The sequence below is a fragment of the Pelagimonas sp. genome (genome assembly GCF_058892305.1).
Map to the genome: position 1 here is coordinate 1 of NZ_JBZXVN010000040.1, position 44,389 is coordinate 44,389.

Consider the following 44,389-nt stretch of genomic DNA (forward strand, 5'->3'; position numbering starts at 1 on the left):
CTAACCTAGCTTGGTCCTGACACTGTCACGGTACAGCGCTTTGACCAGGGCAATCATCATGAACACCATGACAATCGTGAACGGCAAAGCCCCAATAATCATCGCGTTTTGCAACGCTCCGAAGGGGTTAGCCTCCGCACCGCTATTGCCTGCGATGATCAGAGCCCCAATCACCGCCGACAGGATCAACCCCCAGATGATACGGTGTTTGATGCCAGTTTCCTGTTCACCACCAGACATGATGGTATTCATCACCAAGATACCTGAGTCCGCCGACGTCACAAGGAACGTCATAATCAGGACAACACACATAATGGTGATGGCCGACAGGAACCCGCCAGAGATCATTTGCTCAAGCGTGGCAAACAATTTAGCTGTGTTGGTTGCACCGATCAAGGAACCAGCGGCGTCGCCGTTCAATTCTAGGTCGATCGCTGTTCCGCCCAGAATAGTCATCCACAAGAAACACACGATGGCAGGTGCGATTACGCAGCCAAAGATGAACTCACGCACGGTGCGCCCCTTCGAGATACGCGCTAGGAACAAGCCAACAAAAGGCGAGAACGCAATCCACCACGCCCAGTAAAACGTGGTCCAACCTGCTTGCCATCCGAACTGACGACCTTGTTCACCAGCGATATAGATCGCCTCGGCGTTCAAATCCGCTGCGGAAGCCGGGAGTCCTTCGGTGAAGCCTGACAGCGACCCCCAAGGGGACGTTGCCGAACCATAGATTGCCGCAATATCTTCCGCGGGCAACGCTTGCGCCGCCTCAGGAAGCGCGGACGCAAAGGCCTCTGGGGATTGAGGGCCATAGGCTCCAAAGGACATCTGAACAAAGTGCAGAATATAGTCGACCAGACCTGCACCGAACTGCGTTATCGCAAAGAAGAACGAACCGAAGACTACGAAGGTCAAGAGCAAGATCACCGACAGAACCAAGTTGAGGTTCGAAAGGTATTTGATCCCTCGGCCTACACCAGACACCGCTGACAGGATGGACAGACCCATGATCACCAGCAAGGCCGCAATCAACCCCACAGTACTTGGTTTAGGTGCTTCTGCATCGCCATTCATCAGCCACTCCATACCGGATACGGCATAGACCCCGTCAACGAACTGACTAACGCCAAAACCGATGGTGACGGACACGCCCAGGATCGTGGCCACCACGCCAAGGACGTCAACCAAGTGGCCCAGAAAGCCGTTTGCGGCCTTTCCCAAAAGCGGCGTCAAAGCGGACCGGATCGTCAATGGCATCTCGCGGGTATAGGCGTAATAAGCCAATGACAGACCTGTCAGCACATAGATCGCCCAAGCGTGGAACCCATAGTGAAGGAACGTGTAGCGATAGGCGGATTGCACCGCCTCCTGTGAGTTTGCGGCCACGACACCAGAGAGCACGACGGGGTTTGATCCCCAAAGGCCGAGCGGTTCGGCGGTCGCAAAGACCATCAGCCCGACACCCAGACCTGCGCCGAACATCATTGAGAACCAAGAGAAGTTCGAAAACTCTGGCACCGTTTCAGCGGTGCCGAGCTTCTTGCTGCCCGTTGCTGGCAACAGAGCCAGGACGAACAAGAAGAAGGCGAAAATACCAACAGAGATAATGTAAAAGCTGTTGAAGCCATTCAACAAACTGCCGTTCACTGCAGATAGAACACGACTGGCATTGCCGGGCCAGACAAGCGCCCAGACGACCAGAGCGACCATAATCGCCTTACTGATCAATGCTATAGGAAGGCTGTAGCCTTCGTAAAACCCGGATGGAGCCTTTTCGATCTCCAACTCGGTAAAGGGTGGTTTTATAGACATTTCAGGTCCCCTGTTTCTTAGGTTGCGCCGTTTTTTGATGTCCCGCAGCAAAAGGCGCTTTGACTGTGGGCTTTCTTGTTTCATTTCAATCGTTGTCGGTGGTGCCCGCACCCGCACCGAATATTCGTGAGGCTTCTGTCGCAGGCGCATAGGTACGCTGTGCAAATGTGTTGAGGTTGGCCCACGCCCTATCACTGACGGCCCCGCGCATGGCCGGAGCAACCATCGCGACATGCCCCTCTGCGATAGAGACGTTCAAGGCGCTGGAACGTGCTGCGCTCAGATCATCCTGGGGCCCTTCAATCAGCAAGTCGTAGCCATTCGTCGTTGCACGCACCCTGCCCCAGGTCACTGTTAGCGACGCGCTGATATGTATTGCAGCCCAAGCAACGAAAGGGACAAACAAGAGCGGATGGACAGGATTTTGCATCCCTTGACCTTGCCCGGCACTCAGACGATCGGCACAATCGTTCAGCGTGATGCCAGCCGTCAGCGGACATAGAGCCCCGGTCGCGCTAGACCAGTCGCCGTCCAAGGTTTGGGGTGGCCCGTCAAGGGTTTGCATGCTCAAATGTTCTGACAAAAGCTCTGCGCCGGGCAGACCATGGGAGGCAAGCCAGCGCACCGCTTTGCCAGCCTCTTCGGCGACGCCCCAATCATATCCGCCGCCACGTGCGGCCTTCTTGGCGAGCGCTTCGATCTCGTTCAGTGAAAAGGTCATGGGCGTGCCACCGGCGACGGGTAAGGCCAGAATTCATCTGATGTGGCCAGTTCTTCGGGATAAGGCGCGTTGCCAAACATGCAAATCCTCACCCAGCGATCAGACCGCGGGTCGAAGTGAGTGGCCCCGAAAAAGGACAGTTTGCAACGCAGCATGTCGATGGGCATCAGGTCCGACCCGATGGTGTTGTCGCGAATTTCGGCATAGGGCGCGCGGTCCACAATCTGTGCCCGGCGAACGCTATGACGATGCTCCGGGTGGGTCAGAAGGAAGGCCGCGAGAGTCTCCTCCCCTTGCTCATCTCTCAGTGCAGTATAAAGCGCTGACGCGTCGCGACCCGGTGCCAGCGGCTGCTCGTAAGGGGCAATGGGTTCTTCGAAACGTTCGCCCAGGCGCGGCTCTAGCTTTTCGGCAGAGACATACCAGGCGCGCGCGCAATGCTGCTGCTCAGACCAGTTCATGTCCAATGCCCAGCCATATGCGCGTTCGAGGATTGCGCGTAGTTCGTCGACACGCATGGTGCCATCAATTCGAAACGCTTGCGTGTCGCGGTCCGACATTTGATCTGACAAAGCGTCAACGAGCGCGCCGTAAGGTTCCAGCAACAAAGAGGCCAGACATTCCTGTGCATCCTCACCCAAGTTGGCTTCGGCCCATTGATAAAGCCGGTCCCACGGATGGGTCCTGTGCAAATCAGCCAGTGCAACGTGGTCTTCCATTTTTCTCAAATCGCTGCGCAGGTGCTTTAACTTCTTGATCTGAATCTCATGCGCAGAATGCCAGATGTCGGCAGAGATCAGCGATCGCTTCAGTAACCCGCGAAAGGTCTGAACTTCTGCATCCGTTGCACAAGGCAGATTTCGGACAATGGCAATCGCCTGTTCGCGTGCGGCAATCCAATTGTTAAACAGCATCGGGTGATTGATCAGAAAGGGTGCCATGCCAAGTCCGGTGGAATTGCCAATGCCGAGGCTGCGCGCAATGGTCGGGTCCAATGTAACGGCATCCTCCCCGCCCTTGAGGTCCGCAATGTGCTGTACCAAATCGCGCACATAAGTCCGGGTCAGAAAAACAGACAACATTTCGATCTGGAACGGGGCGGCGCATTCACAGCGATCGGCGATCATCTCATGGTCCGCCGCGCCAAGTTTGCCCGATCCATAGACGGCGGTTGTACGCATCAGATACCCAACCTTGGCAATCTCGTCAGGGTTCGGTTGCTGGCCATTTGCAAGGGCCGAAACGGCATGGTTCCATAACCGTACAGAGCGGTTAGCGCGCGACACCGACAGCTCCGTTTCGCTTACGCGGCCGGCCTCTTGCAGAGGAATATTCTTGCGTAAACGCGCAATGTCGGCAGCATCCGGCACGCCATCAAAAAGGGTGAACGTACTGTCCCAAGCTTCTGCAATCACCCGGTCCGAGCGTTGCTTGGGCGGCAGATCATGACCAAAGGCGATCAAGGAATAGGTGCGGTGGGGGGTGTGCGCACAATAGATCGCGTGACCAACGCCCTTGTCGTCAAACTCAAAAACAGGTCGGGAAAAGGTCCAGTTTTCGCGGATCATTCGGCGGATCAAAACGCTCATAAACGACAGGCGGGACTGGTGAAACGAGCCAAGGCGTGACAACCGCATGACCAGTGCCGGGTCACGTTTTTCAATTGCGCCTGATGTCTCAGTCTGGATCCTCATAGCTGTCCCCTCCCTAGGTCAGTGGTGTGAAATTTTCCGCGTAAAACCTATGCCAGTTGTCCCCCATGATGCCTTCGACCTCCCCGTCGCTAAGCCCCGTGGCGCGCAAACCTGCTTCGATGTTTCCAAAGTCGCGATTGTCGTTGAACCAGCTTGGCATCGGCGGAAAGCCCGGTTCTGTGGCGGAGCCTTCGCCATAGTCGATCTCTTTGCTCCAGCGACCGACACGCATCCATTCGACCACGCTATCAGGGTGATCCTGACACAGGTCTGTGCCGATCCCGAGGTGTTGAGCACCGTACTTTTCAGCCGCACGCGCAATCATCTCGCAAAAACTGCTGAGCGTGCAGTCGGACTTACCTTTGAGATGATGCGGATAAACCGAAAACCCCATCATCCCACCATTTTCCGTCACGGCGCGGATCACATCATCCTTCTTGTTTCGCAGTGCGGGGGACCAATCATAGGGGTTGGCATGGGTGATCGCGATAGGCCGCTCGGAAATTTCCGCAGCTTCAATGGTAGAGCGATCCGCAGAGTGGCTCATGTCGACCACAAGCCCGACGCGGTTCATTTCCTTAATCACCTGACGCCCCATGCGGGTGATGCCTGTGTCTTCGGCCTCATAGCAACCCGTCGCGAGCAAGGACTGATTATTGTATGTCAGTTGCATAAAACGCGCGCCAAGGGTGTGCACGATTTCCACCAGCCCAAGGTCATCTTCGATGGGGCTGGGGTTTTGAAATCCCAAAAAGATTGCGGTTTTGCCCTCGGCCTTCGCACGATCCACATCACGGGCCCATTGGCCCTTCATGATAAGATCGGGATATTGCTCGAACCAACGGTTCCATTGCTCAAAGTTTAGAACGGTCTCGCGAAAGGTCTCGTGATAGGCGATGGTCACATGCACCGCATCGACGCCGCCTTCGCGCATCTGGCGAAAGATCTTTTCCGACCAATTTGCATATTGGAGGTTATCAATGCGCATCATTGCGGCATGCCCGAGGCGATATAGGCGGTTTTCACGATGGTGTAGAAGTCACGCGCAGTCTGCCCCTGTTCGCGCGGTCCATAGGAGCTGTCGCCGCGCCCCCCAAAGGGCACATGATAATCGGTACCAGCGGTGGGCAAGTTGACCATTACACACCCCGATTGCGCGTTGCGCCGGAAATGCGTTGCACGAGCCAGATTGGTGGTCACAATACCGGCGGTCAGGCCAAAGTTGGTGTCGTTGACCACATGCAGCGCCTCGTCGTAACTGGCGACAGGGATCACGCAAGCCAATGGCGCAAACATCTCTTCGCGATTGACGCGCATTTCGTTGTTTGTACCCGCAAAGATTCCCGGCGACATGTAATAGCCTTCCGTTGCCATCTCCAACCGCTGACCGCCGCACAGCAGCTCTGCGCCTTCCGAAGCCGCAAGATCGACATAGGCGAGGTTCTCTTTCAACTGCTGTTCGGAGACGACGGGCCCCATCTGTGTGCCTGCCTCCAACGCGTGGCCCACTTTCATCGCCTTGGCACCAGAAACCAGCTTTTCCACGAATTGATCATGCACCGAACGATGGACAACCAGGCGTGACGAAGCCGTGCATTTTTGACCCGTCCCTCCAAACGCACCACCCAAGGCCAATGAGACGGCCAAATCGATATCTGCATCGTCCATCACGGCCAGGGCGTTCTTAGACCCCATCTCCATCTGCACGCGCGTCAGGTTCTGAATAGCACTCGCAGCGATCCCCTTGCCCACGGGAACCGAGCCAGTGAAGCTGATCGCGCCAACTTTTGGGCTTTCAACGAGCCGCTGGCCAATCGACCTGCCCGCGCCCATCACCAACGACACCAGCCCTTTCGGGATATCTTGGCGCGCGATGATCTCGACCAAAGCCACGGCTGATGCAGGCGTTACATTTGCAGGTTTCCACACCACGGCATTGCCATAGCACAATGCAGGCGCGATCTTCCAAGACGCTGTTGCCGTCGGAAAATTCCACGGTGAGATCACCGCCACGACGCCGATCGCCTCCCGGCGCACATCAATCTCAATCCCGTCCCGCACTGAATCCGCTGTGTCGCCCATCTGGCGCAGAGTTTCAGCGGCATAGTAGGTAAAGAACTGGCCGGCGCGGTACACCTCGCCCTTGCCCTCGGCTAGCGGCTTGCCCTCTTCGCGAGCCAGCAATGTACCCAGCTCTTCAGCACGAGCCATCACCTCGGTACCGATGGCCATCAAAACGTTGTATTTCCGTTCGATCCCGTAGGCGGCCCACTCGACTTGTGCGCGCTGTGCTTGGTCTAACGTTGCCTCCAGTTGATCAGGCGTGGCCTGTGCGAACATCCCGATCAGGTCGCTGAGATCAGATGGGTTCCGGTTTTCAATTTCAGAGGCGCCCGCCACCCATTCTCCGGCAATGTAGTTCAAATTGGTATGGGGCATGACGTATCCTTTCGAGTAAGTGCCGCAGGCGCGGGGCACTTAAAGGATACCTCGATTAAGTTATTTAGGCATTTTGAAAAAAATGTATTCTTTTTCAGACTTTCTGAATTTTTACATCCTTGATCAAACTACCATCTCGTTTCATCTCGGTGATCAGCTTCAGAAATTCCCGCGCAGCTGGCATCAATAGACTGTTGGGCCGGGACATCAGATGCACAGTCCTGCGAGCCTCCACATCGGCAAGCGGCAAAAACGCAAATTCATCAAGCACATTGGCAACCGCAAGCTGTGGCAACACCGTTATTCCAATGCCCTGCCGTACCAAACCCAATAGGGACGCCGTATTGGGAACCATCAGTCGAGAACGGGCAAGAATGGTCGCAAAATCCGGATCTGAAATGTGTTTACACAAGCCATTTGCGATGATCGGTTGATCCCCCATCGTGCGCCATGACAGCTTGTCCCAGTCTTTGGCCAAGGGATCATCTTTACGACAAACCAGCCCAAAAGCATCGCTGAACAACTCTGTGCGGCGCATCCCTTCAACTTCAGATAGTGAGCCAATCCCGATATCGGCACGTTCGCGATCCAGTTCACGCGCAACGGTGACCGAGTCCATGTCGCGCAAGTCGATCTGTATCTTCGGGTACTTCTGCGCGAACCTGAAAATCACAGGGGGAAGTACGGTCGTTGCCACCGACGGCGTCACAGCCAACCTCAGATAGCCAAGCTCAGCACGCGACAGTCCCTCAATCACCGACACCGTGTTCTCGAAATGGGCCACCTCGCGGCGCGCCTCAATTAAAATGAGGTCTCCAAGCGGCGTTAAACGGGATTTTCGGGCAGTCTCGAAAAGGGCAGACCCAACATGCTCTTCGAACTGTTTCAACATCATTGAAACTGCGGATGGGGTACGCCCAAGCGCGTTTGCGGCCTCTGATAGGCTTCCGTGAATAGCAACTGTTGTGAAGCATCTGAGCATGTCGATCTTGATTGCCAATTTTAGATTCCCTGAATGAGACTAAACTAAATTGAGATTGCCTTAAGTTATCTCAAATGAACATATGGCAATCAACCTCTCCTTTCCGGGATGGGAAAATACCAAAATCTAAGGAAACTATCGTGATTGAGCGCATCGACACTGGAACCCGTTCATCCAAAATTGTGAAACACAATGGCGTGGTCTATTTGACTGGCCAGGTCGCCGAGGGTGACACGATCCAAGAACAGGCACGCGCCTGTCTGGAAAATGTTGATGCCCTCCTGAAACAGGCGGGATCGTCCCGCGAGCACATGCTACGTGTCACCATCTGGCTTGCTGATATGCAAGATTTTGATGGGTTAAATGAGATCTGGAACGCCTGGGTGCCTTCCGGCCACGCTCCGGCCCGTGCGTGTGGTGAGGCCAAGTTGGCCAGGCCAGAGCTGAAGGTCGAATTCATCGTTGATGCTGCGCTTGCGGGCAGAATTGACACTTAGAACCAAAGGGTTTCGACGTTTAAGCAGTGCCGAAGACATACCAAACGGAAGCACCCATCATCTGATTTGCAAAGGTTTCGTATTGCACTCCAATTGCTTAAGACCACTTGCAGGCAAGGTCCCAAAAGTCACTTGATGGGATTTTGCCAGTCGCCAGGACCAAGCAGGACAACTTGCTTTTCAAGCAAATCCATTCGTGGAGTCAGGCGCTGACGCATGTTGACGAATATCAAAGTTAGGTCTCACCTCTGACATTTGACGCGTTCAGTCGGGAGAACCCGTCCCAAATCGAGCCGACGGACGGATCAGCGGACCAGTATGACACTGGCTGCGGTGGTCGAGAATGACACCTTGCAGATCATCGAACCGCCGCAATGACAAAGAAACGAACCATTGAGCACGGAAGTGCAGCGCGTGATTGGTGCGCAAAATGCTGTGGCACCGGTCTGGTCGGCATCATCGGGTGACGGGAGTGCGCCCAAAACGGACATGGCCTTTACAGTCGCCCCATCAGAGCCTTTCCAAAGGGGCCGGAAAACAAACTTAGGCGGCGGTCGCGGGCCCCTTAAAACAACAGATGTGAGCTAACGCTACCGTTGAATTGGCGCTCAATCTAAACGGCATCGTTGCCCCTTGGGGCCGAAAAATATCGTGCGTTCTAAGGTTTTCGGACTTTTGTCCATGCCTCTCATAGGGGCAAAACCTTGTTCAGAACGGAACACCCAGATTTACTGCGGCGCGCTATTTAATGATTTGAAGGGTAGCCGTCAAACGTGCGTCCGGATCGTTTGGAGGGTCGGCTTGTGGGCCAGATCATGTGCCGCTGCCGACCCGTTAACGTCACAAAATAAGATCGCTGGCATCGATGGCTGGTGCTCCGGTCACATCGACCGAGAAGTCGGACGCGCTGTCGCCATCGACGTCGATATAGAGCCGCCCGATGTTCTCGTTATAGCGCACCTCGCCTGCTGTACCTGTGTAGCTCGTCACGAAGGTCAGTGTGCCAGAAAAGCCCGAAAGGTCGATCATGTCTCCCTCCTCGAAATCTGTGATCACGTCGCGGTCCGACCCATGCGCGCTCTGCAATTCACTTGAGAAAACAAACACATCCGCACCAGATCCGCCCTCCAGCGTGTCGCGGCCAAGCCCGCCAATTAGCCGGTCGGCATCCGCACCGCCCTGCAGCAAGTCATTGCCGTCGTTCCCCGACAACGTGTCTGCGCCGCGCGAGCCGCTCAGCTCATCGTCATCATCTCCGCCGCGCATCAGGTCATCACCCAAGCCGCCCCAGAGCGTGTCATTGCCGGCCTCGCCGCCCAGATCGTCACCGCCGGTGCCGCCAAAAACCGCGTCATCGCCATTGCCGCCGCGCAAATAATCATCGCCGGCATTGCCTGCGAGTGTGTCATTGTCATTGCCGCCGAACATGCGGTCATTATCGTCGCCGCCGCGCAGCGTATCCTCGCCGTCGTTGCCCGAGAGCGTGTCGGCCCCCGAACCGCCCCGCGCCCAGTCAGCGCCGTCATCGCCGCGTGCGAAATCATTGCCAGACCCCGCCACGATCCCATCCGCACCTTCACCGCCCTCAACGCTGTCATCGCCAGAGCCGCCAAGAAGATCATCATCGCCCGTGCCGCCAAGCAGCGTGTCATCACCGCCCAACCCTTGCAAAACGTCATCGCCGGCACCGCCATCGGCGCTGTCATTGCCCGATCCGGTGTCGAGCTGATCATCCCCTGCCCCACCGTGCATCGTATCGTCACCACCAAGGCCGGAGACGACATCAGCACCAGCGCCGCCGGATAGATCATCCGCGCCATTGCCCCCCGTCACCACGTCATCGCCGCCACCGACCTCATAGACGTTGACGGCGTTATCACTCCGCCCAGTGATCAGCAGGTAGGTGGTGCCGTCAATGGTCACCGAATGGTGGCGCGCTGCACTGCTGAGCGCCCCTTCGCCATTATTGTCGACAAGGCTTTGCAGCACTGTCAGCTCGCCGGTGTGTCCGCTCAAGGGGTTTTGCTCGATTGCAAAAAAATGCGCCTGGCTGCTGTAAAACGCCGTAACCGAAAGAAAGAGCTGATCGCCGATCTCGACGATCGAGGCCTCACGGGCCCCATCCAACGCGGAATCGGACTGGATTCGTTGCTCCAGTTCAATCGAGCTACCATCGAAGGAAAGGACTGAAATGGCATCGCCGCTTTGCTCGGGCACATAAAGATAGGCAGTGCCATCAATGACCACCGCATCAAGGAAGTCCGCGCCGTCGAGAACACCATCCGCGGCCCCGTCAATGCTAGCGGTATGCGAAAGGGCACCGGTGGTCTCATTCACTGAAAAGATCGAGACGCCATCATCATAAAATCCGGTTGCGGCGATAAACTGGGTTTCGTTTAAGTCGAAAGAGGCTAGGCCATGGGCTCCATTCAGTTCCAAAGTCGCATCATCATCGACATTCTCTACGCTTGTTAGCCCACCTGACGCATCCACTTCGAAGACGCTTAAACCGTCGCTATTGTTGCCCATGACATAAAGAAATGTTCCCCCGGATAGGGTTAGAATCTCAATATCGTAGGTAGAATCTAAATTGTAATCTGGGTCTTCAGTTTGAAAAACAGCATCTGCAAAGGTCAGGTAAGGGGCGGTGTCCCCAATCGTATAGATGGTGACCCCATCATCGCTGAATCCTCCTGCGGCTAGGAACTGAGTGCCGGCCACTTCGAAAACCTTGACCTGATAGGCCTGATCAATAGAGGTGCCAGCAACATCATTGACGACAGCAACCGGCGTCAGGGTTCCATCCGCCGACAGGGTCGAGACCTGGATCGCGTCTTCAAAGGCCGAAGCGGTATAGATGTAGGTGGTGCCGTTCACCACCGCGCTAGCGGTTCCATTTGCACCGTTCAACCCGAGGCTTGCGGTATCGACTAATGTGTCGGTGAGTGTCAGGCTGCTGCCGGTGAGTGTGACCATAGCGTAAATCCATTTTAGAAATAGTGTTTGCGTGGGCAATAAGTGCGCTTATCGCGCCGACCTTACACGTATTAATCTTTTCGTCAAAACGTGTTACTAGTGTTTGTTTCATGCCGAAAACCGCCAATTTCGCAGCAATGCGATCTATTGAGTGTTCCGGCGTATCCCTAGGCCTTTTGATCATCCCTGATGGCGACCAACAGGTTTCGTAGATCCCTAGCTGTTTCTGGTTCGGTTATACGCCAAATCACCGGCAAGAGATCCCTGGGAAGCATGTCGGATAAGGAACGCCGCGCATCCGCCGAGCAACCCATGCCTTGCAAGACCTCTCACGCGCAATGAAAGCATCTGTTCCCTTCAAAGCAAAGGTGTTCCGCGCCTGTCGCCGCTGCGCGAAACCTCATGACATTCATTTAAGCTGACCTGAGCGTTCCAACGAGATTGTCGCGCCACTTGTCCAGCATACGTTGCTTCCATGCATCTGCTTCCATTTGGCAAATGGGGACCAGTTCGAATTGCTTTTCACAAAATGATTTCAGTCCCTTCGCCCAATTGCCTGCCCCATTACCGGGCACCAACAAAATACCCTTTCTGTTTGGATCTGTGAGCGCATCTACACTCGCGGCTAAGACAGGGCGCCCCGCCGCAAATGCCTCTGCTGCCACCAAACCAAACGCTTCCCACCTTGACGGCATTAGAACAGCGTCGAGTTGAGCGTAAATGTCACGAGAGTTTGCGGAATATCCGAGAAACTTTATGCGCCGGTCGCCCATCGCCAGCTGCCTGAGCTGTTGCTCCTGCGACCCGCTGCCAAAGATTTTTAGCTCCAATTCTTGATCGTCGAGGTGTCTAAACGCCTTGATAGCGATGTCGAACCCCTTTTGCCGATCCAATCGTCCGACCAATCCCAATCGCTTAGGTTTTGGTCCTGCCGGAGGCACATTGGAGAAATCGGTAAAGTCGACGATGCTATTGCAGGTTTCCAGCGCCTCCAGTGCCACAAGTTCACGGCAGCGCATCCACTTGGCTTGGGCCTCGCTCACGCAGATAACGCTGTTGAATACGGAATAACTTGTTCGCAATAGGTTAAAGAAACGCCTGCGGTTCACCACGTTTTGCGCGGTGAAGGATTGCGTGTAGCTATGTTCAACATGAACCAATCGTGCGCTCGGAAACCGAGCGCGCAAGGCCAAAAACGCCGGTAAGTTGCGCCAGCTCACCGCAAGATGTGACACGATAATATCAGGGCTTGGGTAGATGCGACGCCAGTCTTGGAAATCCAATAGGCTATGGTGGCAGGTCGGGTCTGGGGCGCTGGTTAGAAATGCCACCATGCGCATCACGCCACCCGGTGTGCGATCATCAATCAAGTGAATGGCTGTTTTCATCACGGCCTCCTGAAGTTGCAATTAGAAACGTTTGATGGCGGTCAAGGCCGTCATCGCCTGCCGAAGACGCAAGGCACCGGCGCGCTTGAGGACTTCGGCAGCCGCAAGGGTTGAGAGTGTTTTGATCGGCTCTTCGATCAGCGGCTTGCGAGACATCTGAAGCGATTGCCACGCAAAGTCATAACCTCGCCGCGCGAGGTTTAGGCTGATCGCCCGACGGGCGAGATAGCGATATTGATAGGCTCTGGCGGCATCGGCGTGGGTGTCAAAAAATTCTGGGTTCAGGTCCGTCAGTTTCGTGACCATGCGTTCCCACGCATCCAACTGTTGATCAATAGAAGCCGACAGGCCGTGGCTGCTGATGCGGTATTCGGTCAATAGTTGCGCCACTCCCTCTATCTGCCAATCAGTGGTCAGCATGAGGCGCAACCAGCATTCGATGTCTTCCGACTGGCGAAAGGTTTCGTCAAACACCCAATCCCGCTCGGACTCAAAATGTGGTCGATAGGCTATGTCGGTTAGGGCAACACGCCGCGCAACAACGGCGGAGCCATTGCCAATAGGGTTGCGTTTAAACACATGCGCCGGTGTCACCCCCCGCCGTCGTGGTTTTTGGACAATACCAAGCGGGGCCCCGTCCTCATCAATAAGCTTAGAGCCTGAATAGCTTAGCGCCACATCCGGGTTGGCGTCTAGGTGCCGGATGTGAACATCAAGCTTGTGCGGAACCCAAAGGTCATCGGCATCGCAAAACCCCACATAGTCGGCCCGTGCGGCCGCGATACCAGAGTTGCGCGCGCCGGCTAGCCCTCGGTTGGTTTGACGGACTATTCTGAGCCGTGGATCGGTTGCAAACTGCCCGGCGACTTGGGCCGTCTCATCGCTCGAACCATCATCGACAACAATGATTTCGAAATCTCGGTACGTCTGACACAGCAATGAGCGCAAGGTCTCAGGCAAGGTTCGGCTGGCGTTATAGGCGGGGACAACGATGCTTGCGGTGGGCATTTGGCAGATCCTTTCGGAATGGGATTAGGAGAACAAGGCGGTGCGAAGTGTTTGCGGAAGAACTGGTGCAACGACAGAGGCCAAAGCCGTTGCGGCACCGCGATGCAGAGGGGCGAAAAATCCAGATGGGCTATGGTTGATGCCCCGCAGGGTCAGCCCTAATGCCTGAAACCGGTGCGATTTTAGCCGCAAGGAGCGCCGCGCAAGATAGCGCAAATAAACCGCCTCTGCCTTGGCATCACATTGCACACCAAAGGTACGGGCGCGCTCTTGGACCGCACGTCGACTGCGTTCCATTTCTTCAAGGTCCGACGACAATCCATCAGGAGAGCAGCGATACCAAACCTGCAGATCATCCCTGCCCCGGATCACCGCCCCAGCACCCAATAGGCGCACCAAAAGATCAAGGTCCTCGTTGTGAACAAAGCCCGGATCAAACCCGCCGATTGCGTCAAAACAAGATTTGCGCAGGCTGAGGTTCGACAATGTGCAAACCGGGTTTTCCGACAACATATCCGTGATTGTCAACGCGGATGGTTTCACCGTTGATTGCCTGTGCCCGTCACCGGGGGCGGTTCGAAAGAAACCGACTTTGGCATAGATGCCGTCAACGTCACGTAAGCGAAACTGGTGATCCAATTGCCCAAGCTTATCTGGTGTCCAAATGTCATCCGCGTCGCAAAAACAGAGGATGGCCCCGCGTGCCAAGGTCAAGGCTCCATAATTACGTGCCGCGCTCGGGCCCTTGCCCGGATTGCGCAATAGTCGGATGCGCGGGTCACGGTTTTGATAGTCCTCGACCAGCTCACGGGTTCCGTCACACGACCCGTCATCAACGCAAAGCGCTTCCCAATCTGTGAAGACTTGTGCCGTTATGCTGTCCAGCGTTTCGACCAATGTTGAGGCCGCGTTGAAACAGGGAATGACAATTGAAAACCTTGGCATTGTTAGACCTCGTTTGGTTTTTGGGAAAAAGCGTTAAGCAGGATGGGGGCCGCGAACCCTGTCATGATGAGCGTGCTCACCGCGAGGTAGCTCCATGCCATGGTAGTGAGGCCATGGGGCGCGGTCACAACCGTGCTGATCCCGAGCACTAGTGCCAGTATTGCACCCACCCTCAATTCGTCTTGCGGGCGATCGTTGGCGCGTAACAGGCCCGCGCAACCGGTCCAGATAAGACCGGGAATGGCAGCGAGGCAGAGGATCGACACCGGTTCAATCACCGCCTCCCACCCGTCGCCGAGCAAGAGTGGAACATAGATCGGGGCCAGCAGGGATTGCGCCAACACAAAGGGAGAGACCACACAGATCGAGACAATCAAGCTGTGGCGCAGAGCGACAGACCGGTTTGGTGCCGTGCAAAGATGTGGAAACAAGGCGACGGAAAATGCCTGTGTCACGGATGTTGCAAGGCTAAGGCCGGCATTGAACGCCATGAAGTATAGGCCAAGAGCTTCGGCACCGAGCAACAGGCCAACAATCAGTTTGTCCGCTTGAACACGTAGAACCTTGACCAATTCGATGCCTATAACGGCACTGCCAAACCGCAAAAATGGCGATATCGGGGCGGCTCCGACGGTTGGTTTTGACGTCCAGGGGCGCAGGCGACGCATACAGATCAACCAAATCGGAGCGGCGACAAGGCGGGGCAAAACCAAAGCCAAAGGTGAGGGCCAAAGAACGGCAAGCACGGTGGTCGCCAGATTGGCCCCAACGATCTGTCCACCAGCGATGACCGCCGTTTGCGGCAACTTGCCTTCGCGCATAGCCAGGGCGGCCTGAACCAACCCAGCCGGCATAAAGAGGTATTCCACCGCCAATATCGCCAGCAAAATACCCAGCTCTTGCGCCCCAAAGGCAAACAGCACCGCGGCGATGGCCCATTGAAAACCCGTTAGACCAAAACACCAAAACCGAAAGAGTGACTGGGCCCGGTTGCACGTCGCCTCAAGCTCGGCTTGCGGGGCGGCGATGATGCGTTGGCCGACACCGTTTTCACTTAGTGCTTTAAGAATGTCGCCCGCAGCGAGGGCCGCAGCAGCCACGCCAATTTGTGCAGCATCCATACTGCGGGCGACAGCGATCACAACCAAAATACGCGAGACCTTGGCCGTGATCTCGGAGGCACCAAAAGCGAGGAAATCGGGAATAAATCCGCGATCCTGTCCGTGAGTGTGTTGCTTCATGGGGGGCTCCGATCTGAAGGTCCCCCTTTGTAACCCGCTGAAAAATAGCCGTCTTCGCCCCCTCTGGATCAGGCCAGAACAATAATGGGTGTCCCCCTATCCATTGGGATTGCATTGCCATCCCGATCCCCATCTCGCGTGGTTGGAGGGACTGGCCTTAACTTGAAGCAAGCCCAAAAGGATGTATCCATGCCTCGTTTTTTACCGATAACACTTGCCTCAACTCTTGCACTGTCGCTGTTTCCCGGCTGCGCCAGTCTAAAAACGCCCCAAAACATTGAACCGGTCGCCGAAGGAAAGGCCTATCAAGCGCAGTACCGCAAACCGGCCAAGATCAAATCCCGGTATTTAGAGGCGCAGGAGATGAACGAAACACCCTGCTTGCCGCCGATTGGGGGCAGCATTGATGACACGATTGGCAAATGGTCCGCGCCCGCCCTCAGCCCGCTTTTGGGTGAAAAGCTCACCCGAAACGATCTTGTGCAACTGGTGGTCGAAGGCGATGACACCTTTAGCGGTGATTATGTCGTGTCCCGAGAGGGCGATCTGACCATACCGCATATGCCCCCCGTTTCAGCGCAAGGCAAAAGCACGCGAGAGGTCGAACGCGCCGTGCAACGGGCCTTGGTCAAGACCGGCCACTATGGAACCGCGCCCCAGCTTTCTCTACGCATTTTAGATTTTGCCGATGTTAGCGTCGGCGTAACTGGGGCGGTTTTTGAACCCCATGCGGTTCGGATCGGGGCGGTTTCCGGCGATCAAGCCGATCGGATGCGGCAGAGCGCGATTGGGGCCTCAACAGAAGAACGCAACCTCTCGGTGGCCTTGCGTGCTGCGGGCGGGGTGCGCCCAGATGCAGACCTGTCTTCTGTTGAACTGCACAGGGCCGGTGAAATCTATCGGATGGATTTGCGGGGCATTTTTGATGGCAGTGACCCGACCGACATCATGTTGTTGAACGGGGATAGGATAGTCGTGAAAAGCCGCCAGTGCTTCCAAGACGACCTGATGCGCCCAAGCCCAATTAGCCCGCCGGGTGTTACGCTATACATGTCGAACCTAACGCAACCCGCCACCGGCAACGCGGAATCCGCCATCGGACGATCTGTGCGCGAAGTGCCCTACGGCGCGCGTTTCCTAAAAGCGGTCGTTGATACCAATTGCGTGGGCGGCGTGAAGCTCACCAATGCCAACCGCCACGCCGTGCTGTTTTCTCGCAATCCCGTAACGCAGGTGTCCGTTGTGATTGAGCGCAATATCGAACGGTTGCTGCGCCGGGCAGATCGCGATGATTACGATCCCTATGTCTTGCCCGGCGATGCCATTGCCTGTTATGACAGCACGGTGACCAACATTGCGGATATCGGACGGGTCACAACCGTTGTCGGCGCGGCCGCTTTGGTTCTCAAATAACCTTTGAGTGCCAAGTTTCCAGCGCCGCGCGACTGTCACGCCAACACTCTCCAAGCGCAGAAAGCGCGCGCACGAAAGCGTCTCGCTCGCCTGCCAAACAGAGTTTTTCGATGTCGTTGAGATGCAAATGGAACTGCTGCGCTCCGAACATCGCGGCACTTCCGGCAACGTTATGGGCCAAAACAGCGGTTGCGGGTAAATCGGCATCAGGCCCCAAATCCGCGATCAATTGATCTGCATCGGACATCATCCGTGTAAACAGATTGTTCAATGCGGCTTTGTCCAAAGTCCTGTGCATTTGATCGAGCTGGCGTTGGTCAAGGAGGTCGTCAGAATGAGCCAAGGCCGCGCTTGGTCCATTCACAGCCAACAACGCGTTTTGCAAGGCATCAAATGTCAAAGGTTTGCCAAGAACGCCTGACAAACCGGCCTCAAGATAAGAGCGCGTTTCATCGGGCAACACATTGGCGGAAACGGCCAAGATCGGAACATCGGAAGACGCCCCGCCGCCTTGACGAATATGGGCCGTGGCGGTGACACCATCCATGCCGGGCATTGAGATATCCATCAAAATCGCATCAAACCGTTTGGCCATCGCTTGCTGAACCGCGTCCAGCCCGCTGGTGGTGCAGGTCACTCCATGACCTTCATGTATTAGCATCGCCGCCATAACGTCCAAGTTGATCTGATTATCATCGACGACAAGAATGGTCATCTTTGGCGGTAAAATCGCTTGGAAGTTCGGGTCGTCCTCAACCTTGACCGGGGTAACGGTACGTTTCACCGGCAAACTCACGTCAAACTGACTGCCTTTGCCAAGGGTGCTAGACACAGCGATGCTCCCGCCCAAAGTCTCGGCAAATCGGCGCGCAATTCCGAGACCGAGACCCGAGCCAGGCGTGGCGCGATCCAACGAGGCATCAAAGGTTTGAAAGTCATCAAACACATTTGGCAAGTGGTCTTGGGCGATGCCGATCCCTGTGTCGAAAACTGACAGGTTCAGTATTTCGGAACCATCGGCCGTCGCTTCTATCGCGGCTCCTATCGCAATACGTCCTTCGCGGGTGAATTTGATCGCATTGCCCACAAGGTTGAGCAAAATCTGTTCGAGCTTATGTGCGTCGGTAAGGACCCAATCCTTTTCACTACCGTTCCACGACCATTCTATCACATTGCCCCGTTCCGCTGCGGCCCCACCTAGAGCATCGACGATTTTTTGGATCAACATTCCGGGGTTTAACACATCCTCTCGCACCGAAACGGTCCCGGCCTCGGCGCTGACAATGTCCAACACGGCGTTTACATGGCGCAGCAACAACTGGCCTGAGATGTCCATATTGCGCAGCATCTTTTGCTGCGGCTGGGTGAGCGGCTCACGCGCCATCAACTGCAAGGTGCCTAGTATCCCGTTGAGCGGTGTGCGAATTTCGTGGCTCATGACAGCAAGGAAATCGGTTTTGGCTTTTTCCCCTGCCAAGGCTTGATCTCGGGCTTTGATCAGCTCTTTTTCATCGGCGTGCGCCTGAGACATGTCGCGCAAAAAAGCAACGAATACCTCGTCTTGATCTTCATTGACCGCCGAGAGCGCCATTTCAACCGGGAAAATTGACCCATCCTGACGGCAGGCCTCTAGTTGCACGCGCCCCTGCCCGATGACACGCCTGTCGCCGCCCCTCAACATGCGGGCCATTCCGGCGCGATGGGCCTGACGCAAATGATCCGGCACGATCAGATCACCGACAGGAGCCCCAAGGACATCTTCCGCCAAATGCCCAAACATTTTTTCCGCAGCCGGGTTTAAGGTTAGGATTTCGCCGGTGTTTTTGGTGACGATCACACCATCCAGAGACGTTTCCAATATGCCTTGAAGGCGGGAATTGGCCTGGGCGACTTTGATGCTTTGACGATAGGTTTGTCGATTGAAATAGAACAACCCAAAACTCAACATCGCCATCACGAAAAGCATGGCCCCAGTCAAATAAACCAGATGTGTCAGGGTGACGGCGCTTTGATTGCGATCTTGATCGGACTGACGGGCGAAAAAGGCCACGCCGTTTAGGGCCAATTCCCGAACATCAGACCTCATGGCCAGAGCGGTTGATCGTAGTTCTGGCAAGGCAAGGATCAGCCCCGCATCCGGGCCATCCACAGTGTCGACCAAACCATCAAGCCCTGCCCCAATCGTATCAAGCAGCGGGCCAAGTTTTGGGTCTTGTTGAAACGCCGCAAAAAGCGCGCCTTGCTCAAACAGATCAATACGAGAATAGAACAGATCAAAGCGCAGACGGATTTCTGCAAGCTGTTGCGTCGTCGCCGTCTCTGGGGTGATCGACAGCGCTTCTAGAAATCGCAGGTAATCCACTTCGCTCTGGCTCATCGACCATTCTACATTGTCCGTTTTGGCGAATTTCAGGGTCTCAAGCTCTTGCAGGGCTTCGGTATAGATAAACCACGAAAGGACAGCGAACCCAGCAACCGCAAACAACGTTCCAAGGATCGGAATCCGGAACCGTTGGACGGCCTTTGACCTAGTGGCACTCATGTAACGACAACTCCCAATACGTGATTTCAGTCTACCACATCCAGACTTTTCAATTGCCAAATGCTCTGAGAATATATCGTTTCCGTCCGAAACGCGGCATCCATGTCATAGGGAAAGACAATCCACAGCGGGCCTTTTCCACGTCGCGGGATCGTTTTACCATCCATGCGAAAGGCCACGATCGGGGCGGTTGGGCTTAAGGATGCTATGGGAATGTCGACGGCATAATCATTGGCGGCCCGGGCTCTGATAACCCCTTGCTCAATCCCAAAAGAACTCAATAGCCGTGACAAGGCCACGCCGGAAAACTCAGCCACGCCTGAGGTCCAGATAGTTGATGTTTTAAACGTTGTCTGAGGCAAGGATTGTAGTTCAGCCAAGGTGACCGCAACAGGTTCAGAAGATGCATCTTGCTGGATAAACAAGACGGGCTCGCTCGCGCTTTGGTCCGCAACGGCCACAAACGGCGCAAAAGCCATGATTACAGCGACAAGAACAGTCAGCAATTTGGTCACGATGTGTCTCCTATCGGTCTGACCCAAGCATGCGCAAAAAGACCGCCACCCGGTATGGCTATTCCGGGTGGTGTCCTATCCGTTCGGATTAGAGGGCGGTTTAATACGCGCCTTGCCGCAACAGAACCGCGCGAAAGGTCAAGGCCAGCAGCATCAAATCGAGCCAGATTGAACGCGCTTTGATATAGGCCAGATCAAGGTCGATCATCTTGTCAAAACCAATATCGGCCCGGCCCGACACCTGCCACAACCCCGTGATTCCCGGCTTGGCCAGCAACCGCCCGAGCGCGTGTTCTGGATAGGCCTCGACCTCACCGGGAAGTGCCGGACGCGGACCAACAAAAGACATATCGCCCTTTAATACATTGAAAATTTGGGGGATTTCGTCCAAAGACCATTTGCGCAAAAACGACCCAACACGGGTGATCCGGGGGTCTTGGCGTGACTTAAAACATAGGCCTTCCCGATCTGACATGGCCAGGATATCAGCCCGCCGGGTTTCGGCATCCAAATGCATCGTCCTGAACTTAAAGAGTTTGAACTCGGCACCGAATTCACCAACTCTTGTTTGCGAAAACACGGCCGCGCCGCGACTATCCATCCGTATGGCCAGCGCAATGAGACAAAGGATGGGCGACAGCAAGAGAATGCAAAAGCTCGCCAATACCACGTCGAGCATCCGTTTCTCGATTGTCCCCGCTGCAAGGCCATTGATAGCATGCACGGATGCCCGTCCCAAAAAAGTGGCGTTGCCAATCAAATAGCGGCGGGCCATTCGTTTGGGTTCGCAACACAACCGGTACACCCATTCGGCACGGGCTTTGCGGATCGGTTCTGGCGCGCGCGGCACCATACCAGACACAAAATCAAAGAGCGCCCCAACCCCCATAACCAGTTGAGCCTCTAGTTGATCGCGATGCTGATCAATCCACAACTCCTGAAGGGGTACACCCTTGGCAACAAGCACAATATCGGCACCGGAGGCGTTGATGTGCTCAACTGTCTGGCGATTGTCGGCGGATTGAGCATAGCCATCCCGGACACCCGCAATCACCACCCCCGGACAGCTGGCCTCAAGCTTGTCAGCCGCCGCTTGAGCGACATCAGGACGCGCGCCAAGAAGAAAGACCGAAAGGCCCCGCCGCCCTGCCTCTTGCAGAAGGTCGGGCACCAAATCGGTGCCATTCAAGTTGGTCGTAACCTGATCCCCACACATCTTGGCGGCCATTTCCACGCCTATGCCGTCCGGAAAAACATAATCCGCCCGCGCAAGCGCCTGGGCATAAGTCCGGTGCCGTGCCCGGATGTTTGCGCAATGCGCGTTAAGGAAAAACACCGTGTTCCTTTGCCCGTTTAAACATTGCGCAATGGCACCCTGCGCTGTCCCATCCCATAGGGGTTGGTCTAACACGGCCAGTGCCTTGGTTGGCTGTGTTGTCTTGACCGTTTTGCTGAATCGCTCGATAGGCGTCGCGCCCAAACCAAAGTCTGCGTTTGATGAATGTTGCATGGTGATCCTCCCACAAGATGTGCTTGGGATCAGCATGACAAACACCGGCTTTTTTCCCAAAGGCGCAGGAGGATGCCACCGCGGGACATGAGGTGTGAGAGAGTGATAAACAGGGTTAAAATTTCGCAAAGGACCGCCAGACCTATCCGAACGGATGGGCGCGTAGTTCCGAATAGAACACCGCAACCATTGTCGCGGACACACATGCAGTGTCTAATCAAAGCACCCCGTGTTGATGGAGTAGACCAGTGAGACTTTTACTAGCTGATGATCATGACTTGGTGCGCGACACCTTGGTTGCCTATGTTCAATCCACGGGCGACATCGACGTCGACGCCGTGGCGAATTTCGATCAGGCCTTTGAGCGGATCAAAACCGGCGACGCTTACGATCTGGTTCTTTTGGATTACAAAATGCCCAAGATGAACGGTCTTGAGGGGCTACATCGCATTCTCGATTTGGAGAATGCACCGCGTGTGGCGCTGATTTCAGGGGATGCCACCCGCGAGGTCGCCGAAGCCGCACTCGAAGCCGGAGCCGCAGGGTTTGTTCCCAAAACACTGGCGGCACAATCGCTGATCAATGCCATTCGGTTCATGGCCATGGGTGAACAATACGCCCCGATTGATTTCATGACCGCACCAGACACGCCCCCGGCCCATCCCCTGTTGGATAAGCTCACACAACGGGAATTGCAGGTGTTGGAAGGCCTGACCAAAGGCCAGTCCAACAAGGAAATCGCGCGTGGGTTGGATTTGGCCGAGCCGACAATCAAACTGCACGTCAAAACCCTGTATCGCAAGATTGACGTCAACAATCGGACCCAAGCGGCCCTGGTCGCACGCGAAGCAGGATTGTTCTAAAACATATCCGATCGGGTAGGTTACCAATCCCAATCCCCGCAAACCCTGCCCGGGTGGGGCGACGCAAAACTCAGATCGGACCGGTAAACTCGTAAGCAAGGAGAGTGCTTATGAGTTTTCAGAACCCCAAATTTTTATCCGCTTCCGCAAATGGCACCACTCGGGTTAAGGCATCCGGCACGAGATCATGGGTACGGCGTGTAAAGCGGTGGGTGTACACCAAAACCCGACGCAATATGCGGTATCTGTCGATGTTCGGTATGGGGCTTGTGGCGGTTTGGTTACCAAGCCTTGGATATCTCACAACAGCAACACCACAATTCACCTCACAGTTTTCATTGATCCTACCCGGTGCAGGTAGCTCGACATCGGTGAATCTCAACAAATTTGGACAGGCCTCTTCCTATGCCAATTCAGCCTTTGCCAATGGGTCGATCAGCCCGACGGAAACCTACAAAAGGTTGATTGTGGCCGACCGGATTTTGAACGCTGCGGCCATGGTCGAACAGGTCAGTCGCGATGATTTCGGTCGTCCAAAAATCAAACTTGTCGATCAAACCAATCTGATCCACGTTGAGCTTTCCGCCGATGCGGCACCAGCAGCCCAGTCACGCGCACGCGCCTTATTGGCATCGTTCTTTGCCGAGATCGACGCGCTGCGGCAAGACGAAATTGTGCAACGTCAAGCGGGTGGCGAAGATGCAATCGCCGACTATGTCACCTCGGTTCGGGCCAACAGAACCTCAATTTCTGACCTGCGCGAGGACAGCGGATTGATGTCTGCCGATCAATTCAAGGGCCGGGTTGCGGCACTCGAGGTTTTGGCCGAACGGCTGCAAACTCTTAACGGCACGGCCGCCTCGCAAGCCTCGCGTGTGGCCAATCTGGAATCCGCTCTACACATTTCGGCTCAGCATGCAGCGGCAACTTTGAAACTGTTTTCTGATGAAGAATATCGGGTTGCTTTGGCCGAACTGGCCGAGGCTGCCGCCCTTTTCACCACCGCAAAATCCCATTTCGGGGGCCGTCATCCCGAACGCCAAGCCGCCCAAAGAACACATGAAACCGCCCAAAAGGCAGTGTTAAAACTGGCCGCATCGGTGACCGGATTTTCGATGGCCGAGGTCCGCTCCCTTGATCGAGCCCCGGACGGCGCGCGGGCGGATTTGCTCTCGGAACTGGTGCGCGAACATGCAACTCTTGAGGCGATGCGCAAGGAAGTGTCGACCCTTTCGGCGCAACACCGCAAAGACGCCGCTGAAATCCAACGCCTAGAGCCCGTGGCCTCGGAACTTGAGGACCGTCAACGCGATTTTGCCGTGGCCGAAGCGGTGTTTGCCTCGGCCATCGCCCGCTCGCAATCCTCCAAAACCGATATCTATGCGTCTTACCCTTTGGTTCAGGTGTTAGAGGACCCAAACCTGCCAACGCGACCGTCTTCCCCCAAAACCAAACTGGTCTTGGCAGCGGCCATCGCGGCCAGTTTGATGTTGGCGATCGCTGCGACCTTGGGGTGGTATCGCAAAGCCCTCATTGATCGCATTCTGACCCGTCCGACCGCGCCCGAGGCAACACCGTGATCCGCCCCGACACCTTGCCTGAGCGCCTCGTATTCTGGGCGCTTGTTGCCACTTGGCCGGTCTATTTCGTTGGTGGGCTCTATATTCTTGGGCCCGTTTTGGCATGGATAATGGCGGGGTTTGCGGTGCTCTCGCTTTACCTTGGTCCGGCCATTCGGCCTGATCTGCGTGCCACAGGCCCTGTGCCTTGGCTGATTTGGGGTTGGATTATCGGCATGGCGGTGATGCTGATTGCGCTCTGGGTGGGGCACATGAATTGGGCAATGGGGGTTAAGACAACCATCAAATCAACCATTGGCTGGGCCAAAGGCTGGGCCTTGATGTGCCTATTCCCTTTGGCGGGCGCTGTTCTCCCTTTGCGCCGTGAAATCCTTGTGCGCGCCCATTGTATTTTGGGGGCCACAACGCTTGCCCTTGCCCCTTTGATGTTGCTCGCTCCGTATGTCGGACTTCCCGAACGGGTTTTCACCTCGCCTCTCAAGGTCGTAGGCGGGCCGGGGCCGGAATATTTCACCGTATTCCTCTACACAATCGACCCCGGATCGGGGCAACCCCGCTGGCAGTTCTTTGCTCCGTGGTCACCCTTCGCAGCCCTTCTTGGCGTGATGATGGTTTTGTTTGCCCTTGAGGAAAAGGACCGACGTTGGATGCTTGCTGGCGTTGCGGCCGGGGTGTTGATGATATTGGCGTCAAAATCCAGAATGGGGTTGGTTGGGCTGGCGTTCTGTACGACCCTTCCTCGGCTCGCGCCCTTCATTTTTCGCGGGTTTGCTTGGTCTGCCTTGGCGGGGATGACTGCGCTGTCTGGCCTGTTCATCACGCCGCTTCAAAATGCCCTTTTCGGAACAATAGACGCGTTCAAATCAGCCCGCGCAGATAGCACCCGCGTTCGCGCAACCCTGCAAAGGATCGCCTATGAACGCTGGCAAGAAGACGCGGTTTGGTTTGGGCATGGCCGGGTTCAACCCGGTCCGCATCTCGTCGAATATATGCCAATTGGCAGCCACCATACGTGGTTTGGTTTGCTATTTGTCAAAGGCGCGGTGGGTTTCAGCGCCTTTGCGGTGCCATTCGGCTGTCACGTTGTCGTTTCGGTTATTGATGCAGCCAACTCCAAGCGAGGTACCTTGCCCTTGGGGGTACTTTTGACGCTGGTTTTGCTGTCCTTTGGCGAAAACTTAGAAATCCAGACGTATTTGATTTGGCCGGCTCTGATCATGTTGGGAATTCACAGCCGAGAGATGCTGGTCCAGACGTAGAGCAAGCTGATTTAGTTCGCAGTTTTTTGTTTAGGTCCTGTCTTTACTGTACCCTGCGCTGAACGGCAGATTGCGGGATTGCATCGCGAGTTTGAGCAATCTGGGAAGGTCGCGGCCGGGCCGGATCGCTACGCTCGTCACAAACGGGTGGAGAGTTGCCCTTGGCTGCGTCCGCGAAGGTTTCAGGCTACATCGGTGTAAGCGGCCATTCGAATCTCAATCGGCCAAGACATCAATGCTACGCAGTGACCAGCCCGACTTGAGTGGCCAATTTGAAAGTTAGAGCATGATTGGCCGTTGGTTCATTTGGATGATGGCCTGTGGCGCAGCTGGTCTGTAGCCCAATGCACTATGGGGTTGTTTGGTGTTGTAATGTCTCCTCCAGCTTTCGATGGTGAGTTGAGCTTCACGTAGCGAGTGGAAGATTTCACCGTCTAAAGCTCGTCCCTCATCCGTCCAATGAAGCTTTCGCAGTATCCGTTTTCCCAGGGTGACCTAGGCTCGATAGATGTAGTCTTTGCTCCATCGGCATTAATCCAGTCCCTGACGGCCACTAAGATGAATTCCGGGCCGTTGTCTGAACGCATGTAGGCAGGTACGTCACGCAGAATTCCGACATTCGTTGTAGCTGCAATTTGAAGGATAATACGAAGTCAAATCCTGTGGACGAAGCAATCCCAATCTGACGTAGCCGTTGTTCGTGCAGAAAATACCTCCCCCCCTCAATCCATTGATTAATATCCAAAATGATAGTCAAGCCAAACTGCGGCTTGGAGCTGCACGCGTTGTTTTCATGGCGTTGTGGCGCGTCTAACGGTTTCTTTGTTCTTTCCAAGGATCACCGAAATTATGATAGCCCAGCTTCTCCCAATACCCTTTGTAGTCGTATTGACTGATATGTAGGCCACGCAGCCATTTTGCACTCTTCCAGAAATACAGCCGTGGTGCCACGAGGCGGGCAGGCCCGCCATGCTCGGGTGTCAGGGGTTTGCCATCAAATTCCGTCGCTACGATTGCTTGTCCGTCAAGTAGGTCAGCGATGCGCAGGTTGGCTGAGTAATCGCCATCTGCGCGCGCTTGAACGTAGCGCGCATCCCTATGTGGGCGGACGAGATCGAAGAGTACGGCTATGTCAACGCCCTTCCAACGCGTGTCTAGCTTTGACCACTTCGTCACGCAGTGAATATCGGTCACAAACTCGCGCTGCGGCAGCTCATTGAACGATGCCAAATCGAGGGTGACGGGGTTTTCCACCTCGCCGTCGATAGTCAGCGTCCAGTCTTTCTTGTCTGCAGTGCGAGGTGTCCCTGCCGTCATAACAGGGAATTTCTGCGTTACCACTTGACCAGGCGGCACCCTGGGCCTCCCGTTTCGGGTTTCACTCATGCCGAAAACTCCGTTCGAATGGGGTCAATACACCTCATGAAGGTGGAGGGTTCTGCCTCGAAATTCGCAATCGTCCCCCTGCGACTTACCTTCCAGAGCTTCATAGATCGGTGCCGCAGGGGAAATTCCTATGAATTTGTTTCCTTGGCACTCAAATTCAGCGGTAGACACGCCGATGACAAGAAAACGTTCGCCGAACCGAACGACCGCACCGGGTTCGACTGTGTCTTTGGGGCCGAAATCGAGCGCACTTAGTGCTGCAATCTTAGCTTCAGCCTCATGCTCGCGGTCATCAAATGCCTCTGCAAGGTCAGCAGCGGCTTCTGCTTGGCTCTGCTCGTCGTTTTCGATGGTTTCGGTCCGATCCAAGCGCGCCGAACTCAGAAAGCGTTCATAGGTTTTGTGGGCTTGGGCGAGGTCGGCTTCAGTCAGAGCAAGCATCGTTTCGCGCAGGTGGCTCTTGTCGATCATGGTATTTCCTTTACGGTAAGCGAGAGAGTTAATGGCATGATAAAGCGTGAATATTTGTTGTCACGCGCTATGGAGGGGAAAATTTGGGTGCGGCACTGTCCATCGTGATTTTGTTTTCGATCTCGTCCACGATTGTGCGTGTGGCGGCTGTGTTTCTCGAACATACTGGCCTCTCAAGGGAGATATCCAGAGTTCAGGCCATGTCAGCGTTAAGCGGCACTGGGTTTACGACATCTGAGTCGGAGTTGATCCTCCAGACGCCGGAGCGCCGCAAAATCCTCACTGTGCTGATCATCACAGGTTCAATTGGTTTGGCATCGGTGGTTGCCACTCTGGTCGTCGGCGCTTTCGGGATCGAAGAAACAGCGAGTGGTGTGCTGATGCAGATAGCGGCAATTGTCCTTGCCATCGCTTTTGTACGCTATGTCCTTTTCTCTTCAATTGTGGACGAGTTTATATGTGGCATCGCGCATGCGTGGCTTGTCAGGCGGATGGCCCACACGACCTATACGATCCTGTACCAGCTTGATGCTGAAAGTTTTCTGGCCGAACATACCATTGTTGAAGCACCGCCCGAGCCAATGAGAAGCTGGCCCGCAGGTTTGGTCGTAGTCGGCGTGCGGACGAATGCAGAAGCCAAATTACGTGCTTGGGATGGAACTGCATTGGCAGATGGGGCGAAGGTCTTGCTTGCTGGGCCGCGCAACGCTCAGGACGCATTTTCAGAACGCCACGCCGCACCCGCCCCGCACGGGGGACCTTGACGCATGAAAGACGCACGAACATCGCCGGGGTTTCTTCATCTGCATTCGCTCAAAGATGGGGCGGAATGGCTCCATATGTGCATCAAGCACAAGGAAACCAGCACCTATCTAATGGACGTTGTTATGCTGGATGATCTGGTCGTCGATGCCTTGGTCGAGGAAGACACGCGGTCGCGGGTACGGGTAAACGATGCGGGCATCATGGTGCTTTTGAAAACGATGCATATCAGTCAAGACATGGCCAACCCCGAGGATATGGTCTCAATCCGTGTTTGGATCGAGCATGCGCGTGTGATCACCACGCGCGAGGCAGATGTCGACCCGATCATTGCGCTTCATGCGCGCCTTGAAGAGCATAAAGGCCCTGCGACGCCTGGTGAGTTTCTTGCGGATCTCATCGAAGAACATTTTGATGAGATTGACGAGCACATTGAGGCTCTTGAGGATGCAGTCAATCGGATCGAGGATATGGTCAACCACCATAAAACCGAAGCGGCCTGCCCGGCTATGGCACAGAGTCAGTCGCGCATCAGCGGTTTCTTGCGGCATTTCGGCCCGCAAAGAGCGGTGTTGGATCAGCTGTCGCGGTGCGAACATGTCTTGCTCAGTGCGCGCGACCGAGCCCGCATCGATGACGGCCTCGACCAGTTATTGCGATATCTTGAAACATTGCAAAATCTGCGGGACCGGATCGATATTCTGAACGATCAGGTTGCGCGCATACAGGACAGGCGTATCACTCAAAGCTCGTTCATCTTCTCTGTCGTTGCGACGCTTTTCCTTCCGCTGGGGTTTATCGTCAGTGCCTTTGGCGTGAACCTCCTGGGCATCCCGATGAATAGCTCGCCTCATGGCTTCATCGTGCTGATGGTCATCTGCTTGGCCATCGGATTCGCACTTGTGATCCTCTTTAGGTTTAAGAAATGGTTTTGAAGTGAAGTTCTAGGGCCTTGGATTCACGAAGCCGCACCGTCTGAGTGGGTGCCGTGGCCGAAATTCATCGAATGATGCTCAACAACTTCGGCCACAACGACGTCATACTCCAGGAAAACCCCATTCTTTCCACGCTCTTTGGCATATTTATGCTCTGGGTGAACATCCCACTCTTCGATAGCCTCGAAGCTTTCGAAGTAGCCGATCAGAACCTTTTCACCATCTTCAGCGGTGAAAACCTTGTGGCTAATATAGCCCTTTAAGCCTTTGACGACCGTGACCATCCGCGCATAGAGGTCATCAAATTCGCCTTTGAAGTCTGGGTCTATTCGGTGGCGGAAAACCTCAACATGCATTGCCATTTTCTATCCTTTCGTTTCTTCAGTTTCTCATGCGCCCGATGCGTGTTGCGAGAGGGGTTGAGCTGAGCCCATGTAGCAGAATCGAAAGCCCCACAGTGAGCGAGACACAGGCAAGCAGCTCTTCTTCATTGGGAAAATCGAACTGATCCATCATCAAGAGCGTGAACAGGATCGAGGCAAGACCGCGCGGCCCGAACCAACCAAGAAATAGCTTTTCCCGCGCGGTAAGGCCGCTTCCCGTCAGCGAAACGAAGATCGGCAACATGCGTACGACCGTCAGAAAAACGAACACGAGGACAACCGTCGACACACCCGCGTGGGCCAACCCATCAGGCAGAAGAAATGCACCGAACACGAGGAAAGCCGCCATTGTCAGAAGCTGGCCCGCGCCCTCCATGAACTCACTTATAAAGTGGATATCATGGCGGTAAGTGTTACCAAAAACCATCCCGGCAATAAAGGCGGCGATGAAACCGTTTCCATGGATGGCAACAGCTACGCCATATGCTGCGAAGGCGGACACCAGGAACACCACTGCGCCCGAGGCTTCTTGCATCAGGTCCTTGTTTTGCGCCCAATCCATAGCCTTGGCCACGCTCCAACCGATGGCACCCCCTGCGATAGGTCCAAGAATGATCTCGGTCATAGCCTCGAGCGCCAGACCGTCAATATGCGCGCTGCCCGCGGCCGAGGACGCAAGTATCGCACCGAGCAGAACGAAGGGGAGAACCAGTCCGTCATTCAGCCCGCTTTCAACGTTGATCGTCTGGCTGAGATGATCCGGCACCTCTGAGTTAGACACGACAGATTGGCCGAGAGCCGCATCCGTTGGCGTTAGAACGGCCGCCGTCAAAAGTGCAACTGCAAGCCCTGACGTTGGATTAAGCAGCAGCGCGACCAGCGTTCCTAATGCAATCGTCAAGGGAAGGCCGATCAAGAGCATACGCGTTGGAATTTGCCAGTCCATTGCCAATTTCTTGAACCGAACGTGGCTGGCATCGGAAAAGAGGATCAGGATGAGCGTGATTTCGGCCAAGAGCTTTTTGCCCTCGTGTATCGTATCGGGCGCAAGGCTCGCGTGCAGCGGGCCCGAGAGGACAAAACCAAGCGCGGTGAAAATGATAGGCAGTGTCAGAAGGCCTCGAGAAATCGCCTTGCTGAATAGCGAGTAAAGCACGAACGCCAGAAGCAGCAGAAGGATTGTGGGGGTCATATAGTCTTGTTTTCCCTATTCAGCAAAGCGCTGTGCCGTACGCGAAGTTTGGCGAGTTTCGGTTCTATATAGGTGCGACAGAAAGGCCGTTCCGGGTTAGACTTGTAGTAACTGTGAAAGCGCTCGTCCGATGCCTTGAAGCCGCGATGGCAAAGAACGCGTGTGACGAACACCGCGCCTGTCTCGGAGGCAAGCTGTGACAAGTAGAAATCGCAAGCCTCTGATTGATCGGTATCAGAGGCATAGATCGCGCTGCGATACTTCCCGCGCATCTTGTGTTGGGCTTCGCTGGCATGTGTTCCAAGGTGAACAGCGATCAGGTCTTTTAGGTCTATCACGTCAGGATCAAACGTGACCTCGACGGCCTCGGACCAAGCATCATCGGGAGCGTCCGATCGAATGAAACCCTGACGCACGTCCAGGACGCCCCGAAGCGGTTGAAAAACCGCCTCGGTACACCAATGACACCCGCCTCCGAAACCGATTGTCGTCACCCGATCACTCCGCAACGGGAACCTGGCCTTGTGCCAGTTTGAGGCGAGTCCAGAGGTTCATGTTGATCACGATAGCAGCGATCTCGGCGATGGCTTTCTCGTCGAAATGCGATGTGAGTGTCTGGTGACGCGGAGCGAAGGCGGCGGGGTCGTAATCGGTCAACGCCTCACAATAGGCCAGCGCGCACCGTTCTGCCTCGTTATACATGGTGCTCTCGCGCCAGCTTGCCAGATGGGCGACTTTTTCGGGTGCGATGCCTTGGTCGTGAGCCGCTTTGGTGTGCAGGATCAGGCAGTAGGAACAGGGGTTCATCTGGGCCACGCGCAAGCGCAAGAGCTGGGCCAGTTGCCCGTCAACGGACAGGTCTGCCGTATAGCCCACAGAGGCGGCCATTTTCTTGGCGATGCTGTGGAATTCCACCAGATCGGGGTCAAAGCGGGTATTTTCGAATGTGACGGACATATTCAGTCTCCTAACTTGAATTTCTTGCGCCATTCCGGGCGTTTGAGTGCGACCTTCCGCAAGAACGGACACGTCAGGCGCATTTCGTGAGAACGGTTCTCGATCTCTTCGAAAACCTCTGTCGCAAATCGTGTGCCCAGCCCGCCGCCACGAAAAGCCGGATCAACCTCAATATGCGTGAGCACCATTCTGTCGCCTTGCCAGACATAGCTGACAAAAGCGTCGGAGGTGCGCATGTGACGAATGAACCGCTGTGAACGGTCATCATGGACAAGACCTGGGTCGTAGAGCTCAGCGCGCGCCAGTTCCTTGTCGAGATCGGGAAGTTTGGGGTTACGTACCTTGCGGCCCTTGATCTCAAAGGTTGGAAACTTGTCTGCGCTGCCTGTCAGAGCCGTCAGCCGTTCAGCGGCGCGCGGGTCCTTATCCACTTCGGCCATCTCATAGGTCAACCCGCGCTCTTCCAAGGCGGCCTGATAAAACCGCGTCTTGGGACAGCGTACTTCACCAAAAAGCGTTATGTCATGCATCTGCTGCCTCCAGGGGCTTCAGGCCCGCTAGGATCGTCGGCAACAGCTCCGCCACGGTTGGATGCACGGGCAAAGCCTGTTGCATGATTTTGTAGCTGGCACCTGTCGCCATGAAATTTGAGAAGATCGCGATGATCTCATCGCCCGTGATGCCAAAAACAGTGGCACCCAGAATAGCCTCGCTTTCGCCATCTACTATGATGCGGATCAGACCTGCTGTCTCGCTCTCTTCCTTGGCGCGGCTGATGTCAGCCATCTTCATATCGGCAATCAGGATGTTGCGACCTTCGGCGACCAGCTTTCTTGCTTCGGCGCGCGACAGGCCGACGCGGCCCAAGGGCGGATCGGTGAACATCGCGTAGGTGGTCGGGCGTTGGTCGGCGTCGTTCCATTGATAGAGGTCGTCGCGCCCATCGAGGTCCGCCAGAACTATCTCGTGGTCGTGATAGCTTGTATGCGTAAACGCGCCGCGCCTGTTCACATCGCCAAGTGCCCAAAGATTTGGGACCTTCGTTCGCAGCTTAGCATCTGTTTGCACATAGCCGCGTGCATCGGTGTCCAAACCCACCGCACAAAGGTTCAGCTTGTCGGTGTTCGGAGCGCGGCCCGTGGCGAAGAGAACGTGGCTCCCTGTGATCTCTGTGCCATCTTCGAATACCATTAAAACGCCGCGCATGTTGCGACCGAGGCTGGCGATGTTCGCACTCAGATGAAGCGTCACGTCCTCGTCCTTGAAGAATTCCGCTATGATGCCAGAGACGTCTTCATCCTCGCGTTCTGCCAAGCGGTCGGCCCGGTGTACGACGGTAACTTTGCTACCCAGTCGGCGGAAGATCTGCCCCATCTCAAGCCCGATGTACGACCCACCGACGACGATGAGGTGCTCAGGCAATTCATCAAGTGCCAGAAGCGACGCATTGTCGAGCGCGTCAACGTTTTTGAGACCTTCAACAGGCGGCGTAAACGCGCGCGTGCCTGTGTTGAGAAAGACCTTCTCAGCGGTGATCTTGCCTTCACCGACGGAAACGATGAAACGGCCTTCCTCGTCATATCCTTCCAAGCGCCCCCAGCCCTGGATTACCTCGACGCCTCTAGTCCGCTTAAGCCAGTCTGTCAGCCCGCGGCGCGCGGTATCGACGCGATCACGCATCCGCGCCATTGCAGCCGGGAAATCGACGGTGACTTCGCCTGCGCCTATCCCGAAATCACCTGCGCGCCGCACCATATGCGCCACGCGCGCGGATTTGCGGAGCGTTTTTGTTGGCGTGCACCCGTTGTTGACGCAGGTTCCACCCAGTTTGTCGCCCTCGATAAGCGCAACCGACTGCCCGCGTTTGGCAAGTCCGACGGCAAGTGACGGGGCGGCCTGGCCTGAGCCGATGATGACAGCGTTGAAATGATCCATGTTTTGTTCGTCCCTATCTTTATTCTTCGCGATCAGGGCCTTGGCAGGGTGTACGCTGAAGACGCTCATCCTGAATAATCTTGGTCACAAGCCAGACGTATTCCTGCTTTGCCGTGTCAAATCCCAGCATTGTGAAGCCTTGGCCAAATGGACAGTCGGGGAAATCTGGAACCCCTAGTCTGTGGATATATCTCTGCGGATCTGCATTGAGCTCGCTTTTGCTCACAGCCGTAGCGATAATCCGAGCCCTCGAGGTCGAGAGCGTCCACCAAGAATCCGCGCACTCCTGTTTCACCTACGCTGCGCGCGTAGATGTTGGAGGCGTCTCCAAGGTCGGGCTCTGTCTCAAAACGCAGCTTCGCTGCGACCGTGACGTCCGAAGTGTTGACACCGTGACCTGTACTGACATCGACAATCTTGCCGTTTTGGAAACGAAAGTCATGGGTAAAGCCCGCCTCGGCCAGCTCTGAAAGGGCTGTTGCGGCATCAGTTGCGTCGATTTTCATGTAAGTCTCCAATGAGAAATCATTTTACGGGGCATCACGTGCCGCAGAAGGTAATGTGGCGGGGCGCATCCTTGGGTGCAGGCTCTTCGTAGCGTTTCGCGCCCTCTTGCGGCGAATACGGCTTGGACAGAACGCCCGACAGCTTATGGAAGGGGCCTATGTCACCTTCTGCCGCCGCCTTGAGTGCGTCTTCGACGAGGTGATTACGAGGGATGTAGATCGGGTTGACCTTGTCCATGGCATCTGACCTTGCGCCGGCTGAAGTGTTCTCGTGGTCAACGCGTGTCTGATAGAGCGTGAGCCATGCATCAACCTGCGCCGTATCGTCAAAGAGCGCGCGCACCGAGGCCGCGTCTCCGCGCAGAGAACCAGCCAACGCACGAAAGAGTTTCGTGAAGTCCACGTTTTGCCCTTCGGCAGCTGCCAGAAGCCCATTCGCCAGATCGTGATCCTCGGGCAGGTCTTTGAACAAGCCCATTTTGGCCCGCATACCCTTGAGCCATTCCTGCTGGTAATGCACGGGGAATGCGTTGATTTCGTTCGTAAGCTGGCGGATCGCGTCGTCGTTATCCTCGGGATTCACGAGGTCGATCAGCGTCTCAGCAAAGCGTGACAGGTTCCACTGCATAATGACAGGCTGGTTGCCATAAGCGTATCGGCCGTGCTCATCGATCGAGCTGAACACGGCTTTCGGATCGTAGCTGTCGATAAAGGCACAGGGGCCATAGTCAATTGTTTCGCCTGAGATGGTCGTGTTGTCGGTGTTCATCACGCCATGCACAAAGCCGATATTGACCCATTGTGCTACCAGCGAGGCTTGCGCATCACGCACGCGACGAAAGAACTCAAGGTACCGATCTTCCTGTTTCGCGATGTCGGGGAAATGCCGCTGTATCGCGTAGTCAGCCAATTTGCGTACTTTCTCTGTCTCGCCGCGCGCCGCGAAGAACTGGAATGTTCCGACGCGCAGGTGAGAGGACGCAACGCGTGCCAAGACCGCGCCTTGTTCCAAACCATTGCGTGCAATCTGCTCGCCCGTGGTCACAGCTGCAAGCGCACGCGTGGTCGGCACGCCGAGCGCATGCATCGCCTCGCCCATCAGGTATTCGCGCAGGACTGGCCCAAGAACCGCCTTGCCGTCGCCACCGCGCGAAAACGGTGTGCGTCCCGAACCCTTGAGGTGCAAATCACGGCGATGACCGTCCTTGCCGACAAGCTCACCGAGTAGGATCGCGCGCCCATCGCCTAGCTGCGCTGAGAATCCACCAAACTGGTGACCAGCATAAGCCATAGCAAGCGGTGACGCACCGCTCGGGGCCTGAGCGCCAGAGAGGGCAGACGCCCCGGCGGGTGTGTACAGCGCCTCTGCGTCTAGGCCAAGCTCAGCTGCCAGGCTGGTGTTCAGAATGACAATTCTCGGGTCGGGAATTTTGTCGCCTTCCCACGGGACGAAGAAGCCCTCCATCTCACGTGCGAAAGTGTTTTCGAATTTAAAGGCGGTTGAATCTAACACGGCAGAGGTTCCTTGTGCGGGGATTAGGCGAGAACTTGGGCATGATGGTGTGCGACGGCGAAACAGGCTGCCAGCAAACCAAGGTCTTTCATCAAGAACTGCCCGCGCGAAGATAGAAAGAGCCGACCGGCCCCCTCTTCAAAAAACTGAACGAATGGAAAAAGGCTGAGTGTGACGACAAAGGTCAGAACTCCGAGCACCCCGCCTAAAAGCCCAAGTGACGGAAACAGAATGCCCAGCACCAGAAACAGTGCGGTGCCCAACTCGACAACGCCCAGAAAAATGCTGAACCCTGCTGATGTCATAAGCTTCGGGCCAAACCGCAGAATTGGATGAGTGGATACAAGCGCCTTTACGGCGTCTTGTTCATACCGCGCAAATTTGGCGATGCCGAATGCTAAAAAGACAATTGCAAGCGCCACTGATAACAACAGCATGGCTGGTATCCAGCGGATCAGGTCTACGATAGTGTCCATTGTCATTCCCCCGTTCTGGTTTTTACTCCGGCGGCAACAACCTCCGGAGCATTGTTTCAAGCGCGTTTCAAATCGACATCGTCGGCACCGAGCGCGGAAAGAAAGCGCTGCGGGTCAAGACGGAAGTCGGCGTAAACCACGTTCCCTTCCGGGTCGATGACTGTGAACCAGGGCGTGCCACCCGAGCGGTAATCTTCCATGAAGGTCGGGTAGCGTTCGCCTTTAGGGGGGGTGTCATGGCCAAACGGGATTTTCAGCCCGTATTGCTCCTGATTGACGCGAAGTTTGTCGAACGTATTGCTTTCAGCACCTTCAAAAACCGTCTGAATCACGGCGAAGTCGAACCCTTTTTCTTTCAGGTTGTCGTGCAGGTACCGCAGCGCTGGGAAGCCACGCGAATGGCAGCCCGGGCACCAGTGCTGGAAGCAATAGATGATCTTGTACCCATCTTTCATGTCGGCCAGCCGCAGCGGTTTGTTCATTGGAATGCCGTCCGCGTCGATCCAGTCATTGACGCGCAGTTCGGGTGCTGTGTTGCGAAGTTGTCCAAAGTTCATGGCTCTTACCTTTCTAACTTGGCGCGTCGGTTTGCTGCCTCTGCTCGTTCTGTCAGCGCACTGACATCGTAGAGCGGAAAGGCAAGTACCTCCTCGCCGATTTCGGTGATCGCAGGTGAGAGGTAGCGAAGCCCCTCGACCTCCGTTTCAAGCCCAGGCCCGACGATCAGGCCCGTCTTCGTTTCATTCATACGCAGCCAGCCCTTGCGAATGAGGCCGCTGGTTAGCAGGTCCACCGCAAACTGGTCGCCTGGCCCAGAGGTGTTGATCGCGACAGGTGTTTCGATCTCCTCCGTGCGCTCCGTGCATGCTTGTTTGAGACGGATGCGAACATTGTTTGCCGCCTCGGCATAGACCCGCATGATCTCGCCGTGATCTTCGTTGATCTGGCCGCTGGCGCGTAAGCGAGCATAGTCGGCCAGACTGTCGTGCGTGCCACGCCGAAACCGCCTCTCCAGTTGCCTCATGACTTTGCGCCGCTCCGTTGGTGATGGCAGCAATGTCTTGAGGCCTATTTCGGCCACCCAAGCCAGATAACCCGGTCTGAGCTCAGCCATGCTTGCACCTCCTGAACGGAAACCTGCGATCTCCGCATCAACCGCTGCCAAGAGCACCTCGGTGGAGTCGAAGGGGCCTGTAAGGCTCGGCTCGACGGGCGTCTTGCGTGGCCGCGTGTAGATCAATGGCTCTGGCTCGGTGCCACGGGTGATCACCCGTAGCCGGATGTCCTGCTCGTCCATGACAGACTGCATGAAACGCAGAACATCCAGCATCGCGGCGTTGCCTCCGAGGCAGGTTACTTCCTGCCCCGGACGCAGGACCTCGGCAATCGCGTCTTCGTTGCCATAAAGCGTCGTGAACGCCGTAGGACCGCTATCCGCCCCGAAACGTTGAGGCGAAGGACCCCCGGTGGCCACGTCCACCCGGTCCGCCCGGATCACCTCACCCGTGGCGAGCGTGATCCTGAACCCGTGTGCGTCTCTGGCCAGATCATTGGCCAGTGCCGTGCGCTTTTCGACCGTCACACCATTGGAAACATGGTCAGCCAAAGCACCTCGCGCTGCTTCAGCGAGAAAATCGCCAAAGACGTTACGAGGCGCAAAAACCGCGCCAAAGTCACCTGCGGCCAGATGATCCTTTGCAAACTCCAACCAACGAGGTTGGTAGGAAGAGATCATCGGGCGAATGCCATCCCAATTGCTCTCGAACCAGTTTACAAACTCATCTCCAAACGCGCCTGACGGGGAGTTCATCAGATACGCATATCGCCAAGGTGCGCCTCCAGCGTGATCGTCATATGCTAGGCCGCGGCCTAGCTGAGCCGCGTTGGAGCCCAAGATGGTGAGTGTGTCTCCCGCAATGAGCGGCGGGGATTTCGCAAGCGCGGCGGCGCTGGCCCCATCACCGATGATGAGTTGGTGACGAGGCCGATCCACCGCTTATTCCGCCGCTGTCGCCGAACGCTTGGGCAGAACCCAGTTTGCGCGCGGAAAGTGGCAAGTATAGCCGTTCGGAAAACGCTTAAGGTAGTCCTGATGCTCCGGTTCGGCTTCCCAGAAATCGCCAGCTTCCTCGACTTCGGTTTTCACCTTGCCGGGCCAGATCCCGCTTGCGTCTACATCGGCGATCGTGTCGAGCGCCACCTGTTTCTGCTCTTCGGACGTGTAGTAGATGCCCGAGCGGTAAGAGGTTCCCCGATCATTGCCCTGCCGGTTCAGCGTGGTCGGATCGTGAATCTGGAAGAAAAACTCCAGAAGCTCCCGATAGCTGATCTTTGCAGGATCAAAGATGATCTCGATCCCCTCGGCATGGGTGCCGTGGTTGCGATAGGTTGCAAATTTCACATCACCACCGGTGTATCCCACGCGGGTGCTTTCGACGCCCGGCAGCTTGCGAATTAGGTCTTGCATGCCCCAGAAGCAGCCTCCGGCCAATACCGCACATTCAGTCATCGCTTTTCCTCCACTTGATCGAGGTATGCGCCATACCCCTCGGCTTCCATTTGGTCTTTCGGCACAAAGCGCAGGCTGGCCGAGTTGATGCAGTAGCGCAGGCCACCTCTTTCAGCGGGCCCATCAGGGAATACATGCCCCAAGTGGCTGTCGCCATGCTTTGACCGAACTTCGGTGCGCACCATCCCGTGGGATGCGTCATGGTGCTCTGTCACATTGTCGATCGGCTTCGAGAACGCAGGCCAGCCGCAACCGGAGTTGAATTTGGCTGACGATGCAAAGAGCGGTTCACCCGTGACGATATCAATATAGATGCCTGGCTCGAAGTGTTTGTCGTACTCACCAGAAAAGGCGCGCTCTGTCCCGTTTTCCTGTGTGACGCGGTATTGCTCCGGTGTCAGGCTGGAGAGGGCGTCTTGTGTCTTTTCATATGGCATGTGCTTCTCCTTCTTCCGTTGTGAGTAAGATGGAGGTAAGAAGCCCGTTTGTGAAATAGCGGTGGGCTATAGTTTCCATGCAAAGAAAAGACCCGCAATGATCTGCGGGTCTTGGTGCGTTTGTCTTGGTTATTCGGGCAAATGGCTCAAAACGAAATCTGTTCCGCCTCGGTGACATCCCGAACACAATCCAACGCCATTGCCCGCTTCCACAAGTTTCATCGACGAACCTTCTGTCGACATGTACTCGCCCCAGAACCAGCCTTTGCCGGTATTGCTATCTTCTACTGTCTTCACTGCGACAGCCCAGCCAGTCAGCTCAATTAAATCCTCCTTGTATAGTTCTTTGACCAGCGCACTTCCCTTGGGCTGCACGTCATGGCCACCGCTCAAAGATTCAGCAACCGCACCCGAAAAGAACCCTTTGACGGATGACCGTAGTCAAGATGCGGACCGGCAGACGGGTGTGCTTCGGCCTCCTGAGCCTCGAAAGTTTGTACTCACCGTTCTGCAGATAGGCGAAAAGCTCTTCTTCGTTCACTGGCACCGGGCTAAGAACCGTAGGAAGTTGGCGGATCGAGGCTTTCTCCTCTTTTATGGTTTCGAATGCGGCGGGAATAACGCAACGCTTAAGTTTCGGATCATTGTCGCGCAGAACTGCGTGAACACGACGTCATCGCCGCCATTCGCTTCGCGGCATGAATTGCATGACGCCGGGTCGAATGGCTCAGCGGTTGGAGACCATGGACGCTCTTTGCTAAAATTCATGTAAACCCAGCCGCCGAGATCATCAAAGCGGGTCGTGCCTTTGACCGTCAATGTATGCCCCAGAGTTATCTCCGTTAAAGTAGCCCCAGCCAGATATGGCCAAACACGCAACGGTCTCCACATTGAAATCGAAGCACATGTCTCCATCCGATGAGCGATAGGTAAGCCTGCGCGCTTTCCCGATTTGTGTCCCGTTGGGGAATTCGCCAAACGAACGATAGTGATAGAATGCGGAGGGTTCGATATCGACGCTGTGGAACTCGCGGACCGTTGTTTTCCCGCTCTTCAGCTCATCCGGGGTCAGCGGAGAGCCGATAAAGACCCACTATTCCCAACCGTTAGGCCGCACGATGGATTCGTCTGGTGCATAGGTCGGTCTGTTAATCGAAACTCACAGATAGATGCGACACTGAGCTGATGGTTTGTCCCGCAAAACAAACCCTTCTTGGGCCATCGCAGGTAGTGTTGTGGACATTTGAGCGAGCAATGCCAATCTGATTGATTTCCGCATGCAACCCTCCCTTCCTTGTCTTGAGAGCGGCTGAAAAAGCCCGGTTCAAATTAGGGGAAAGGGGGGAGTTTTGACCAATGGTCGGCGGGCATAGTTTCTGTAGCTTCTTGCAAAACGAACGACTTGAGCCCCTTTTGCATAAGCGTCTAACCCACTCAGCGATCCGCGTGGGATGACCAATCATATTCTTTGGCTTTCCCCAGGATGACGCGAACTTCCCGAGGATTTGCTGAACCTGAAACGGCAACCATGCTGACATTACGAGAAAGGGTAAGATCTTTGACCGGTCGCAACACGATCCCATCAACGATTGCGGATCTTTCGGGCAGAGAACAGACTCCTGCGCCCTGTGCCACCATCTGCTGCACCCAGTCTTCACGCTCTGACTGGAATCGCGGGCGCATAACGATATCACGGTCCATAAAGTGCTTTATCAGCTGCGTGCGGAATTCGCAGTGCAGCCGGTCAATATATGGCTGTGCCATCATCTCTTCTGTCGTGATCTCATCCTGTGCAGCCAGAAAATGAACACTGGCGACCGCAAGCTGTAGCCCCTCTTCAAAGAGCGGCTGAACAGTCAGTTTGAAGTTTGGCTCAGGCGGGTTCGTGAGTAAACACAGGTCATATTTGCCCGACAATACTTCTGCCTCGGACTCGCCTGGACCAAGTGGGTGAAGGAGAATTTCCAGTTCAGGCAGTTCTTTCAGGACATGCGCCCAGAACCTCGAAAACCCACCCGGCGCAATCGTGCTTGCAACACCAATGTTGATCTTTCGGCTCCGCCCGGCGACGGAATTCTCCGCCAATTCAAAAATGTTATCGACTGCCGATTGAATGCGCATGAACTCTACGATTAGATCGCGCCCTAGGGCTGTGAGCCGTGTATCCTTCCCATCACGATAGAGAACAGGTCCGCCTAACTCGTCTTCGAGCCGTTGGATCGCCTTGGTGAGACTCGGTTGAGAAATGCCGCTGATCCGCGCAGCTTCAGTGAAGTTCAACGACTCGGAAAGATTCAGGAAATATCTGACTTGATTGAGGTCCATGTGCCGATTTTGCCTTCTATAACAGTCCGTTACTAGTTGCGCCCCGGATATCAGAATATTTAATATTCTTCAAATAGATGGTGTTTCCCAGTATGATTTGGATCATCGAAAGTGATGATGAATTTGTGACTTTTCACGATAAATAGCCCTGATTTTTGCACGTTAATTGGCCGCTCCGATGCCAAGGGTTGAGGCGGCGGCTTGGATGACATCCTCGGTGATTTCGCGCAGTTCGTTGATGTGGATGATGCGGTCGATCTGGTTGAAGAGGCGTTGGAGGAGCCGGAAGTTGCCCCGATGAGGCGGGAGATGGTGGCAGCAGCTTGAACGCCAGCGAAGTCGCCGACATCGAACGCCTTCCCCAGCTTTTGCCACTGTTTTCTGACTTCGCGTGAAAGCGGCGGATAGGGATGGGCAAATCCGATGCGGCTGTAGAACTGCGGATAGCGGCTCATGCGTTTTTCGATGCCGGGCATGCCGATCAGGATCAGTCCGATCTCGGCGCGGTCGAACTGTTCGCGCAGATGTTCCAGAGCCGTGTTGGTCAGCCGTTCGGCCTCATCGACGATGATCAACTCGACCTGTGTGTTCCGGGAAGTCACGAGTTTGCCTTTCTGCGCCGGGTGGCCCTGGTCGATGCAGGCCACGACGCGGCTCCACAGTTGGTTGAGGTCTTTGCGGACCGTTCTAGGGCGGCGTAGACCTTTTCGTTGGATGGGCCACGCGGTCCCCAGCTTTCCAAAAGCAGCTCTGCGATGTCCCCTTTGGCATAGCGGCGGGCGGAACGGGTTTTGCCGCCCCCGGCGGGCCCGTAGAACAGCCCAATGGTGCGATCCTTGCGGACGGTCTTGGCGAACTCCACGAAGCGTTTGTGGGCGCTTGTTTCGATGAAGGTGGTCTTTGTCATGTGCGCCGATCTTCCTTGTAAAGCAATATCTTGCATTTCGACGCAGGCTTTGGTTTTTGCTCCTGATCAGCATCCGGTTAATGGTTGCTCACGGCCCCGGTTCGCCCCTTGATCTCTTGCCTCAAGGAGCGCCGCCGTGCCACACGCGCCTGATGGATGCCTTTGAGGGATATGCTGTGTCCGGCATGATCCGGGCTGACTGCACGGCGGAGAAAGCGGTTCTGATGAAACACCCGGATTTCCGCCATGTCGCGGGGGTCGTAACGGATGGTGACATGCTCGCCGACAAAGGCTGCCAGTGTCGGTTCCATGAAGCGCAGCCCCTGAAAGCGGATACCATCTCGCCGCACCTGACGGGATTTGGCGACGGTAAGCAACAACAGGTCCAACGCCTCGACACTCACCGGCAGGTTCAGCAACCAGCCGTCACCGTGCCAGGCGGCATTGGGAGTCATGCTGATCTGGCTGTGGCGGCGGGCATTGTGCGTGCCGATCAAAAGCCCCCCATGGCGTGATCGAGTTCGCAGAGCGACCGCGCAGGCGGGCGTCGTGTTTTTCCGTCTACACGATAGCCCGGAAGCTCCGGCAAGAGTTCGGTGTTCACAGTGCCGAATATACGCTCGATTTTGCCGCGCCCCTGCGGGCGCGCGACGGCCGAGAACTCCAACTAGATCCGTAGTTCCGCCGCCACCTGCTCCAGGTGCTGACTGGTGAAGTCCGATCCATGATCTGTGTAGAACGTTTCGGGGATGCCGCAGATCGGCCAATCCGGTTCCGCCTTGCGCCAGATTGCCTGACGCAGAGCGAGGGCCGTTTGCAAGGCAGAGGGTGCGCCAAGGAACACGCAATAGCCCGCCACCGTACGCGAATAGTCATCCTGCACGATGGTGACCCATGGGCGTGCTGGTTTGCTATTCGTATCTAGGATCAGAAGATCGAGCTGGGTGTGATCCGTCTGCCAGACCGCATTAGGCCGCTCGGCCCGGTGCCGGTGGATCAGCTCGTATCTGTCGCGATAGGCGACTGCGCCCTCATGGGCGAGGCACAACATGGCTGGATCGAGCGCATTGATGGTCCTGCGGACCGTTTGCATAGGAAGGGGCGTGATGGCCGTCCGCTTTCGCAGCCTTCTCCATGCGCCGATGGATCGAAGCTGCTGACAGACGTGGCTTCTGCACCGCAGAGTCTCGACCTGCCGCGCCAGATCGGCGTGCAACTTCCGGTGTCCGGCATCAAAGCGCCGCCCCCGCACCACCCCAGTAAGCCCGGCATCACGGTATCGCGCCAACCACCGACGCAAAGTGCGGCGAGGATNNATGATGTACCATCAGAATGCTACGCATTAATTTTGCAATAGAGGTGGCTTCAACGTACACTTAAGATGTGACTTCAACCCAGGTCGGCTACGCGCGCTGTTCCACCGACAAACAGGACCTGACCGCGCAACGCGAGGCTCTTATTGCCCTCGGTGTAAACCCGGAACGCCTCTACACCGACCGTGGCCTTACAGGGCGGACTCGCGCCCGACCTGGACTCGATCAGGCGCTCGCAGCGGTGCGTGAAGGCGACACACTCGTCGTGACCAAACTCGACCGGCTCGCACGCTCAGCTCCGGATGCCCGCACAATTACAGACGGCTTGGCCGAACGCAGCATCCGTCTCGCTTTGAGTGCGGCAGTCTATGATCCTACCGACCCGATGGGAAAGATATTCTTCAACATCCTCGCCACCTTCGCCGAGTTTGAAACCGACCTGATCATGATGCGCACCCGCGACGGCATAAAGATCGCCCGTGCCAAGGGCAAACTGCGCGGCAAAAAAACCAAGCTCTCCGAAAAACAGCACCGCGAACTACGCCGCATGTACGACACCGGGGACTACTCCATCAGCGATCTCGCGGACGTGTTCGCCGTCTCCAGACCAACGATCTACCCCAGGCTCCAGCGCACTGAGAGTGCCAATAAAAGCGCAAAAATCAGCGCCATTTGTCGTGAAAAGTCACAGGTCAGGCGCACCAAACGGTCTTGGGATTTGGCCGTCACATCCGCGCCGTCAGCGATGATTTGAAACGCAATCTGTATCCCCTACCCCCACAACCGAATGGGTTTGACCGGCGCGCTTTGTGGCTGATCTGGCAGGGTGATCACGATGCCTTTGGGTAAAACCGGGCCACGCGCCGCCAAACCGGGATTGGCCTCATAGACCGTCGCGGCCATGTCTTCGCGCCCGTAATGGGTCTTGCAAATGGCGTCCACCATATCGCCATCAATCGTGCGGTACTCTGCCATCAAAACAGCCCCCCGACAA

The 44,389-nt window shown here is 55.8% G+C and carries 45 protein-coding genes and 1 pseudogene; 9 read left to right on the forward strand and 37 right to left on the reverse strand.

What is annotated here, in order from left to right; all coding sequences use genetic code 11:
- The 6 genes from AC5EFR_RS16105 to AC5EFR_RS16130 form a co-directional block, all read right to left on the reverse strand.
- On the reverse strand, positions 1-1,815 hold the full coding sequence (locus AC5EFR_RS16105; protein WP_493576804.1) for a BCCT family transporter: 1,815 nt from the start codon (positions 1,813-1,815) through the stop codon (positions 1-3).
- 85 nt (positions 1,816-1,900) lie between these two features.
- The gene (locus AC5EFR_RS16110) at positions 1,901-2,536 is read right to left on the reverse strand and encodes a DUF3726 domain-containing protein (protein WP_493576805.1); all 636 of its coding nucleotides are present in this window, start codon (positions 2,534-2,536) and stop codon (positions 1,901-1,903) included.
- A complete protein-coding gene (locus AC5EFR_RS16115) occupies positions 2,533-4,230 on the reverse strand; it encodes a hypothetical protein (RefSeq protein ID WP_493576806.1) in 1,698 nt (565 codons plus the stop codon). The genes AC5EFR_RS16110 and AC5EFR_RS16115 overlap by 4 nt, the downstream gene beginning before the upstream one ends.
- A gap of 13 nt (positions 4,231-4,243) precedes the next feature.
- Positions 4,244-5,218, reverse strand: a complete 975-nt coding sequence (locus AC5EFR_RS16120; RefSeq protein ID WP_493576846.1) for a membrane dipeptidase — start codon at positions 5,216-5,218, stop codon at positions 4,244-4,246.
- On the reverse strand, positions 5,218-6,669 hold the full coding sequence (locus tag AC5EFR_RS16125) for an aldehyde dehydrogenase family protein (protein ID WP_493576807.1): 1,452 nt from the start codon (positions 6,667-6,669) through the stop codon (positions 5,218-5,220). Before AC5EFR_RS16125 ends, AC5EFR_RS16120 begins: the two co-directional genes overlap by 1 nt.
- A gap of 94 nt (positions 6,670-6,763) precedes the next feature.
- A complete protein-coding gene (locus AC5EFR_RS16130) occupies positions 6,764-7,651 on the reverse strand; it encodes a LysR family transcriptional regulator (protein WP_493576847.1) in 888 nt (295 codons plus the stop codon).
- 140 nt (positions 7,652-7,791) lie between these two features.
- On the opposite strand from AC5EFR_RS16130, the gene AC5EFR_RS16135 reads away from it, so the two are divergent.
- Complete coding sequence (locus tag AC5EFR_RS16135; RefSeq protein WP_493576808.1) at positions 7,792-8,148, forward strand: RidA family protein; 357 nt, start codon at positions 7,792-7,794, stop codon at positions 8,146-8,148.
- Between the two features lie 840 nt (positions 8,149-8,988).
- Here AC5EFR_RS16135 and AC5EFR_RS16140 read toward each other — a convergent pair.
- The 5 genes from AC5EFR_RS16140 to AC5EFR_RS16160 form a co-directional block, all read right to left on the reverse strand.
- Entirely contained in the window at positions 8,989-11,124 is a 2,136-nt protein-coding gene (locus AC5EFR_RS16140) for a beta-propeller fold lactonase family protein (RefSeq protein ID WP_493576809.1), read from the reverse strand.
- Between the two features lie 413 nt (positions 11,125-11,537).
- Positions 11,538-12,512: a glycosyltransferase family 4 protein gene (locus AC5EFR_RS16145; RefSeq protein WP_493576810.1), complete on the reverse strand. Its 975-nt coding sequence runs from the start codon at positions 12,510-12,512 to the stop codon at positions 11,538-11,540.
- 21 nt (positions 12,513-12,533) lie between these two features.
- A complete protein-coding gene (locus AC5EFR_RS16150) occupies positions 12,534-13,520 on the reverse strand; it encodes a glycosyltransferase family 2 protein (RefSeq protein WP_493576811.1) in 987 nt (328 codons plus the stop codon).
- Between the two features lie 24 nt (positions 13,521-13,544).
- Positions 13,545-14,465: a glycosyltransferase family 2 protein gene (locus tag AC5EFR_RS16155; protein WP_493576812.1), complete on the reverse strand. Its 921-nt coding sequence runs from the start codon at positions 14,463-14,465 to the stop codon at positions 13,545-13,547.
- Positions 14,466-14,467: 2 nt separating this feature from the next.
- On the reverse strand, positions 14,468-15,706 hold the full coding sequence (locus AC5EFR_RS16160; RefSeq protein WP_493576813.1) for an oligosaccharide flippase family protein: 1,239 nt from the start codon (positions 15,704-15,706) through the stop codon (positions 14,468-14,470).
- Positions 15,707-15,895: 189 nt separating this feature from the next.
- Here AC5EFR_RS16160 and AC5EFR_RS16165 point away from each other — a divergent pair, with 189 nt between their 5' ends.
- The gene (locus tag AC5EFR_RS16165) at positions 15,896-17,119 is read left to right on the forward strand and encodes a polysaccharide biosynthesis/export family protein (RefSeq protein WP_493576814.1); all 1,224 of its coding nucleotides are present in this window, start codon (positions 15,896-15,898) and stop codon (positions 17,117-17,119) included.
- Here AC5EFR_RS16165 and AC5EFR_RS16170 read toward each other — a convergent pair.
- The 3 genes from AC5EFR_RS16170 to AC5EFR_RS16180 form a co-directional block, all read right to left on the reverse strand.
- Positions 17,112-19,661: an ATP-binding protein gene (locus AC5EFR_RS16170; RefSeq protein ID WP_493576815.1), complete on the reverse strand. Its 2,550-nt coding sequence runs from the start codon at positions 19,659-19,661 to the stop codon at positions 17,112-17,114. The two genes, AC5EFR_RS16165 and AC5EFR_RS16170, sit on opposite strands and share 8 nt — an antisense overlap.
- A gap of 26 nt (positions 19,662-19,687) precedes the next feature.
- Complete coding sequence (locus tag AC5EFR_RS16175; RefSeq protein WP_493576816.1) at positions 19,688-20,176, reverse strand: putative pterin-binding protein; 489 nt, start codon at positions 20,174-20,176, stop codon at positions 19,688-19,690.
- 100 nt (positions 20,177-20,276) lie between these two features.
- Positions 20,277-21,686 (reverse strand): sugar transferase, encoded by a 1,410-nt coding sequence (locus AC5EFR_RS16180; RefSeq protein ID WP_493576817.1) that lies wholly within the window; start codon positions 21,684-21,686, stop codon positions 20,277-20,279.
- A 248-nt stretch (positions 21,687-21,934) separates the two neighbouring features.
- Here AC5EFR_RS16180 and AC5EFR_RS16185 point away from each other — a divergent pair, with 248 nt between their 5' ends.
- From AC5EFR_RS16185 to AC5EFR_RS16195, 3 genes are all read left to right on the forward strand, one after another.
- Positions 21,935-22,549 (forward strand): response regulator transcription factor, encoded by a 615-nt coding sequence (locus AC5EFR_RS16185; RefSeq protein WP_493576818.1) that lies wholly within the window; start codon positions 21,935-21,937, stop codon positions 22,547-22,549.
- A 110-nt stretch (positions 22,550-22,659) separates the two neighbouring features.
- Entirely contained in the window at positions 22,660-24,129 is a 1,470-nt protein-coding gene (locus AC5EFR_RS16190; protein WP_493576819.1) for a GumC domain-containing protein, read from the forward strand.
- Complete coding sequence (locus AC5EFR_RS16195) at positions 24,129-25,388, forward strand: O-antigen ligase domain-containing protein (RefSeq protein WP_493576848.1); 1,260 nt, start codon at positions 24,129-24,131, stop codon at positions 25,386-25,388. Before AC5EFR_RS16190 ends, AC5EFR_RS16195 begins: the two co-directional genes overlap by 1 nt.
- A 279-nt stretch (positions 25,389-25,667) precedes the next feature.
- Here the strand turns inward: AC5EFR_RS16195 and AC5EFR_RS16200 are convergent.
- The 3 genes and pseudogenes from AC5EFR_RS16200 to AC5EFR_RS16210 all read right to left on the reverse strand — a co-directional run.
- Positions 25,668-25,999 (reverse strand): annotated as a pseudogene (locus AC5EFR_RS16200) (integrase core domain-containing protein); the annotation flags it as partial.
- A 199-nt stretch (positions 26,000-26,198) separates the two neighbouring features.
- Entirely contained in the window at positions 26,199-26,774 is a 576-nt protein-coding gene (locus tag AC5EFR_RS16205; RefSeq protein ID WP_493576820.1) for a molybdopterin-dependent oxidoreductase, read from the reverse strand.
- 24 nt (positions 26,775-26,798) lie between these two features.
- The gene (locus AC5EFR_RS16210) at positions 26,799-27,245 is read right to left on the reverse strand and encodes a hypothetical protein (RefSeq protein ID WP_493576821.1); all 447 of its coding nucleotides are present in this window, start codon (positions 27,243-27,245) and stop codon (positions 26,799-26,801) included.
- Between the two features lie 83 nt (positions 27,246-27,328).
- On the opposite strand from AC5EFR_RS16210, the gene AC5EFR_RS16215 reads away from it, so the two are divergent.
- Both AC5EFR_RS16215 and AC5EFR_RS16220 read left to right on the forward strand, forming a co-directional pair.
- The gene (locus tag AC5EFR_RS16215) at positions 27,329-28,009 is read left to right on the forward strand and encodes a hypothetical protein (protein ID WP_493576822.1); all 681 of its coding nucleotides are present in this window, start codon (positions 27,329-27,331) and stop codon (positions 28,007-28,009) included.
- 3 nt (positions 28,010-28,012) lie between these two features.
- Positions 28,013-28,942: a CorA family divalent cation transporter gene (locus tag AC5EFR_RS16220; RefSeq protein ID WP_493576823.1), complete on the forward strand. Its 930-nt coding sequence runs from the start codon at positions 28,013-28,015 to the stop codon at positions 28,940-28,942.
- 23 nt (positions 28,943-28,965) lie between these two features.
- Here AC5EFR_RS16220 and AC5EFR_RS16225 read toward each other — a convergent pair whose 3' ends face one another.
- The 19 genes from AC5EFR_RS16225 to AC5EFR_RS16315 all read right to left on the reverse strand — a co-directional run bounded on the left by AC5EFR_RS16225 (position 28,966) and on the right by AC5EFR_RS16315 (position 43,133).
- Positions 28,966-29,304 (reverse strand): antibiotic biosynthesis monooxygenase family protein, encoded by a 339-nt coding sequence (locus AC5EFR_RS16225; RefSeq protein ID WP_493576824.1) that lies wholly within the window; start codon positions 29,302-29,304, stop codon positions 28,966-28,968.
- A gap of 19 nt (positions 29,305-29,323) precedes the next feature.
- A complete protein-coding gene (locus AC5EFR_RS16230) occupies positions 29,324-30,517 on the reverse strand; it encodes a cation:proton antiporter (RefSeq protein WP_493576825.1) in 1,194 nt (397 codons plus the stop codon).
- Positions 30,514-31,011 (reverse strand): peptide-methionine (S)-S-oxide reductase, encoded by a 498-nt coding sequence (locus tag AC5EFR_RS16235; protein WP_493576826.1) that lies wholly within the window; start codon positions 31,009-31,011, stop codon positions 30,514-30,516. Before AC5EFR_RS16235 ends, AC5EFR_RS16230 begins: the two co-directional genes overlap by 4 nt.
- A gap of 4 nt (positions 31,012-31,015) precedes the next feature.
- Positions 31,016-31,474: a carboxymuconolactone decarboxylase family protein gene (locus AC5EFR_RS16240; protein WP_493576827.1), complete on the reverse strand. Its 459-nt coding sequence runs from the start codon at positions 31,472-31,474 to the stop codon at positions 31,016-31,018.
- Between the two features lie 2 nt (positions 31,475-31,476).
- The gene (locus AC5EFR_RS16245; RefSeq protein ID WP_493576828.1) at positions 31,477-32,004 is read right to left on the reverse strand and encodes an N-acetyltransferase; all 528 of its coding nucleotides are present in this window, start codon (positions 32,002-32,004) and stop codon (positions 31,477-31,479) included.
- On the reverse strand, positions 31,997-33,409 hold the full coding sequence (locus tag AC5EFR_RS16250) for a mercuric reductase (RefSeq protein ID WP_493576829.1): 1,413 nt from the start codon (positions 33,407-33,409) through the stop codon (positions 31,997-31,999). The genes AC5EFR_RS16245 and AC5EFR_RS16250 overlap by 8 nt, the downstream gene beginning before the upstream one ends.
- A 116-nt stretch (positions 33,410-33,525) precedes the next feature.
- A complete protein-coding gene (locus tag AC5EFR_RS16255) occupies positions 33,526-33,915 on the reverse strand; it encodes a hypothetical protein (RefSeq protein WP_493576830.1) in 390 nt (129 codons plus the stop codon).
- Positions 33,916-33,949: 34 nt separating this feature from the next.
- Positions 33,950-35,428, reverse strand: coding sequence for a protein adenylyltransferase SelO (locus AC5EFR_RS16260; protein ID WP_493576831.1), 1,479 nt, complete (start codon positions 35,426-35,428; stop codon positions 33,950-33,952).
- A gap of 23 nt (positions 35,429-35,451) precedes the next feature.
- Positions 35,452-35,904, reverse strand: coding sequence for a DUF417 family protein (locus AC5EFR_RS16265; protein ID WP_493576832.1), 453 nt, complete (start codon positions 35,902-35,904; stop codon positions 35,452-35,454).
- 56 nt (positions 35,905-35,960) lie between these two features.
- A complete protein-coding gene (locus tag AC5EFR_RS16270) occupies positions 35,961-36,461 on the reverse strand; it encodes a peroxiredoxin family protein (RefSeq protein ID WP_493576833.1) in 501 nt (166 codons plus the stop codon).
- A gap of 5 nt (positions 36,462-36,466) precedes the next feature.
- On the reverse strand, positions 36,467-37,897 hold the full coding sequence (locus AC5EFR_RS16275; RefSeq protein ID WP_493576834.1) for an FAD/NAD(P)-binding protein: 1,431 nt from the start codon (positions 37,895-37,897) through the stop codon (positions 36,467-36,469).
- 3 nt (positions 37,898-37,900) lie between these two features.
- Positions 37,901-38,413, reverse strand: a complete 513-nt coding sequence (gene msrA, locus AC5EFR_RS16280; protein ID WP_493576835.1) for a peptide-methionine (S)-S-oxide reductase MsrA — start codon at positions 38,411-38,413, stop codon at positions 37,901-37,903.
- Positions 38,410-38,850, reverse strand: coding sequence for a peptide-methionine (R)-S-oxide reductase MsrB (gene msrB, locus AC5EFR_RS16285; protein ID WP_493576836.1), 441 nt, complete (start codon positions 38,848-38,850; stop codon positions 38,410-38,412). The genes msrA and msrB overlap by 4 nt, the downstream gene beginning before the upstream one ends.
- Before the next feature lie 129 nt (positions 38,851-38,979).
- Positions 38,980-39,243, reverse strand: a complete 264-nt coding sequence (locus tag AC5EFR_RS16290; RefSeq protein WP_493576837.1) for a hypothetical protein — start codon at positions 39,241-39,243, stop codon at positions 38,980-38,982.
- Positions 39,244-40,284: 1,041 nt separating this feature from the next.
- Complete coding sequence (locus AC5EFR_RS16295; protein WP_493576838.1) at positions 40,285-41,175, reverse strand: LysR family transcriptional regulator; 891 nt, start codon at positions 41,173-41,175, stop codon at positions 40,285-40,287.
- A gap of 59 nt (positions 41,176-41,234) precedes the next feature.
- Positions 41,235-41,822 carry an AAA family ATPase gene (locus AC5EFR_RS16300; protein WP_493576839.1) on the reverse strand — a complete coding sequence of 196 codons (588 nt, stop codon included), beginning with the start codon at positions 41,820-41,822 and terminating at the stop codon, positions 41,235-41,237.
- Positions 41,774-42,082 (reverse strand): P-loop NTPase family protein, encoded by a 309-nt coding sequence (locus AC5EFR_RS16305; protein WP_493576840.1) that lies wholly within the window; start codon positions 42,080-42,082, stop codon positions 41,774-41,776. Before AC5EFR_RS16305 ends, AC5EFR_RS16300 begins: the two co-directional genes overlap by 49 nt.
- A gap of 77 nt (positions 42,083-42,159) precedes the next feature.
- Complete coding sequence (locus AC5EFR_RS16310) at positions 42,160-42,579, reverse strand: Mu transposase C-terminal domain-containing protein (RefSeq protein WP_493576841.1); 420 nt, start codon at positions 42,577-42,579, stop codon at positions 42,160-42,162.
- Positions 42,580-42,749: 170 nt separating this feature from the next.
- Positions 42,750-43,133, reverse strand: coding sequence for a TnsB C-terminal domain-containing protein (locus tag AC5EFR_RS16315; protein ID WP_493576842.1), 384 nt, complete (start codon positions 43,131-43,133; stop codon positions 42,750-42,752).
- Here AC5EFR_RS16315 and AC5EFR_RS16320 point away from each other — a divergent pair.
- Positions 43,116-43,396, forward strand: a 281-nt coding sequence (locus AC5EFR_RS16320; RefSeq protein ID WP_493576843.1) for a hypothetical protein, incomplete at its 3' end; no start/stop codon positions are given. The two genes, AC5EFR_RS16315 and AC5EFR_RS16320, sit on opposite strands and share 18 nt — an antisense overlap.
- A 69-nt stretch (positions 43,397-43,465) precedes the next feature.
- Positions 43,466-44,149, forward strand: a complete 684-nt coding sequence (locus tag AC5EFR_RS16325) for a recombinase family protein (RefSeq protein WP_493576844.1) — start codon at positions 43,466-43,468, stop codon at positions 44,147-44,149.
- 17 nt (positions 44,150-44,166) lie between these two features.
- Here AC5EFR_RS16325 and AC5EFR_RS16330 read toward each other — a convergent pair.
- Positions 44,167-44,389, reverse strand: a 223-nt coding sequence (locus tag AC5EFR_RS16330) for a tail protein X (RefSeq protein WP_493576845.1), incomplete at its 5' end; no start/stop codon positions are given.

Coding starts and splice junctions, on each gene's coding strand:
- AC5EFR_RS16245 (WP_493576828.1), bottom strand. CDS start 32,004: ATGCATGACATAACGCTTTTTGGTGAAGTACGCTGTCCCAAGACGCGG.
- AC5EFR_RS16315 (WP_493576842.1), bottom strand. CDS start 43,133: ATGTTGTGCCTCGCCCATGAGGGCGCAGTCGCCTATCGCGACAGATAC.
- AC5EFR_RS16150 (WP_493576811.1), bottom strand. CDS start 13,520: ATGCCCACCGCAAGCATCGTTGTCCCCGCCTATAACGCCAGCCGAACC.
- AC5EFR_RS16205 (WP_493576820.1), bottom strand. CDS start 26,774: ATGAGTGAAACCCGAAACGGGAGGCCCAGGGTGCCGCCTGGTCAAGTG.
- AC5EFR_RS16120 (WP_493576846.1), bottom strand. CDS start 5,218: ATGCGCATTGATAACCTCCAATATGCAAATTGGTCGGAAAAGATCTTT.
- msrA (WP_493576835.1), bottom strand. CDS start 38,413: ATGACTGAATGTGCGGTATTGGCCGGAGGCTGCTTCTGGGGCATGCAA.
- AC5EFR_RS16305 (WP_493576840.1), bottom strand. CDS start 42,082: ATGACAAAGACCACCTTCATCGAAACAAGCGCCCACAAACGCTTCGTG.
- AC5EFR_RS16240 (WP_493576827.1), bottom strand. CDS start 31,474: ATGTCCGTCACATTCGAAAATACCCGCTTTGACCCCGATCTGGTGGAA.
- AC5EFR_RS16255 (WP_493576830.1), bottom strand. CDS start 33,915: ATGAAAATCGACGCAACTGATGCCGCAACAGCCCTTTCAGAGCTGGCC.
- AC5EFR_RS16125 (WP_493576807.1), bottom strand. CDS start 6,669: ATGCCCCATACCAATTTGAACTACATTGCCGGAGAATGGGTGGCGGGC.
- AC5EFR_RS16190 (WP_493576819.1), top strand. CDS start 22,660: ATGAGTTTTCAGAACCCCAAATTTTTATCCGCTTCCGCAAATGGCACC.
- AC5EFR_RS16225 (WP_493576824.1), bottom strand. CDS start 29,304: ATGGCAATGCATGTTGAGGTTTTCCGCCACCGAATAGACCCAGACTTC.
- AC5EFR_RS16180 (WP_493576817.1), bottom strand. CDS start 21,686: ATGCAACATTCATCAAACGCAGACTTTGGTTTGGGCGCGACGCCTATC.
- AC5EFR_RS16130 (WP_493576847.1), bottom strand. CDS start 7,651: ATGCTCAGATGCTTCACAACAGTTGCTATTCACGGAAGCCTATCAGAG.
- AC5EFR_RS16165 (WP_493576814.1), top strand. CDS start 15,896: ATGCCTCGTTTTTTACCGATAACACTTGCCTCAACTCTTGCACTGTCG.
- AC5EFR_RS16160 (WP_493576813.1), bottom strand. CDS start 15,706: ATGAAGCAACACACTCACGGACAGGATCGCGGATTTATTCCCGATTTC.
- AC5EFR_RS16110 (WP_493576805.1), bottom strand. CDS start 2,536: ATGACCTTTTCACTGAACGAGATCGAAGCGCTCGCCAAGAAGGCCGCA.
- AC5EFR_RS16115 (WP_493576806.1), bottom strand. CDS start 4,230: ATGAGGATCCAGACTGAGACATCAGGCGCAATTGAAAAACGTGACCCG.
- AC5EFR_RS16105 (WP_493576804.1), bottom strand. CDS start 1,815: ATGTCTATAAAACCACCCTTTACCGAGTTGGAGATCGAAAAGGCTCCA.
- AC5EFR_RS16270 (WP_493576833.1), bottom strand. CDS start 36,461: ATGAACTTTGGACAACTTCGCAACACAGCACCCGAACTGCGCGTCAAT.
- AC5EFR_RS16155 (WP_493576812.1), bottom strand. CDS start 14,465: ATGCCAAGGTTTTCAATTGTCATTCCCTGTTTCAACGCGGCCTCAACA.
- AC5EFR_RS16145 (WP_493576810.1), bottom strand. CDS start 12,512: ATGAAAACAGCCATTCACTTGATTGATGATCGCACACCGGGTGGCGTG.
- msrB (WP_493576836.1), bottom strand. CDS start 38,850: ATGCCATATGAAAAGACACAAGACGCCCTCTCCAGCCTGACACCGGAG.
- AC5EFR_RS16265 (WP_493576832.1), bottom strand. CDS start 35,904: ATGGACACTATCGTAGACCTGATCCGCTGGATACCAGCCATGCTGTTG.
- AC5EFR_RS16250 (WP_493576829.1), bottom strand. CDS start 33,409: ATGGATCATTTCAACGCTGTCATCATCGGCTCAGGCCAGGCCGCCCCG.
- AC5EFR_RS16230 (WP_493576825.1), bottom strand. CDS start 30,517: ATGACCCCCACAATCCTTCTGCTGCTTCTGGCGTTCGTGCTTTACTCG.
- AC5EFR_RS16210 (WP_493576821.1), bottom strand. CDS start 27,245: ATGATCGACAAGAGCCACCTGCGCGAAACGATGCTTGCTCTGACTGAA.
- AC5EFR_RS16140 (WP_493576809.1), bottom strand. CDS start 11,124: ATGGTCACACTCACCGGCAGCAGCCTGACACTCACCGACACATTAGTC.
- AC5EFR_RS16220 (WP_493576823.1), top strand. CDS start 28,013: ATGAAAGACGCACGAACATCGCCGGGGTTTCTTCATCTGCATTCGCTC.
- AC5EFR_RS16170 (WP_493576815.1), bottom strand. CDS start 19,661: ATGAGTGCCACTAGGTCAAAGGCCGTCCAACGGTTCCGGATTCCGATC.
- AC5EFR_RS16295 (WP_493576838.1), bottom strand. CDS start 41,175: ATGGACCTCAATCAAGTCAGATATTTCCTGAATCTTTCCGAGTCGTTG.